This window comes from Gammaproteobacteria bacterium (genome assembly GCA_013151035.1).
Taxonomy (GTDB): domain Bacteria; phylum Pseudomonadota; class Gammaproteobacteria; order JAADJB01; family JAADJB01; genus JAADJB01.
The window spans coordinates 1-49,415 of sequence record JAADJB010000054.1 but is presented as its reverse complement, the minus strand read 5'-3'; the positions used below and the strand labels follow the sequence as shown (position 1 = coordinate 49,415).

Here is a 49,415-nt window from a genome sequence, read left to right as displayed (position 1 = left end):
CGTTTCTTTATGTTGATGGTATGTTGAACTTCCATCATGGCGCATTACGACGCCGTATTAAAGGGGGAGGAGACCATCTCATCACCCTACCCCAATCAACACCCAATAAATTTCACCCGGTAGGGTGCGCATTGCGCACCAACAAAACTCATTCACTCAAGAGCCAGGGATGGCTCGAACCAAACAGAGACTATTATTACAAAAACAAAAAAAGGAGCGACCAAAGTCGCCCCTTCAATGTAACACAGTATGCGTAAAGCGAAGGCTTAACTACACCCCTTCGGACGCGGTAAACCGGCAATCTTGTTAGCACACTTGATCAGGCCCGTAGGAAACAGGGAATAGATATATTTCTGACTACTACGATCCTTGCCAAATTTACCCTTCATAATCTTGCTAAAGGCACGTGGCTCAGAGACAACGCCATTTTCAACAAATAACTCGCGGGCTGTATTCACGATATCCCAGTGCTCATCCGTCATCTCAGGCACATTCTCGTTCTTTGCAACCTCAACCGCAAGATCTTCATTCCACTCATCCAGGTTTAATAACCAACCGGCTTCGCTTAATTCAATGGTTTTACCATTTACTTCAACTTCCATTTCCATCACCTATCTAATTTCAAATAATACCTGACTAATTCTATCAGTTATTATTCCTTGTTGTCAATAAAAACGGGCGCACAAGGCGCCCGCTGACCATCCATGGCAGAGATATAACTACTTATTGGTAAACTCAGGATAGGCTTCCAGACCACATTCGGCCAGATCCACACCATCATATTCCTCTTCTTCACTAACACGGATACCCATGACCGCCTTGATCACGCCCCAAACAATCAGGCTCATGACAAAGGTCCAGACAAAGATAGTCGCCAAACCAGTTAACTGAGCAACCAGCGTCGCATCAGGGTTTGATAACACAACCGCTATCAGACCCCACATACCCACGACACCATGCACCGAGATTGCACCGACAGGATCATCAATACGGAACTTATCCATGCTCACGATTGAGAACACCACCAGAACACCACCAATCGCACCAATCATGGTAGCCAGTAAAGGCGTTGGCGTTAAGGGTTCAGCCGTAATAGCAACCAGACCTGCCAGCGCACCATTCAATGCCATGGTCAGATCCGTCTTACCAAACAACATACGCGCAGCCAGCATGGCAGCAACCACACCACCGGCAGCAGCCGCATTGGTATTAACAAAGATCAGAGCCACCGCATTGGCATTTTCTACGCCTGTTATCTGTAACTGAGAACCACCATTGAAACCAAACCAGCCCAACCACAGGATAAAGGTACCTAAAGTTGCCATGGGTAGATTGGCACCCGGAATAGGATGAACCTCACCATTTTCACTGTATTTACCCTTACGAGCACCTAGCAGCAAAACACCCGCCAGAGCCGCAGCGGCACCACAAAGATGAACCACACCAGAACCTGCAAAATCCAGGAATCCCAGTTGATCCAGGAAGCCACCGCCCCATTTCCAATAACCCTGTACTGGATAGATGAAACCCGTCATCACCACAGCAAATACCAGGAATGACCACAGCTTCATACGCTCAGCAATGGCACCGGATACGATAGACATCGCTGTCGCAACAAAAACAACCTGAAAGAAGAAATCGGATAATACCGAGTAATAAGGTGCACCATCAGCACCCGATGTAACGGATGCAGCACTGTTATCTGCAAGACCCAGAACACCACCTAGACCTGGCCACAGAGCACTAATAGCGGCATCACCCGGATACATTGTGCTATAACCAATCAGCATATACATAATGCTGGCAATCGCATACAAGGCGATATTCTTGGTCAGGATCTCAGCCGTATTCTTGGCTCGAACCAGACCTGCCTCCAACATGGAAAAGCCTGCGGCCATCCACATCACCAACGCACCCATTACCAGAAAATAAAACGTATCGAGCGCATAACTTACTTCACTTAATCCTTCCATTATCTTACCCTCTCTTATAGTGCTTCTGGACCAGACTCACCGGTACGAATACGCACAGCCTGTTCAAGGTTATAGACAAAGATCTTACCATCACCGATCTTACCGGTATTCGCTGCCTTACTGACAGCCTCGATAACCTGTTCTACCAGACCATCATCAATAGCCGCTTCAATCTTCACCTTAGGCAGAAAATCAACAACATATTCTGCACCACGATACAATTCAGTATGACCTTTTTGACGACCAAAACCCTTGACCTCAGTGACAGTAATACCCTGCACACCAATCTCGGAAAGTGCCTCACGCACATCATCTAGTTTGAAAGGCTTAATAATTGCGGTTAATAATTTCATCTCATTATCCTCGTATGAAACCAGGGCCTACCCAAGACAGGCAGACCCATTGGTTATAAACCTTAAAGGCTCTTGGAAACAGTCAGCATGAAACGACCACTATTGTCATTATTAACTGCTTGCGTTGCACTCAGATCGGTATCGGTGTAATTAACTTCAAAATCAAGACCTTCAAAAGACTTGGTCAGACCCAGTTTGAAATCAAGGTAATCATTGGCGCCGTAAGTATCACCATCCGCTCTGGAAAGTGTAAAGCTGGCACCAAAGCCTTCAGGTAAAACAACATCTACACCAGCAGATAAATAGGATGCATCCAGACCTGAACCATAGTCTGAGCTATAGGCATAGCTGGCAGAACCACTAATGGTCTCGGAAAAGTCATAACCGACACCGACATAAACTTCGTTGATATTTACACTGGAATCACCATCGTAGTTATAACGAATAAAGCCCAGATCGTAAGAGGCACCATTACCCAGATCACCACCAAAACCAAAGTAGGTATCTACTTCCAGGGAGATTGAGTCTGCCATGCCATAATTAACATTAGATGCCCAGGTACCGGCATAAAAACCGGATTCGTGGGTGTAATCAAATCCACCTTGAATAGCGCCATCATTAACCGTCTGGGTTAAACCACGAAAGACATAGTTGGTTGTTAATGCCACGTTTGCTGTAATCTCCGCCATAGCTGCTGAAGAGCCCATAACTAATGCGCCGGCAACTATACTTTTTGTAAATTTATTCATCTCTTGTTTCCTGTATTTATTTAAAAAAACCAAAAATAGTTCCATTTTTTATAAATGGATACCTAAAACTTTAGCAAGGCTTGTGCCAATCTGATAAAATACAACATAAACAATGAATTAGCAAGTAACACACAGCCTACACAATAGGCTTACTGCACTAATACATCGCTAACCAGCCCCATCATGGCGGTACATCGCACTAAAAGAGTGCGGCCACACAGAAAGCGGGTACTAGACGCACCGGCGATGAATGCGTAGGATCTACCCTATGATTGATCCAAAGATATTTGATGAACTCGCCCGCAAGGTATCCGCCAATGTGCCCTCGGGTATCCGCGAACTGCAACAGGATCTGGACAAGAACCTGCATGCCGCCCTGCAAGCCAGCCTGAGTAAACTTGACCTGGTCACCCATGAGGAATTTGAGGTGCAGCGCCTGGTGCTGGAAAAAACCCGCAAGAAACTCAAGGAAATGGAGCGCCGTGTAACAGAGCTTGAGGCACAAATTATCAAATAAATATTGTCGGGCTCCCTTGGGTAAACCCGACCTACGTAACACACCCAATGGAATGGGTGAAAATAAGGAAAGGAATCCATGTCACTCGCAACCCTATACAGCCGCGCCAGTCTTGGCATTGATGCACCCGTCGTTATCATCGAGGTACACTTAGGCAACGGTCTGCCCGGTATGACCATCGTAGGACTGGCCGAGACTGCCGTACGCGAAAGCAAGGATCGGGTACGCACTGCCATTATTAACAGCCACTTTGAGTTTCCACAAAAACGCATCACCATCAACCTGGCTCCTGCCGATCTTCCCAAGGAAGGCACCCGCTTTGACCTTGCCATTGCCCTCGGCATCCTCGCCGCGTCCCGACAGATCCCCGACAAAGAGATGGAACAATATGAATTCATTGGAGAATTAGCACTATCAGGTCTGTTACGCCCGATTAAATCCATCTTACCCATCGCCATACACGCCAGTGCCAGCCAACACACCCTGATATTACCACTGGAAAATGCCCACGAGGCGAGTCTGTCCCAACAAACCCGAATTCATGCCGCTGGCCATCTATTGGATGTCACCGCCCACCTGAATCACAGCCAACGACTCCCCGACTACCAAGGCAACATTCTGATTAATACCCCCAAATACCCCGATCTTGCTCATGTGCGTGGACATCATGCCGCCAAACGCGCACTGGAGATAGCCGCAGCGGGTGGTCACAGTATGTTGATGCAAGGGCCTCCGGGTACCGGTAAGACCCTGCTCGCCAATTGCCTGCCGGGCATACTGCCACCGCTCAGTGATAATGAAGCACTGGAGAGCGCTAGCATCATTAGCTTGAGCCACACCCCATTCAAACACGAAAACTGGAAACAACGTCCCTTTCGTAGCCCCCATCACACCGCATCATCCATTGCCATTGCTGGCGGCGGCTCCCACCCAAGACCTGGCGAGGTCTCCCTCGCCCACCACGGCATCCTGTTTCTGGACGAACTTCCCGAATTCAGCCGCAAAACACTGGAGGTATTACGTGAACCCATTGAGTCCGGCGCCATCACCATCTCCCGTGCCGCCCAACAAGTACGCTTCCCTGCCCGATTTCAACTCATTGCCGCGATGAACCCCTGTCCCTGCGGTTATCTGGGTGATCCCGATAAAGACTGTAATTGCAGCAGTGAACAGGTTCAACGCTATCGTCACAAGATCTCCGGCCCACTATTAGATCGCATCGACCTGCAAATCCATCTACCTAGAATCCATTTCTCTCAACTAGAGGAACACCACGAAACACCCAGCAGTGAGATCCTGCAACGGGTCATTCAGGCGCGTGATCTGCAACAGGCGCGAGGGCAATGCATCAATGCACAATTGTCTCACCAACACCTCGATAGCTATTGCTCGCTATCAACTAAAAACCGACAATTCCTGCAACAGATGCTGGAACAATTCCACCTCTCCACCCGCAGCCACCACCGTATCCTCAAGGTCGCCAGAACCATTGCCGACCTACAACAAGAGCCACAGATACAACAACATCACCTGGCTGAGGCAGTACAATATCGATGTCTGTAGAGCCATGGATACCACCCACAGACCTGTCAAAATATCTTACACTTACCAGCGCCTCGCTAACTATGCCAAAACCCACTAACAACACACTGTATTTTATAGTATTTATAAAAAAACTGCGGTGAGCTAACCAGGGCAATGATGTCAGAATATATTACACTCTTATCAAACCAGTCATTACATAACCTAACCCATCATCACATAACTAAATGAATATTAAAGAATTAATAAATTTGGAATGGATATTGCAACAAAACACTGTAGTTTGAAGGTTATTTAACATAACGAGGAAGATTAAAATGAATAAAAAAACGATAATGAAAAGCCTGATAAGTCTATTACCCGTATTGGTAATAAATACCGCTTCTGCTGCGGTCTTTAACTTTAATTATACCAATCTGGGTGTCACTGGTGGCAGTATCAACGATAGTGTCAGTATGACATCAGGTGGCATAAACGTTAATGTACAAGCATACACGATTACTCTTGATACCAATGGTGATGTGGTTCTTTCAACCGCATTAACAGGTAGTAATGGTATCTACGTCAGCAGCTCAACATCGGGTAATTTAGGTGTCGTTAGCGACCCTAGCGATGGAACTAATATGGATGGAGGCAATAGTAGCACTGATCTTGATGAAGGCTTGTTATTTACATTTGATCAGGTCATCAGTCTGAATTACATCAATTTTGACTCCTTCACATCATCAGCTGGCGATGATTTTAATCTGACAGTCGATGGGGTCAATATCCTTACAGACTTCAATGCCAATGATATTTCACCACTGGCCACCGGTGTACCCGGACAGTTTGATGAATATACATTTAACAACGTAGCCGGCACACAGATATTGATTTGGGCCGATGGTGATACCGATAGTTTCAGGATTGACACCATTAACGCATCCGTAGTGCCCATTCCTGCAGCAGCCTGGTTGTTTGGTTCAGGTCTTTTAGGTCTGGTTGCTGTCGCGCGTCGTAAGGATAAAAGCTAAATAGCCACACGCTCACGATAAACCTCATAGGATATAGGCACCACGTTCTTGTGCTTGATGCGTTCGTGGCGCCTTATATCCATCAGATGATAACGCACAGTCACTTCAACGGCTGTCGGTCTAACCTTACCCTTGCTAGAATATTCAAAAGAATAGTTACGTGGTTGCCTGGGTATCACCGTAGGGGCCAAGGATCTGTCCATGCCTGACTATGCATGGTAGTCGACCACTCATCATAAAATTCCTGATGGCATGCCGCACATTCTTTGGCACTCAAGGTATTCAACAATGCCGGTATCTCGGTGGTATCAACCGGCATCTCAAACGCCTCCGAGACGACAAAGATATTCATCGACCTGATCATGCGCCAAGCCAAAAACCCAATGGCTGCAACAGCGATGATCAGCCATGTGATTTTATGCTTTTTTAACATATCACAGCACAAGGGCCGGATAAAAAACCTCCAGCCCCGCCATCACAATCAACCCTCCCTTGCAAAAGCTACAGACCTGCCATCATTGCTGCCTTGTCACATTGTCTGATCCCGGCAAGTAACTGTTGTGAGGTAACAGCATCCGGGTTGTACGCTACAACAACGGCATGGGGATGTGCCTCTGCATTAAAATGCACGGAAACCACACCATCACGATCACGCAGTTCCTGCTCAATCTTATCTGTGTCATCACAGGAATTCTCTGGATGGAGATGGACGATAATGTCTACAATGTTGATATCCTTACTCATGATCGACTCCTCTGCCGGTTTTACCGACATCTTGTCTTGAAGAAAGATAAACAATAAATCAATTTATCTCTTGAATATAAGATTAGTTCATTATTACAGGGTGTCAAGGCAACATATTTTCATACACACATCCATCCGAACGAGTACAATCTCCTCTTCCTGAAGCCTGATCAAAAAGAATATCTGTGTCCATTTCTAGCCTCAATCCTCGCCAGCGTGATGCCGTCCATCATGTTGATGGCCCTTTACTGGTACTTGCCGGTGCTGGCAGTGGCAAGACCCGTGTCATCACCTATAAGATTGCCCACCTGATTCAGCAACAGGGCATTAGCCCCAAACATATCAGTGCCGTTACCTTTACCAACAAGACGGCGCGGGAGATGCGTGAAAGGGTATCCAACCTGCTCGATAGCAAGGCCTCGCGCGGTCTCAGGATATCCACCTTTCATACCCTGGGACTCACCATCCTCAAGCGTGAGCACAAACACCTGGGATACCGTAAAGGCTTTTCCATCTTCGATTATCAGGACTGCACCCAGCTACTCAATGAGTTGATTCGATCACAAAAACTGAATATCGAGGCCGATCCGGTACGCTGGCAGATATCAAACTGGAAGAATGACCTGATTACACCCCAAGGCGCGCTATTTAAGGCGGAAGATAACCAACAAACCGTAGCAGCACATCTCTATATAGAATATCAACGTGCCCTGCACGCCTATAATGCCTTTGATCTGGATGACCTGATCTCCCAACCGGTGTACCTGTTGCAGGACAATGATGAGGTGCGTGAACGCTGGCAGCTACAGATCCGCTACCTGCTGGTGGATGAATATCAGGATACCAATAGCGCGCAATATGAACTGGTACGCCAACTGGTGGGAAAGTTAGGACTATTTACTGCGGTGGGTGATGACGATCAATCCATCTATACCTGGCGCGGCGCCCAGCCCGAAAACCTGAATCGCCTGGGTGAGGACTTTCCGCGTCTCAAGGTGATCAAACTGGAGCAGAACTACCGTTCCAGTGGACGCATCCTGAAATGTGCCAACCAATTGATATCAAACAATAAGCACCTGTTCGAAAAGCGCCTGTGGTCTGAACTGGGTTATGGTGACCCGCTAAAGATCCTGGCCTGCAAGGATGGCGACCACGAGGCCGAGCGTATCGTCTCCGAGATCCTGCACCACCGTTTTGCCCACAACAGCAAAGATGGCGACTACGCCATATTGTACCGTGGCAATCATCAATCGCGTCCCTTTGAGCGGGTGCTGCGTGAACACAGTATTGCCTATCACCTCAGTGGCGGCATGTCCTTCTTCGAATATGCCGAGGTCAAGGATCTGGTCGCCTACCTGCGGCTATTGGTCAACGACCATGATGACCGCGCCTTCCTGCGCGCGGTCAATACCCCAAGGCGTGAGATTGGCATGAGCACACTGGAAAAGTTGGCGATTTTTGCCGGTGAGCAGGGTTTGAGTCTGCTCAATGCCGCCCAACATCCTGAGCTCAAGCAACACCTGAGTACGCGTGCCTGCCTACGTGTGCAGAGCTTTTCTGACTGGGTTCATGAACTGAGCCTACGCGCTCAGGAAAAAGAACCGGTCAGCCTGATTAAAGAACTGGTCAAAGAAATCAACTACGAGAGCTGGATTACAGAGCGTAGCAAAGACCCGGATGATGCCGAACGTCGTTGGAAGAATGTTGAGGATCTGCTGGCATGGCTAAAAAAGGCTGCCAAACAAGGAGATACCGACAAAAGCCTGACCGACCTGATTAATCGACTCAGCCTGATGGATATCCTGGATAGAAATAAGGACGATGAAAAGAATGAGAACTGTGTCCACCTGATGACCCTGCATGCCGCCAAGGGTCTGGAGTTCCCCCATGTCTTTCTCAGTGGCTTTGAAGAAGACTTGCTACCGCACAGGAACAGTCAAGAGGAAGAAGGCATTGAAGAAGAACGCCGCCTCGCCTACGTCGGCATTACCCGTGCACAAAAAAACCTGACCATTAGCTATGCCAAAAAACGTAAACGCGCTGGTGAGTGGCAGGAATGTGAACCCAGCCGTTTCCTGGAAGAGCTACCCGCTGATGATCTCGAATGGGAAGGCAAAACCTCAGAAAAAACACCCGAACAACAACAAGAACGTGGCAAGGCCTACCTCTCGAATCTACGCAACATGCTGGACGGATAAAACCGAGAAAACCGGGGACAGACCACGATTAATTGCGCGCAATTAATCGTGGTCTCTGTCCCCGGTTTTAATTACCTGCTACAATTTAGCGCAAACCTGCCGTAAACACCTAATGTAATCGTTAACTTATCTATGGAAACCTGAATGATCGTTGCAACCACACCCGCCATCATGCCGAACCCCCAGGAACCGGCCAAGCCACCCGAGGTACAGCCGCAAGCTGAAACACGCCGTCCTCCCGAACCGGTCAGTAAGGCAGATGCAGCAGCACAACAGGCCGTTCGTGACGATGAAAACAATCCATCAGAACAAAGTGATGCCTCGCAACAGGCATTTGATAGTGGCGATAATGTTGTCTACACCGATCCAAGAAGAACCAGTTCATATAGCGAAGTCAGCAGTGCCGGCAGCTATATTGATGAATATACCTGATCTATACCTCTAGCCCTCTACTAACGATCCATGTATCCTTACAGCCCTTGCGCCCGTAGCTCAGCTGGATAGAGTGTCGCCCTCCGAAGGCGAAGGTCACAGGTTCGACTCCTGTCGGGCGCGCCAGATAAAACAAGTCTCAAATAAAAAAGCAGCCTGAACAGACTGCTTTTCTATGGTTCTTGCTACAAACGGTTCTTTTAAGCGGCTGCTTCTTCCTCATCAGATAAACGTTCACCCAACTTATGCAGATTCATTAATGAATGCAGATGCAGGTAAGTCATCTCCAGCTCTTCTGTCTTTGCCATCCCAGCCAGGGTATCAGCAGGCAGGTTCATTAATTTTTCACGATTTACCACCATAAACCCGCCCAATTGACGCTTAGTACCGGAACGAAGGCTAAAATTAACCTGCATGGGCTCCAGCAACTCCAGTTCCTTAAGTTTATTACAATAAGCACGGGTCAGGCTATCGTGTAACTGGAAATCCTTATGAAACTCCAGCACATTTGTCGTGTAGGTCGTTGGTTTACCCTCTTTATCAAACAGTGCAGCACCCTTCCCATCCTGATTAAAACCGGCAAAGGATTCATCAATACACAGAGTATTTGTCGCGCCATCTTCACTTCTCGAAAAAACAAAAGGATAGCGACGAACAAAGGCGGGGATATAGTTGGCATCCCAGCTTCCATCCTGATTGACATAGAAACTTTCATTATCATTGACACCCAGCACAACCGCTGGCATAACGCCATTATCATCTTCAACAAAGACGATGCCGTACTCAAAGGCTGCCTGTCTGAATTCAACGGCAGTTAACGGAACCGCATTAGCCTCTTTGGCATAACTATAATCACCCTCAACCTCAACAGACCAATCACTGTGCGTTTCTGAAGAGACTGCTACAACCTCATTGTAAAATATCACTTGCTTACCCATCCGAACACCATCCTTTATTTATAATTTAACTTTCTCAACAGGGGTAGTATAAAACGATTAGCCCAGAATTACACATAGAGAAGCACGCTTATACTGTGTATAAAACCAATAATGAAGTAACATAAGCTATATGAACACAGACAATCTCGAACAACGCATGGAAGATCTGGAGATCCGTATTGCACATATGGAGGCCAGCATGGATGAACTTACTCATGCTAATCTGGGGCAAGAACGCATGTTACGGTTACAAGAAGAGGTTATTAAACGTCTCAGCCAACAATTAAGGGCAATAAATCCTGCCGATGGAGCAGAATCACAATATGAGACACCGCCTCATTATTAACGGGCACTTTCACCCGATCTTACCCTGCACATAAAACCAGCAGCCCTCCTGTTTCACAAAATAACTTCGCTCATGCATCTTGCCAGGTCTGCCATCAAGCTTGTAATGCGCCTCAAATTCTACATAGCCCTCTCTATCCTGAACCTGACCCGCCTCTGCTGAAATAATCGCAAGATCACACCACTGTGGCTGATTATCATCATCCAGCGATGAGGGTCGGGTCGAAGGTAGCCAGGTTCGCATCACATAAGCATAATCTTTAATGGCATAAGCCGTATAACGGGAACGCATCAACTGTTCAGCCGTACTGGCGACTCTATCTCCACGAATAAATCGACCACAACAATCCTTATATTCATCACCACTCCCACAGAGACACACGGCCTGATCAAAATCATTCATAATCTATTCATGCGCAGAGGCACATTGAATACATAACGGTGCAGCAGGATTTGCCTGCAAACGCAGTGACGGGATCGCCTCATCACATATCAGGCAATAACCATAATCACCCACTGCAAGGCGCTGTAGTGCCGACTGAATCTGCTGTCGTTCAAGTAAACAGCGCTGCTGTCCAGCCTGAGCCATCGCCTGAGCCTGCATTGCATCCATACGAGACAAGCGTCCAATACAGGTCTGATCAAGCTCGACCGTATTCCCCGTATGTTGTAGCTCATTCTCCAGTTCGTCCAGTGCCTCCATTCGTTGATTTAACAAGCATTTGTATTGATCGAGATCATCACCCATCATTTACTTCCTGGTCACAGTATTATACATAACAGCAATAATCAGCCCGCCTATCGCCCCATCAATAAAGCCCTATACGGCACCGACTAAGCCACCCAGAAAACCGGCTTCATAACCAATATAAACGGAAGCGATCACCTCAACAAACTTCTCATCACAACCTCCTGCTTTTAAGGAACTTCTATTTAGATTATAGGCTATTTATCACTGCTATTCCCTTAACTCAAGAGGCAAGGATTGTCCTTCTCTAACAGAGACCGTCAGCCGCATGGACGCGGCTGTCGAGCCACCATGGATGGTTTCACGGCGTGTCTCTGTTAGAGAAGGGCAATTCATGCCTCGAACTTATCAAGCAATCATATTATTACATCAAAAAGAGGATAATCAGGTATCATATACCCTATGCCCTTAATTACTCTACGCGATGTCTCACTCAGCTTTGGTGGACCACTATTACTCAACCAAATTAACCTCAGTATCGACAAGGGTGAACGCCTCTGCCTGCTGGGCAGAAATGGTGAAGGAAAATCCACTGTACTCAAACTACTCACCGGCGCTCTCAAACCAGAAGATGGTGTTATCGAGAAACAACAGAGTATCAAGATCAGTTATCTTGACCAGGAGGTGCCCGCAGAGACGAAAGGAAGCATCTATGATGTGGTCTCCTCTGGACTCGACCAACAAGGGAAGTTTTTACAACAATATCACCACCTGATCCATGAGATTGATCAGGGCAACCATGACCTGCTGGATCAACTGGCCGAGGTGCAACATCAACTGGAGGCGAATAATGGCTGGCACGTCAGCCAACTGGTTGATGCCACCCTGTCGCGCCTTGAGCTACCCGCTGATATAGAATTCAGCAGCCTGTCCGGTGGTCTGAAACGTCGGGTATTACTCGCCCGTGCCCTGGTACAGGAGCCCGATCTATTGCTGCTTGATGAGCCGACCAATCACCTGGATATTGATGCCATCCTGTGGCTAGAGGAATTCCTTCTCAGCTATCGTGGTGCCCTGATGTTCATTACCCATGATCGTAGCCTGATGCAAAAGATATCGACTCGCATCATTGAACTGGATCGTGGGAATATGACCAGTTGGCCCGGAGACTATCAGCAATATCTGCGTCATAAAGAAGAGGCTCTGCATTCTGAAAGAAAAGAGCATGCCTTATTTGATAAAAAGCTAGCGCAAGAGGAAGTCTGGATTCGCCAGGGCATCAAGGCGCGCCGTACCCGCAACGAAGGGCGGGTACGCGCGTTAAAAGAGATGCGTGACAAACGTCAGGCTAGACGCGTGCAATCAGGCAAGGTACAACTACAGTCGAATCGTTCCGAGTCATCTGGCAAGCGGGTTATTGAGACCGATAATATCAGTTATCAGTATGATGATACGCCTATCGTGAAAGGCCTCAGCACCACCATTATACGCGGTGATAAGATTGGCATTATCGGCCCCAATGGTGCCGGCAAGACCACCTTGTTAAATTTGTTACTGGAAAAGCTTGAGCCCCAACAGGGCACAGTAAGCATTGGCACCCGACTGGATATTGCCTACTTTGACCAGCACCGCAATATACTGGATGAAAACAAATCCATTATGGATAATGTCGCTGGTGGTAGTGACCATGTCACCATCAATGGTCAGTCAAAACATATTATCAGCTATCTACAGGATTTTCTGTTTACCCCCGAGCGTATACGCACCCCCGTCAAGGCTCTATCGGGTGGAGAAAGAAACCGCCTGTTACTGGCAAAGATCTTTACCCAGCCATCCAATCTCCTGGTTATGGATGAGCCCACCAATGATCTGGATATTGAGACCCTGGAACTGCTGGAAGAATTATTACTGAACTACGAAGGCACCTTGTTACTGGTTAGCCATGACCGAACCTTCATTGATAATGTCGTCACCAGCGTACTAGTGTTTGAAGGCGATGGGATCATTAACGAATACGTTGGCTCATACCAACCACCCATTAAGGAAAATAAAAAAAATACCGCGAAAAAAAAAGGCCTCACTAAAAAAGAAAAGTCTGCTGTTAAAAAAAACAAGCTCAACTACAAAGATCAACGCGAACTAGATGAACTTCCTCAGCAGATTGATAAACTAGAGCAACAGCAACAGCAACTACATGATGCCATGGCTCAACCTGAATTTTATCAGCGTAATGGTAACGATATAGCCAAAGATGAAGAAAGATTAAAATCCATCGAGAAAAAGTTAAATAGTGCCTATACTCGATGGGATGATCTGGAGAATAATAAAAAAGAATAAAAACACCAGATTGTCATAAGAGATTCATCTTTCTGTCACATCATCTCCCTACACTATGAGAATAGTAAAAGATTATAAACAGGAGATGATCATGCCTATACATTTTAACCGCTTTCTGAGCGCAGCCATCATTAGCAGCGGCCTGATACTTTCAGCTTGCGTATCAACTGGCGTAAATGATACCAAAACCGTAGCCAAACCACTCAACAATAATGATTACTATGAGGCTGATTATGAAGGTCGCATCTATGTATTCGATGATACTAATACCTATTTGACCTTTCTCGAGGTCGGTGAGACTGCCTACCGCAAGGTATTCATTGGCGCAGGCCCTCACGGCAAGACCCTGGTCTTTGGCCTAACTAAAGAAGACAAGAAAAAGACCTCCGGTATTGCCAGCATGGATATGTATCACGGTAAGCTAACGGGTGCTGATCCATTTTATGGCGAAGTTCAGACTGATGGACGAATCTATGTATTCAATTCATGGCAGGATCTCATTTCATTTAAACAGGTTGGTGAAGCCGTCTATCGACTCACGCAGATCGGTGCGGGTCCAAATGGAAAAACCATTGTCTATGTACTGAACAAGTCCAATAAAAAGCAACGCCCACTTGCATTAATTAGCCAATTCAAAAAAATACATAGCATAAAGTAATTCAATAATATGAATAACGATAAAAACATAGCAATGGATGGATCTCTGGAAAACTGCCTGGAACGTATTATTCGCGAACAACGGTTGACGGCATTATTTCAACCTATTGTCGCTAATAAGGCGGGGATAATATTTGGTTATGAGGCATTGATTCGTGGCCCATCCAACACTCCTTTACACTCACCGGTAACACTATTCGAAACAGCGGTGCGTTATGGTCGATTGGTCGAACTGGAGTTGCTATGTCGCGAGGTCTCAATTCTTCAATTCAAAAACCTCAATCTTCCCGGAAAACTTTTTCTTAATGCCAGCCCAGAAACACTGTTTCAACCCAATTTTCGTCCGGGTTGCACTCTCAATACCCTGAAAAAGATCGGCCTTGAACCTGAGCGCGTTGTCATTGAACTCACCGAACAATATCCTGTAGATAATTACGATGTGGTTCGTGAAGCACTGCATCACTATAACAATATGGGGTTTGAGATTGCTATTGATGACCTTGGCGCAGGTTATGCGGGGCTACGTATGTGGTCTGAACTACGCCCTGATTATGTAAAAATAGACCGCCACTTTATGCAGGATATCCATGAAGACAAGGTAAAACAGGAATTCGTTCGATCCATCCACAATATTGCTATCGAACTCAATTGCCAGGTGATTGGCGAAGGTGTAGAAACTGCCGAAGAATATCGCATCATTAAAAAGATGGGGCTGGAGTTCTGCCAGGGCTACTACTTTGCCAGGCCTTCAGCACTACCAAAAACCAGCGTAGATACAAACCTGTTTCAGAATGGTCTTGAGATCATTCAGCACCGTAATAGAAGCAATACATCATCAAAACTTGTTGGCGACCTGTTACAACGTATAACGGCTATCAATGCCTCATCTACGATTGAGGATGTTGCGCAAATATTTCATAGCACCCCGCAACTGGATGCACTGCCAGTTGTTAATGGTAATCGTCCATTAGGACTTGTTCGACGCAATACTCTTACCAACCTTATGCTCAGTCGTTATGGGCGTGATCTTCATGGTAAAAAATTGATTACCCATTTCCTTGATACTAATCCCCTGATGCTGGATTCACAACTAGCGATTGAAGATGCCAGCACACTGGTCAGTGAAAAAATGCAGCAAGATAAATCGCTGGATTTCATTATCACTAAAAAAGGTGACTACTGCGGAATGGGATCAGTCATCGACCTGCTCAAGATAATAACTGAGCTACAGGTGCGTAATGCCCATTACGCCAACCCACTAACGCTACTACCCGGTAATGTTCCCATCTATGAAAAACTGGATGAGCTGCTGTATCAGAAAAAACAATTTGTTATTGCTTATTGTGACCTTGATAATTTCAAACCTTACAATGATGAATATGGTTATGAAAAGGGCGATCAGGTCATCAAGGGGCTTGCTGAGATCCTGTGTAATGCCAGCAATAATGAAATGGACTTTGTCGGTCACATTGGTGGTGATGATTTTATTATTATATTCCGTAGCGTTGACTGGAAGGATCGTTGTGAACTAATCCTGCAACAATTCAACAAGCAGGTTCGTCATTATTACAAACGAAAGGATCATGAAAACAATGGTATCTGGTCACAGGATAGAAGCGGAAAGCACATATTCTTCCCCTTACTCAGCCTTTCTATCGGCTGTGTAAGGCCTAACATCTCAGACTTCAAGAGCCATCATGAGGTGGCTGAGCTCGCGAGTGATGCCAAACACATGGCAAAAAAACAGGAGGGGAATTCCCTATATATTGAACAACGTCACCGTCCACACAATACGAAGATACAGGAGATAGTGGCATAAATAATTTAACCAGCAACTCTGGTGCCAGGCGCAATATCAAACAACAACAACGCCCGACATCCATCTATGACGAACCTAACCAATGGCTACAACTCAAGGGTGATCCCGCTATTCGTGGTGGCCTGTTTAGTCAGGAGCGAGTAGAAAGCATGATGGATCAACAAATCAATCTGGTCATGAAAAATATCAGCGCGTTAATACAATACCATGGTGCATTCCAGATGAACCTGCACTTTTCCAGTTCGCGTGCAACGGTCTGGTTTACTAAATCACCACTAAAATATCGGCTTCTTGATAACGCAATGTTAACTCGAGCTAGTCTGTTACACACCTATCCAGATCAACCTTATCCCAACGAGGCAAAAATAAATGCGGAAGAGATAGATAGTATTCTTGAAATATTTTGCAAATTAAGACTCATTGATGATGTTATCTATCTTCGTTCCGCCAGCATCAATATCTTCAACGGCCTTGTATCACTGACCTTCTCATGTGATGGCAGCCATTATATGCCCCACACCGACTTGCTCAACCCGGAACACACCTTCTGGAAGAATGAAACGGGTTACTGTTAGGCCGACTTCAATCGATTCACTAATTGATTAAGCGCCTGGCTCACATTATTGAGCCCATCACTGGCATCCTGAACCTGCCGCATATTCTGAATAACCTCGTTAGCATGTTGCTGGATCTCTCCGGTACTTCTCGCTACCTCTTCCGCCGTCACAGATTGTTGCTCGGTCGCAGAGGCTATTCCCATATTATAATTAGAGATTGTTTCTACTGCGGTCACTACGGGCTTTAGAGCTGTCTGCGCCTGCTGGTTATGGTCAACACAATCAATCGCAGCATTGCTTTGTAATTCAACGGCTGTGGTTGCCTCTTTTGCCGTAATTGCCAGATTAAGGATAATCGTTTGTATCTCTTCAGTTGATTGAGCGGTGCGCTGTGCCAGATGGCGCACCTCATCAGCAACAACAGCAAAACCTCTGCCTTGCTCACCTGCCCGTGCTGCCTCAATAGCAGCATTCAATGCCAACAGATTCGTTTGATCGGCCACACCCTTAATCACATCCAGCACCGATTCAATGGCACTGCTATCCTGCTCCAAACGGCGCATAAGATCGGTTAACAATAAAATATCGGATGATAGTTGATCTGTTTTTTGTGTCGCACGCTCCAGCTTATCATTAGCCTCACGCACTGCATCATTAGCCTCTTGTGCTGAATCAGAGGCATTAGCCGCATTATGTGCCACCTCGGTAAAAGATTCTGATAACTGATTAACCGATAAAGCGACCGCCTCTGTTTTCTCATTTTGAAGCTGTGCAAAATGGAATGCCTGGTCGGAGACACCCTGTACCTTACGACCCGACTGCAAAATTTGTTCAGCCTCCTGCTCCAGTTGCCCAATCATATCCTCAAGATAATGTTGCAAATGAATACCCGCCTGCTTGACAGCCTCTATCTCATAAAATTTATCCTGACACTCAATTCGTTCATCAAAGCGACCTTGCGCCATGCTGACAAAAAATGGCACTAGCTGTGATAAAAAAGACAGGGTTTTTTTCTGCAATACAAATGAGAGGACTAATAATAAAACAATGATCCCAACCGAGATTAATATCCACCACCCGACTTGCTGAGTGATTGATGCCTTTATCAGGTCAATATGCCCCGCATACTGACCGAACACCAACGCCAAATTATCAATTGATCCCTTCAGCGACTTACGGCTATGCATAATCCGAACCTGCATTCCTTGTGTATTGGATAACTCTTTCAAGTAACGTCGGGTTAAAGAATCCAGACTATCAATTGCCTCCTGCCCAAGATCCACTGACTCGGCATCAAAATCATATTCATCAGGCGCCTGTATTAAGCCAAGACCAGGCAAGGCGTATAATTGTTGCGCTAATTCTGCTAAAGCTGTATTCGCCAGAACCAGGTTTTCTCTCAATGCATCATCACTGGTTTGTATGTAACGTTGGCGTAGATAACCCAGTTGTTGCAAGCCGGTACCTAACCTCGTCAACAACCCCAGATAAGCCGCTTTTATCTGCAATGAAACAGATGACTGATCCACATAAGCAAGCAAACTGGATACATCACCCACCCGCTCTCTCTCATTCTGAGATAACAAGGCTTCTGGATTAGCAGCCAGCTTGCCTGCCTCCCGCACCTGATATACATTGTTACCCACAACTGCAATAGCGGCCTGTATCTTGTCATTATCTTCATCAGACAACCATGTCAGCTGGCGTTGCGATAATACCTTGAGTGTATTATCCACCGCCTGCAATAAACCGGCATCACCTGAACCAAGATATTGTTCAAGTTTTATATAGACATCGGTATTGATAATACCTTTGAAATCATAGAAATCCTGGTAGATCTGATAAGGGCGATCCATCTGCCGCCAACCCCAGAAACCAACGATAATAGAAAGTGCTGTAAAGACAATAATTAACAGAGAAACAAGCTGCGTAACAACCTTGAGCTTCATAAAATTCACCCGAATAGAGAAACCAGTTTATAGCCTCAGTATATTTCGTATTTATGACATGAATATGACAAGGTCTGGTGTGTACTACTTACTAAAGAACTCTTCATTAAGGAACCTTTGTGTTAGCTGAAAAACAAAAAAGCTTCATGATTTTGCAGACTCTGCTACTATAACCATATGACTACTGAAAAAAACCATATAACCACAAAGACAACTAAGCAGAAAACACCCATACCCTCACGCATGCAGAAAAAAGATATACATGCATTACTTCAACAAGCTGAGGATAATGACGACCTCATCCCAATAACAGAAACATTAAAAGGGCGCGTTATCTTTCGAACCAAAGATATTAGAACTATTGGTAAACTAAAACGCCGTGCTGAACGTAACAGCTTCATTCATGAAGTTCTCATCAACCGAATCAAAGACGGGATTGAAGCCACCGCATTTGAAATGGTAACAAAAGCCTATGATATCCCGATGAGCGAAGGGTACAAACTAATGGGTATTCCTCAATCAACATTAAGGCGCCGGCTGAATAAGGGTAAGTTGTTGCCAAACGAGTCTGATCGCGTTTATCGATATGCCGAACTCATGACCAAAGCCACTGAGATGATGCAAAAAGATTCTAATCGTGCCGCTAGCTGGTTCAAAAAGCCCATGGAAATCTTTGGCGGTGAAACACCATTGCAGCACGCCATAACAGAAATCGGTGCTCGTGAGGTTGAAGACCTAATCGGTCGTATTCGACACGGTGTCTTTAGTTAATGCCGACTGGATGGCGTGTAGCCGACCCTGAGTTTGCAAAAAGCCCCCAGGAAATGCTATCCGGCGAAGGGGCATTTTTGCATGGTGGACGCTGGAACACCAAGGGTCACCGCGTTGTCTATCTTGGCGGTAATCTTGCGACCGCATCGCTGGAGCTCCTGGTTTATCTGGATTCTATTTCAGTATTGAATTGCTTTTCGAAAATAGAAGTCACGTTTAATGATGAGCACATCATTCTTATAGATCCAGATGATCTACCCGATGACTGGACACAACCCTCAATGACTCCAACAACACAAATCATTGGCAATGACTGGTTGAGCAATCAAGAATCCCTAATACTGCAAATTCCCAGCGTAGTGATTGAAAGTGAACATAATTATTTGCTCAACCCACTACATCCAGATTTTAAAGAAATAGAGACATCCAATATCACGACATTCAAATACGATTCCCGCATAAGATAATTCATCAGGTGGTACAAATAATTTTGCCCAGATGTTCGGTTAATTTCATGTTTTCACTATAATCCACTGGGCAATCAATGATACTCACCGTATTATCAGCCATTGCCTGCTTCAGGATCGGCATCAGGTCTGCCGCCGATTCAACCCGATAGCCCTTCGCACCAAAGGACTCAGCATATTTCACAAAATCAGGATTACCAAAGCGGATATTGGATTGACGACCAAACTGATTTTGCTGCTTCCATTCAATCAGACCATAACCATTGTCATTCCATATCAAGATCACAATAGCAATATTCAAACGTATAGCGGTCTCGATCTCCTGCGAGTTCATCATAAAGCCACCATCACCCGTGACTGCCACCACAGTTTTATCCGGGTTAACCATCTTCGCGGCAATCGCACCGGGCACCGCAATTCCCATGCTGGCAAAGCCATTCGAGATAATACAGGTACTCGGGTGCTCGCAACGAAACATACGCGACATCCACATCTTGTGTGCGCCCACATCACAGATCACAATATCCTCAAGCCCCAGCGCGGTACGCAGATCCCAAATAATCTTTTGTGGCTTAACTGGAAAACCATCATCCTGACTATGCTGATTCATATCCTCTATCAGCGCCTTGCGTAATGGTCGCATCAGATGTCCAGCATGAGGTGTGGCCTGCTGCATAATTTGCAACAGGCTATGCTTGATATCACCCACAATACCCACCTCGATGGGATAACAGGCATCCACCTCAGCCGGACTGGTATCAATATGGATAATCAGGCGATCACGCGTTGGATGCCACAGATAAGGGTGATACTCCACCAGATCATAACCAATACAAATAATCACATCGGCACGGTCAAAACCAATATTGATATAGTCCTTGGACTGTAGACCCGCACTACCCAGTGCTGTGGGATGATGAAAGGGCACCACACCCTTCGCCATAAAGGTATTCACTACCGGGATATTCAACTGCTCGGCAAACTCCGCCAACTGCTGCCAGGCACGGGCGCGCACAACCCCATTACCCGCCAGGATCATCGGGTTCTGTGCCGATGAAATTAATTTAGCCGCATCTTGTACCTGTTCAGCAGAAGGCTCCGGCCACACCACATGCTTCACCGGCAACGGCGATCCTTCAACCTCTGCCTTAGCAATATTCTCTGGAAACTCAATAAAGGTTGCGCCCGTTTTTTCAGTCTGCGCCAGTTTGAATGCCTTACGCACCACCTCAGGAATAATCTCAGCAACCGGCAGACGCGAGGCATATTTGGTAATAGGCTGAAACATCTGCACCAGATCCAGCACCTGATGCGATTCCTTATGCAGACGATTAGTATCCGCCTGACCCGATATCGCCACCACCGGTGCATGATCCAGATTAGCGTCCGCAACCCCCGTCACCAGATTAGTAGCACCCGGCCCCAACGTGGATAAACAGACACCCGCCTTACCCGACAGCCGACCATAGACATCCGCCATAAAGGCCGCGCCCTGTTCATGCCGAGTAGTAATAAACTGTATATTTGAATCCAGCAAGGCATCCATAAAATCCAGATTTTCCTCACCCGGCACCCCGAAGATGTATTCCACACCCTCGTTCTCCAAACAACGTATAAACAGTTCTGCTGCCTTCATATTTTTTCCACTGTCCTGCTGTCATTACTCAGAATAATCTAATTGGTGCGTAGTACGCACCCTACCTGTCATTACCCAGCAAAACCTATTGGTGCGTAGTACGCACCCTACCTTGTCTTCTTTTTCCGTTCCATCTCAACCAGGTAATCAACCGCCTTCAACATCCCCCTGTGCCCCCCCGTCAAACGCGCCGAGGTCTTATACTTACCATTCACAATCATCGTTGGCACACCCGAGATACCATAACGCCGTGTCATCTGACGTGCCTGATTGACCTTGGTCATCACCCCGAAAGAGTTATAGGTCTTATGAAACAGATCCTTATCCACACCAAATTCAGCAAAGAACCGCGCCAAAGCCGCCTCACCATTTAGATTCTGTTTCTTAATATGAATAGCATCAAATAAAGGACGATGTATCCTGTCTAACACACCTAAAAGCTGAGCCGTATAATAGGCACGGACAAAAGTCTCCCATTGCGGATTTAATAATGCCGGCAGGCGCACAAAGACAACATCATCCTTCTGCTGTTTAATCCATTTTTCCAGCAAGGGTTCAAGACGATGGCAATGTGGGCAGCCATACCAGAATATCTCCAACACCTCGATCTTGTTCGAATCGACTGTCGCCTGCTCCGGTATAACCAATTGGTATTCAATACCCTCGTCATATTCAACCTTGTCTGCTAACGCCATTGTTGGCAGCGCAAATAACCACACCATTAATATGATCAATTGTTGTCCCGCTTTATGCATACGCTTTATCCCCTTATCCGTTCATTCGTATCTTTTAACACTTGTATAATAACCTAAAAAAAGTACATACTTAGCCTAATTGAGGCTGAGACCATGGATTACTCTCTAATATGCATGACATACACCGGATTCTACAAGAACATTCGCTGTTATTTAGCGTCAATGCTGACTATATTGAGGGCTTGTACCTGGACTATCAGGAAGATCCAGGCTCGGTTGGCAAACAGTGGCAAGACTACTTCTCTCACTTGCAACAAGGTGATGCCGCACAGACTCTTGAATTACTCAAGCCTGCGCATCAACCCATCACAACCGGCATCTGTCAATTTACCCAGGGAAATGATCTAGCCTGTGATTCTGCTGAAAAACAAAGCCAGGTTCTACGACTGATCAATGCCTACCGTGTCCGCGGGCACCAACAAGCTGATATTGATCCACTCTACCTGCGTGAACGCCCCGTTATTGCTGACCTCAGCCTCAAATATCATCAACTTGACGAGCGCGACCTCAATACCTCATTCAATACTGGCTCACTGGTTGGCCCCAAACAACAAAAACTGTCAGAGATCCTGCAACGTCTACAAGACCTGTATTGTGGTAGCCTCGGTCTGGAATACATGCACATTACGGACACCATAGAAAAACGCTGGATTCAACAACGTATCGAGACACCTGATGGCCGCCCTGCCATCCGACCCGAGACACAAAAACATATACTGGAACGACTCACCGCCGCCGAAGGACTGGAACGCTATCTCCATACTCGCTATGTCGGTCAAAAACGTTTCTCACTGGAAGGTGCTGAGAGTTTGATCCCGCTGCTGGATGAAATCATCTTGCAGGCAGGCACTCAAACGGCAAAAGAAGTCGTTATTGGCATGGCTCATCGTGGTCGACTGAATGTGCTCATCAATACTCTGGGCAAGCTACCCTCCACCCTGTTTCAGGAATTTGAAGGCAAACCTGGCAAGAAAAAACTGGTTGGCTCCGGTGATGTTAAATATCACAAAGGTTTTTCTGCCGACACCCAGACACCTGGTGGCCCCGTTCATGTCACACTAGCCTTCAATCCCTCTCACCTTGAGATCATCGCCCCGGTAGTACAAGGCTCGGTGCGCGCCCGACAACAACGCCGCAATGATCATCATGGCAATCAGGTACTACCCATTGCCATTCATGGTGATGCCGCTTTCTCCGGTCAGGGCGTGGTCATGGAAACATTAAATATGTCTCAGGCCAGGGGCTTTACTACCGGTGGCACTGTACATATCGTTATTAATAATCAGATCGGTTTTACCACCAGTAACCCGTTGGATACCGGCTCAACATTCTATTGTACCGATGTTGCCAAGACCGTACAGGCACCTATTTTTCATGTTAATGGTGATGATCCTGAGGCAGTATTATTTGTCACCCGCCTGGCCCTGGACTTCCGTATGGAATTCAACAAGGATGTCGTGATTGACCTGCTCTGTTATCGCCGTCATGGTCATAATGAGGCGGATGAGCCTGCCACAACACAACCCTTGATGTATAAAAAAATCCGCGCCCATGCGACCACATTATCAATTTATGCCAAAAAATTAATTGATGCCGGTGTTGTTACATCCCAACAGACCGACGCCATGCGCGAACAATACCGTAGTGCACTGGAACAAGAAAAGGGCGTATCACCCCATTCCGTACCTGGCTCGATACACGCCTTCCCGGTAGACTGGGATCAATATAAAGGTAGCCATTGGGATCAAGACATTGATACCCATCTACCACTAAAAAGACTACGCGAGCTCGCCCAACAACTACTCAAACTACCGACCGGGTTTGAACTGCACCCCAGGGTCAGCAATATTATTAAAGAGAGAGGCAAGATGGCAGCAGGGGCTGTCGCCTGTGACTGGGGTTTTGCCGAAACCATGGCCTACGCTTCCCTGTTAGCCGATGGCTACAAGATTCGTCTCTCGGGTCAGGATAGCGGACGTGGCACCTTCTTTCATCGTCATGCCGTCTTACATAATCAGGTAGATGGCAAATCTTATGTCCCGTTACAACATGTCAGCGAAAAGCAGGGCCGCTTTATCGTCATTGACTCCTTACTCTCGGAAGAAGCGGTGCTTGCCTTTGAGTATGGTTATGCCACCACTGATCCCTCCTCATTAACAATATGGGAGGCGCAATTTGGTGACTTTGCCAATGGTGCACAGGTTGTTATTGATCAATTTATCAGCTCAGGCGAATTAAAGTGGGGACGCATGTCGGGCCTGGTATTAATGCTGCCTCATGGTTATGAAGGTCAGGGAGCCGAACACTCCTCAGCACGTCTTGAACGCTATCTGCAACTCTGCGCCGAGGATAATATGCAGGTCTGCATACCCAGTACACCGGCACAGATCTTTCACCTGCTACGCCGTCAGATGATCCGGCCTTATCGTAAGCCACTGATTATAATTACACCTAAGAGCCTGTTAAGACACCGCCTGGCAACCTCCAGCCTGGAACAACTCTCACAACAGGGTTTTCACAATGTCATTGGCGATGATCAGGCTGATGTTAAAAATGTAAAACGAATTATCCTGTGCTCAGGCAAGGTCTATTACGACCTGCTGGAACAACGTGAAAAACAGAGCCTCAAACAGGTCGCCATTATTCGTATTGAACAGCTGTATCCATTTCCAGAGCAACAACTCAAACAGGAATTGGCACTGTATAAAAAGGCAAAAGAGATTATCTGGTGTCAGGAAGAACCACAGAATCAGGGTGCCTGGTATCAGATCCAGCATCGTTTCCGCCTCTGTCTCCATAACAAACAAAATCTTGGCTATGCGGGCAGAGAAGCCTCAGCGGCACCCGCTGTTGGCATGTTTAGTCTACACATTGAACAACAACAGGCACTCATTGATGCCGCACTAAAAGGTCCTATACAGGAGGTCCCCTCATGAGCGATGAGCTTCGTGTTCCCGTACTACCAGAATCCGTTACCGATGGTCTAGTCTCCACTTGGCATAAAAAAGAAGGTGATTTTGTTAAACGAGATGAGATACTAGTCGACATCGAAACCGATAAGGTGGTATTCGAGGTTCCTGCCACCACAGATGGCGTGCTCACTCACATCCTTAAACAAGAGGGTGAGATAGTAGCCAGTGAAGAGCCTCTAGGCACCATTGATAGTCAGCAGTCTGCACCCACAACAGCGGATAAACCCGCATCGACAGCGGCAAGTAAAGATACGAAGGATATTGTACTAACCCCGGCAGTACGAAATCTTGTTGCTGAACATGATCTCGATCCCGCCATGATTAATGGCACAGGTAAAGGCGGGCGTATTCTCAAGGCGGATGTCCTGCAATATATCGAGCAACAGAAAACCAATAACACCATTGCCGATAGCAGTCGTCCACCTCCTGCCACAACAGCAGGCACAACACCTGCGGTACGGCGTGAACCCATGAGTCGACTGCGGGCAAAGATTGCTGAACGCATGGTAGAGGTACAACATAACGCCGCGATTCTTTCGACCTTTAATGAGGTCAATATGCAGGCTATCATGGATATGCGTAAACGCTATCAGGAGACCTTTCAGAAAAAACACGGCATCAAACTAGGTGTCATGTCCTTTTTTGTCAAGGCCGTCTGTGAGGCATTAAAACGCTTCCCGATTGTGAATGCCTCGGTTGAAGATAACGATATTCTTTACCATGACTATTATGATGTCAGTATTGCCGTCTCCTCCCCGCGTGGACTGGTGGTGCCGGTCATACGCAATGCCGACCAACTGGGCTTTGCCGGGATCGAACAGGCCATTGCTAATTTTGCACTACGCGCAAAAGAGGGCAAGCTGAATCTGGATGAACTCCTCGGTGGCACCTTCACCATTACCAATGGCGGAGTATTTGGTTCTATGCTATCCACACCACTACTCAATCCACCACAAAGCGCTATTCTTGGTATGCATAATATCCAGCAACGTGCGATGGTCGAGAATGGTGAGATTGTGATTCGTCCAATGATGTATCTCGCTCTATCCTACGATCATCGCATTATTGATGGTCGTGATGCGGTACAGTTCCTGGTAAATATCAAACAATCACTAGAAGAACCTCATCGACTATTACTGGATATATAAGGATGAAGCATTATGAAATATGATGTCATTGTTATTGGTGCGGGGCCAGCCGGATATGTGGCCGCTATTCGTTGTGCTCAACTGGGGCTGAAAATCGCTTGTATTGATCAGTGGCTGAATGAAAAGGGGCAGGCTCGACTCGGCGGCACCTGCCTGAATGCCGGCTGCATTCCATCCAAGGCGCTACTTGAATCCTCTGAACTCTACTACCGTGCACAACATGAATTTATCAATCATGGCCTCAAGATCAACAAACTGGGTCTCGATCTAAAGACCATGCAAAGCCATAAAGACGGTATTGTACAACAACTCACCGATGGTATCTCCAGCCTGTTCCAGGTCAACAAGATCGAATGGCTACAGGGTAGCGCACAATTACTGGAGGGACTGCGGGTCGCCTTTACCGCACATGGTAAAAAGAAAGCCGGGATATTGCAGGCAACAAACATCATCATTGCCAGTGGCTCACGTCCGGTTGAGATTGCTGCCGCCCCCCTCGACAATCAACACATTGTCGATTCCAGTGGTGCCCTCGCCTTTAAAAAAGTGCCTAAACGCCTGGGAATTATTGGTGCCGGTGTTATCGGCCTTGAACTCGGTAGCGTATGGAAACGTCTGGGATCTGAAGTCACTATTCTGGAAGCACAGGAACAGTTCCTGCCCAGCGTCGATCAAAAGATTGCCAAGCTGGCATTAAGAGAATATCGCAAACAGGGGCTTGATATCCAGCTCGGTGCCCGTGTCACCTCCAGCAAACGCCTATCCCGCTCGGTCAAGATACAATACGAACAAGGCGGGGATAACAAACAACTGACCGTTGATCAACTGGTCGTCGCTGTCGGTCGCCGACCTAATTCAGAGACCATTGCCGCAGCTGAGGCCAACCTGCTACTGGATGAACGCGGATTTATTAATGTCGACGAATACTGCGCAACCAATATCCCGAATGTCTACGCCATTGGTGATGTCGTACGCGGCCCGATGCTGGCACACAAGGGCTCGGAGGAAGGTGTTATCGTGGCCGAGAGTATCGCCAGTGGCAAGAGAAAAAAGGTTAACCTTGATATCATCCCCTCGGTTATCTACACCCATCCAGAATTATCCTCGGTTGGAAAAACAGAAGAGGAATTAAAAGAGGCCGGGGTTGCTTATCGTTCAGGGAGTTTTCCCTTTGCTGCCAATGGTCGCGCCAGAGCGATGGATGCACCCGAGGGGCTGGTTAAACTATTAGCTGATCGTGATACCGATCAATTACTCGGTGTGCATATCTTTGGCGCCGGTGCCTCAGAACTCATCGCCGAGGCCACCCTGGCATTAGAATTCTGTGCCAGCAGTGAAGACCTCGCCCGCACCATTCACGCCCACCCCACCCTGTCTGAATCAATACATGAAGCAGCCCTGGGTGTTACGGGACATGCCATCCATCAGGCGCGTTAAAATATGAACATCAATAAACTATCTATCATTCTGCTAAGTCTCTGGCTCAGTGCCTGCTCCATCATCCCTGACCTGCCCGGTCCGATTGGCATTCCCGGGTTTTAGTCGCTTGTCAGAGATCTTTGATGCTCCAGAATGGAATGGTGCGCAGTGCACACCCTACCTGGGTAGGGTGTGCACTGCGCACCAATGACTAGCTACTTAAGACCTTCAATATAGGCAGCAACGGCCTGTATCTCAGCATCCGTCAGCTTCGATGCAATCATCTGCATCATTTTAGCACTATCATTACTACGCTCACCCGAGGCAAAGGCCTTTAATTGAGCCTGGGTATAAGCCGCATGCTGACTACCCAATACAGGGAAACCAGCGGCTGGATTACCCGCAGCATCAGCACCATGACAAGCTGTACATGCCGTCACACCAGAGTCCAGGTTACCACTACGATAGATCAATTCACCCACGCTGGTACCTGACGCATCTGCATTACCTGCTGATTTTTTCTGCGCTGCAAAATAAGCGGCGACATTCTCCATATCCTGTGGACTCAGCCCCATCGCCATCGGTGCCATAATCGCATTGGTCCGATCACCGGCCTTAAAATCTGCTAATTGCTTAACCAGATAACCCGGATGCTGCGCCGCCAGTTTCGGCCATGCAGGGTTAAAGCTATTTCCATCCATGCCATGACAACCGGCACAAACTCCGGCCGTAGCCTGACCCGCGCTAATATCAGCCGCTGCTGAAGCCGCTGTTGAAAAACCGGCAAACGCAAGTGCAAGCCCGAAGACCCTCAAAGACAAGGCTATTTTGTTCATACCACAATAACTCCCAAAACTATCGATGCCATCAAGGATTCGTTGCACCGAATATAAATAACGATAAAACCACTCTACAATTAAGGAGGCAATTATACTACGAATTGTTGTTTCCGGTAAAATAATAGAGAATAGAGCTTATGAAAAATATCTATGCCCAAAGTAGTTTCCTAACCAGTGCCGCAAAACCCAGCCAGGCTCCTACCGATATCGGTGGTGAGGTCGCCTTTGCCGGACGCTCTAATGCAGGCAAATCTAGCGCACTCAATACCATCACCAATCAAACCAAACTGGCTCGTACCAGCAAGACACCGGGGCGTACGCAGTTACTCAACTTCTTTCAGGTTAATGAGGATATACGTCTCGTTGATCTCCCCGGTTATGGCTTTGCCAAGGTGCCATTAGCCGTTAAACTGAACTGGGAGAAATCACTGAGTGAATACCTTGAAACCCGCAAGTCACTAAAAGGAATGATTTTATTATGTGATTCCAGAAGGGCGTTAACCGAATATGATCAACAAATGATCCTCTGGTGTCATCAGGCTGGTCTGGCAGTGCATATCCTCCTCACCAAGTCCGACAAACTCAAGAAAGGCCCTGCCAAGGCCTCCCTGCTCGCCGCCAAACGTCTGCTACCTACCCTGCATCCCGATGCCAGCGTGCAATTATTTTCATCGCTAAAGAAGACTGGTGTCGATGAGGCTATAAAACAACTGAATCAATGGTTGGTGACCGAAAAACCGGGGACAGACCACGGTTCTTCCGGGGATGACATGCTCTGACGTGACATAAAGAAAACCCGATACCTATAGGGGGGCAGGTATCGGGCGAGTAATCCGGCTACAAACCGGAATGGAGGATACATCATCTATGTTTAACAATAGTCCACTATTAACGGATTACCAGTCAAATTAATCACTTATTTGAAATAATTTTCAAACAAGAAATAACTCAATTTAAAACAATAAGTTAAATGCACTTTTAATGTGCCTCATCCCAGTTTTTACCCACCCCGATATCGACAATCAGTGGTACGCTCAAATGGGCTGCTGACTCCATCGCCTGTCGAATCGCAACAACCGCTTCCTCTAACCTGGGTTCAGCAATCTCAAACACCAATTCATCATGCACCTGCATCAGCAACTTGACCTCATTGCCCTGTGTCGACACCCACTGATCCACCTGCAACATGGCACGCTTGATGATATCTGCTGCCGTGCCCTGCATTGGCGCATTAATGGCAGCACGCTCGGCCTGTTGCCGACGCATCCCGTTTTTTGCATTAATCTCCGGTAGATATAGACGACGACCAAATACGGTGGAGACATAACCATCGGCATGCGCCTGCTCACGGGTACGCTCCATATATGCTTTAACCCCTGGGTAACGCTGGAAATAGCGATCAATATATTCCTGCGCTTGACCCCGTTGGATATCAAGCTGTTTAGCCAGACCAAAGGCCGACATACCATAGATCAGGCCAAAATTAATCGCCTTGGCTGCCCTGCGCTGCTCCTTTGTCACCGCCTCAACACTACAGCCAAAGACCTCACTCGCGGTGGCACGGTGAATATCCTCGCCCTGAGCGAATGCGGTCAACAGACCCTCATCTGCCGATAGATGCGCCATGATCCGCAACTCCACCTGGGAGTAATCGGCCGCCACAATACGCGCGCCCTCTGCAGCGATAAAGGCCTGTCGAATACGCCGACCTTCCTCACTGCGTACCGGGATATTCTGTAGATTAGGATCAGAAGAAGATAGGCGACCGGTCGCCGTAACCGCTTGATGATAAGAGGTATGCACCCGACCCGTACGAGGATCAACCTGCTGGGGCAGTTTATCAATATAGGTGGATTTCAGCTTGCTCAGGGCACGATATTCAAGGATCAATTTAGGTAGCGGATAATCCAGTGCCAACTCCTGCAATACCGATTCGGCGGTAGAGGGAGCACCCTTGGGGGTCTTTGCCAGCACGGGTAGATTCTGACGCTGATACAGAATCTCCTGGATCTGCTTGGGTGACGCCAGATTAAACGGACCATCCGCCAACCGATAGGCCTCCATCTCGATCTTTGCTAACTTTGTAGCGATCTCCTTGCTTTGTGCCGCCAACATCTGCGTATCAATCAAAACACCTGTACGCTCAATACGTGATAACACCGATAATAAGGGCAGCTCCAGCTCGCTGAATATAGCCTTGAGCTCCGGTTCCTGTTCGATTTGTGGCCACAGATATTGATGTAACCGCAGGGCGACCTCAGCATCCTCAGCCGCATAAGGTGCCGCCTGTTCAATCGGCACCTGGGCAAAATTGAGCTGTTTCGCACCCTTACCTGCCACATCGGTATAGCTGATCATCTTGTGACCCAGATACTTCAGTGCCAAGGTATCGAGATTATGCCGATTCGCCGCACTATCAGCGACATAGGACTCCAGCATCGTATCAAACACGATGCCTCTCAGTGTAATCCCATGATTTTCCAGCACATTTTTATCATATTTAAGATGCTGCCCAAGCTTGTGATAACGCTCATCCTCCAGGATCGGCTTCAATGCCTGTAGCACCTCATCACGATCCAGTTGCGCTGGCATCCCCTCATACAAATGAGCCAACGGAATATAGGCCGCCTCACCCGGCTCTACCGACAGCGAGACCCCGACAATCTCGGCCTGCATATAATCCAGACTGGTAGTCTCAGTATCCAGCGCAAAATAAGGGGCCTGTTTGATACGCTCGATCCAGTCCTTTAGCTGTTCCTCGGTATCGACCACATCATAACGCAGCGGTTCCTTGGGCTCCTGTGTCGACAGGCTACCCACAATCTCCCGCAACCAGGTGGAAAACTCCATCCGTGCATACAACTGCTTCAATGACTCATTATCCGCTTCAGCAGGTGCCAGATCATCAACACCCAGCTCCAGATCCAGTTCACAACGAATGGTTGCCAGATCACGTGACATCGCCAGATCATCCAGATGGGCGCGCAAACTCTCACCCACCTTGCCCTTGATCTCGTCCGCATGCGCCACCAGGGTATCGGCATCACCATACTGATTCAGCCACTTCACTGCCGTCTTGGGGCCCACTTTAGGCACACCGGGGATATTATCCGAGCTATCACCCATCAGCCCCAGCAGCTCAATAATACGTTCCGGTGGCACCCCGAACTTCTCCACCACACCCGCCCGATCCAGCGTCACATTGGTCATGGTATTAATCAGATGCACATGATCATCCACTAACTGTGCCATATCCTTATCCCCGGTAGAGATCAGGGTATCAATACCGCGAGCACTCGCCTGTCGCGCCAGCGTGCCAATCACATCATCCGCCTCCACCCCCGATACCTGCAATATCGGCAGACCCATAGCACGAATAATGGCATGGATGGGTTCGATCTGTTCTGCCAGCTCATCCGGCATCGAGGGTCGATTGGCCTTATATTCCGGATATAGATCATCACGAAAGGTCTTACCCCTGGCATCAAATATCACCGCAATCTGATCCGGCTCATACTCCGTAATCAGCTTACGCAACATATTAATAACACCATAGACCGTGCCGGTGGATTCACCATGGGAATTGGTTAGGGGTGGCATAGCGTGGAAGGCTCGGTAGAGATAAGACGAACCATCGATCAGGATCAGGGGTTTATTTTTCATCAGTCTAGAATAACAAAAAGTCGGTGCCTCTATTTTACTATTTTAGTGTTAATGCTAATTGCTTTGACACGAAATCAATCACAGCACGAACACGCCCACTGTGCCTAAGATCATTGTGATATACCAGCCATATTTCATGTTCAGGTATTACTTCACCTGTGATTACAGGATTAAGATCCTTGTTCATCCTGGAAAATATATGTGGTTGTATCGATACCCCTAAACCTATTAATGTTGCCTTTAGTCGTGCCATCGTATTATCACTACGTAAAATGCATCGCGATGGAGTTATATGATCTGCCAACCACTGATTTTCAGGTAAAGAAGAAAGGACATCGCCATATGCAATTATATGATGATGCTTAAGGTCAGGGATTTTTAATGGTGTTCCATGTGTCGCCAAATATTCACTTGATGCGTATAAACCCATCTCCATATTGCCAATATATTTAACGACAAGATTGGCATCACTGGGACGAAATAATCGAATTGCAATATCTGCATCACCACTTGTCAGATTAGCCGTGCTCGATGATACATTAAGAGTTATATTTATTTCAGGATACTTCTGATAAAGCTCAGGCAGTACCGGTAGTAAAACTTCCATACATAAGCCCTCAGGAACGGCAACCCTGACTGTCCCGCATATTTCCTTTTCTCCTTCCTGCACGGCTCGTTTTGATTTTACCACCAATGAACGTATGGATAGTGATTGTTCCAGAATATACGCACCTTCCTGTGTCAGCGTTAACCCTTTTGCATGACGCTGAAATAATTTAATTCCAAGTGCAGCTTCCAGGGCATTAACGTGCCTACCAACAGTTGGTTGATTAGAGCCCAGTGATTTCGCAGCGGCAGAAAGACTACCTGTTTCTGCCGCTGCGACAAAATATCGAAACCCATCCCAGTTAATGCTATTCATTTTTATATACCTGATATTTAAATATCACAATAGATGACTTGTACCTTAATAGCATATCATTAGCGCATGAAGAAACCCCACTTGTATCAAACATGAGGAATTTATATGAACCACTCAATTTGCTTATATGATAAACAGATAGTAATTGAGATCAGCCAAAAGGCCGAGCGGGCTTTATCTGCCCGAAGTCAGCCGATCATTGCAGAAATTAATCTAATATTTGGCTGCCTAGTATTAAAGCGCATCTGGTTTAGAGAACAGGTGGATCTACAAACAGTCCCGGTAACAACAGGGTTAATGGTTTGTTTTAACGTAGTCCGCTATGCAAAAACCTGTCGTATTTCTGATATTGACGATGGTGCCGAATCAGAAGATTTTCCCATAGCAAGGGACAAGAAATCATTTGTTCCTGACAAAGTCTTTATTGACTATAAAAAAGGGAAATTCTCAGGCAGCTACACTTACAATACAAGCGCAAAATAAACGGCACTCTATTTGCTCATTAAATCAGCTCAAGCCATTGGCGCGCGCACCATTGAGACCCGCCCCACCAACATCAATGGGTAATTGTATGCCAGCGGTCACAGCACTTGCACCGGTAAGGCGACGTTGTATCATCAAACCATCATTAGCATCCCAATATAGGGGGTGTCCTGTGGCACTGTAATGGTGGAGCCATTCAAGATGGGAGTATTGCTTATAATATAAGGGGTAGGTGATCCAAGGGTTACATTCAAAACAGGGGTTACAGTACCAACTTCAATTGACCCTCCAGATCCTATAGTTATAGAGCCTGCACCCCCATTTCCTACAGCACCCCCCACTCTCGCCTCCTACAATAATAATACTACCCGTCATCAAAAGAGACACCCGTTAGATCAATCGATTGTGCGGCTTCAAGAACAATAGTTGTAGCCGTGATAGTAACATCTGATGTGCTAACACCTAAAATACTGGTGGCATGTATTGATTTGTGTATGATCAGAATAAAGTGCATCAAGGGATATAATGCACCAAATGTTATGTCTGTGTCACTGTGCAGGGATAAGGAGGCAACCGGTATATCACCCGCGATATACACAACCCCATCGACATTTAATTCCAGGCGTATATTTTCCGGAATGGAGATCTCGGTCAGTGCCTCATTGGCCGACAGAAAGGACTCAATACACCTTGTTTTTTTAATTATCGCGCTGCTGATGATGTCTGTTACAGGATATTAGTGCAAATTATAGCCTTATCCCGAACAACTCAGATCTGACAGGAAAGTCATAAACATCGCCTTACAATGTCGATTTTTTTTACACTTCTTTCCTGCTTAACCTCAAGGGATTTTGCAATCCTACTAATAACAACAAGATACGATCATGGCATATAAATTGCTTATTCTACATTGTAATGCATTTAAAAATTTGCAATAAAAGTCTATTGATAGAATCTTTGGAGAAAGATAATGAACAAATATTTTTTAAGACTATTCGGCACACTACTATGTATGGTCTCAACCAGCAGTTTTTCAGCAACTGTGATATTCAGTGATGGCTTCGAAGGTGAATCTGGTTATGGTTTAAACTATAGCTCCTTCAATAACTGGGACATCACCAGCGGATCAGTCGATCTTATTAATCAAGGTAGTTATAGTCTATCCTGTGTTGGCAACACGGGACGTTGTGTTGACCTGGATGGCTCATCAAACCAGGCAGGCACCTTTTCCACTAAGCAGACATTCAACTTGTCTCCAGGCACTTACGAACTTTCTTTTGCACTTTCAGGGAATCAGCGTAATTCAAGCCTGGATGTAGTTGATGTCTCCATGAGCAGTTTATTTAGCACACAAATTTCAAAAAATGGATTTGACCCGTACGAGCTTTTTTCCTTTATTATCACGGTGAACAGCCCAACATCGACAGGCATTACTTTCACCCATCAGGGGGTAGATAATCTAGGTATGATGCTTGATGATGTGCAGCTGGTTTCTACTGTGCCAGTACCGGGTGCCGTCTGGTTATTGGGTAGTGGCCTGATAACACTGTTTGGTTTATCACGACGCAGAGGGTGCGCGCCGCATATATGTTAATAAGCCCAATAGCCCTAAGACAAATAACCATACAGCAGACGGGACAGGTACAGGCGCAATATCATTGAAGCTGATTATATCCAGGTTAAACGGTGTCATCTAGGCACTACTATCAGATGCCTTGGCAATGATTGACAGTGTATGAGAGCCGGGTGAATAAGTAAACACCTGACCCAGTAGGGCCTGCATCCTGGAGATTAACCGTATCCTCAAGCCCACAGGACGCACACCCATCTTCGATAAATTTATGGAAAATAACAAAAAACCTCTCTACTCAGACGGATAAGCAATATCTTCAGTAACCTGTTGGCAACCAAAATAAATCTCGTTGGGTTACGCTTCACTAACCCAACCTACAATTTAGTTTCTCATTCCCTGCGCTCTTGCGCGGGAATACATGCATACAAGACTTGCCCCTCATTCCTTGATAGAATCCATCCCATAACTCAAGCACCACACACAGGAGAACAACATGGGCAAGAAGATGTTAATTATGCTGACCAGCGGCCCGGACACCCCAACCCGCCTGGAAACCCCGTTTAATCAGGCAATGACGGCTATCGCACTGGATTCAGATGAGGTCACGATACTCTTTACTATGGAAGGCACTCGCCTGTTAAAAAAAGGTGTCGCAGAAACGATCTTTAGTCGTGAGGGTGGCCCTAGTGTCTATGAGGCGATACAGATTGCCAAGGAATGCGATGTCAAAATGTATGTCTGCCCCTCGTCACTGGAAATGCACAATATTGAGCTGGAGGATTGCATCCCCGAGCTGGACGGACCAATGGGTGCTGCCGGTTATGCCACCATGGGTATGCAGGATGATGTAGTTGTATTCTGCTATTAAGAATCTGTAACTATGGCAAACGACAAGACAAGCTCAAGCAAACTCGATCAGATGGTGGCGGATAGTCACCAGCACCGTGATGAACGCAACAAGGGCTACCGTGAAAAGGCGATGGGAATGTATCCCTGGGTCTGTGGTCGCTGTTCGCGCGAGTTCACTCGCGCCAATGCACGCGAACTGACTGTGCATCATCGTGACCATAACCACTCCAACAATCCGGAGGATGGTAGTAACTGGGAGCTTTTGTGCCTCTATTGCCATGACAATGAACACTCCCGCATGCTCGATCATCAGGCCTCCGGGGATAGGAATCTGGGCGAGAAAAAAATCACTGGTGCCACTCAAAATCCGTTTGCAGATCTCGCCAACCTGCTCAACAAGAAAGAGAATGAATAATGTCTAAAGCAGCAATGCCTACGGAGATCAAGCTCCATCAAAAATCCCGATTACTGGAACTGACCTATGAGTCGGGTGAAAACTTCAAACTACCCTGTGAATATCTACGCACCCAGGGCAAATCAGCCGAGGTCGTCACCAACGAGATGCCGGTTGCCAATAAGGTTGATGTCAATATCGAGAAGATTGAGATGCAAGGCAACTATGCCCTGCGCATCTACTTTGATGATGGTTATGACTCCAGTGGTTTTTCCTGGGGTAGCCTGTATGAGCTCGCGCTTAATTATGAAGTAAACTGGGCGACCTATCTGGCTGCACTGGAAAAATATGGCCTGACTCGTACTATCAGTGTAAATGAAGACACAAAGATACAGATCAAGGTACTGTATTTTATGCGCCTTTTGATCAAGGTCACGCGTAAAGAAGAAGAGGATATTGAGCTAAAACCAGAGCAGGCGACGGCCGGTGAACTACTCGCCCTGTTACGCAAACGCGGTGGGGACTGGGAACAACCTTTTGCCGATAACGCGGTACAGATTACCGTCAACAAACACTTTGCTGAATTATTCACCCGCCTGGAGAATGGGGATGAGATTGCCATTGTGCCCGTCCCCAAAGGTAGCCAGAAAGAAGCCCTATAATTCCGCTACCACCTACCCACTGAAAGCTCTACAATAGAACTATGACTGATGAACACAAAAGATCCATTATGCATACCCTGGAGCCTATCAATGACAGCACTCTGTCACGGGAATCCTGGAAAATATTCCAGATTATGGCGGAGTTTGTTGAGGGCTTTGAACGCTTGTCACAGATCAAGCCCTCGGTCAGCATCTTTGGTTCCGCCCGCACCCCGAAGGATCACCCCTATTACAAACTCGCCGAGGAGATCGCCGAACTCATCTCCAACTCGGGTTTCTCGGTGGTCAGTGGTGGTGGGCCGGGCATCATGGAGGCCGCCAACAAGGGTGCCTATCAAGGCAAGTCAGCCAGCATCGGTCTAAACATCCAGATCCCGAAGGAACAGAGCAGCAACCCTTATCAGGATGTCTCGCTGAATTTCCGTCACTTCTTTTCACGCAAGGTCATGTTTGTAAAATACGCCTCTGCCTATGTTGTACTACCCGGTGGCTTTGGTACCCTCGATGAATTTGCCGAGATACTGACCCTGATTCAGACCAACAAAAGCCGTCGTATTCCAATTATTCTAGTACATTCACCCTTCTGGGAAGGGCTGATCAACTGGTTTAAGAATACCCTGGTAACCGAGGGCACGATCTCAGCCAAGGATCTGGATCTCATCCAGATTATTGATGACCCACAAGAGATTGTGGATGCCATCTTCAAACATTACGAACAACGTGACTTCGAGCCATCGACCCGTGAGCAGGAAATCCTGCTGGAATTATAAGGCCTATATTATGCGCAACAGACTCCTGATCACAGCTTTACTCCTCAATCCCTTACCACTTATCGCAGATGTGGTTATGAGCCCGGAACCTGCCATTCCACCCCCCATGCTCACAGAGGAAGAGGCTAGTGCGATTAACCCCGAGGTGACCATTATTCGTAAAAAGGAACAGCTCATCGAGGAGTACCGTATTAATGGTCAGATCTACATGATCAAGATCACACCAAATAAGGGCTACCCTTATTACCTGGTCGATAGTAACGGTGATGGTAACCTGGATGCAAGACGCAATGATCTGGATCCCGAGCTCATGATTCCAAAGTGGATTATCTTTAGCTGGTAGGTTCTCATGTCTGTTTATACCACCATCAACCAAGATGAATTAATTGAATTCCTGGATACCTATCCCGCTGGAGAACTGGTGGAATACACCGGTATTAGTGATGGTATCGAGAATACTAATTATTTTGTCAGCACCAATAGCGACCGCTATGTCCTCACCCTGTTCGAGGAACATAGTGCCGAGGAGATGCCCTATTTTCTGGATCTGATGGCACATCTGGCAGAGCATGGTGTGCCCAGTGCTCACCCTATCGCCGATAATGCCGGCCAATATCTGCGTGAACTCAAGAGAAAACCAGCGGCTCTGGTTCAACGTCTACGCGGTGCCAGCGTTACCCATGCCAACACCGAACAATGCGCAGCTCTTGGCGCAGCACTCGGCCACCTGCATACGGTTGGACAATCATTTGTTCCACAACGTGATAACCCGCGTGGCGCGGCATGGTGGTCAAGCACCTGCACACGCCTGTTACCCAAACTGGATACCGCCGATGCCGAACTGATTCAGCATGAGATAGAAGCGCAGTCCCAACATAATTTTACCTCACTGCCACATGGGGTCATTCATGCCGATCTTTTTCGTGATAATGCCCTATGGGAAGGTGATCACCTGACGGGCATTATTGATTTTTACTATGCCTGTAGTGGCACCCTGTTATATGACCTTGCCATAACGGTGAATGACTGGTGTACCCAGGATAATGGATCTCTAGATACTCAACGCAGTCAGGCAATGTTACATGCCTATGCTCAACAGCGCACCTTCCTTAATGAAGAAAATGCAGCATGGCCGATGCTACTGCGCGCAGCCGCCTTACGTTTCTGGTTGTCCCGTCTACAGGACTATCACTTTCCACGCGAAGGCGAGATGACCCACACCAAAGACCCTCAGGTCTATAAAAATATTCTGCTGGGTCATATTCAGCAACCCACTAATCTAGCATAACCCTTGTGCTGAAAAATCTCGCCAGCCAGCTGGATCAAATTGCCGAATACACTGGACGACTGGTTTCCTGGTTTAGCCTCGCCATGGTAATTGTCACCGTGACGGTCGTAATCCTGCGTTATGCCTTTAATATCGGCTGGATTGCGATGCAGGAATCCGTTACTTATTTACACGCCAGTCTATTTCTACTAGCGGCGGCCTATACCCTGAAGCACGATGAGCATGTTCGAGTTGATGTGTTTTATGCCCCCTGGCCTGCTCACAAAAAGGCCTGGGTCAATCTGCTCGGCACCCTGTTTTTATTATTTCCAGTCTGTGGCTTCATCTTATGGAGTAGCCTGGGTTATGTCATAGACTCCTGGTCTTTATATGAAGGCTCGCGTGAAGCGGGTGGTCTACCCGGTGTCTTTCTGCTCAAGACGGCGATCCCGGTCATGGCGGTCTTGATGATTATTCAAGGCACCGCCCAGGCCCTACGGGCGATTGTCACCATTACAGAACATCGTTCCCATATCGAAGCAAAGAGTCGCCACTCATGATCGAAGAGCTTATGCCGCTATGGATGTTCCTCTGCGTCTGTCTGGTACTTCTGGCAGGCTACCCCGTTGCCCTGACCCTTGCCGGTACCGCGCTCTGGTTCTCGCTGTTAGGTCTGGCTATGGATCTATTCGACCCGGCATTCCTGCTCGCCATGCCCAACCGATTGTTTGGCATTATGACCAATCAGACCTTGATTGCTGTTCCCTTATTTGTCTTTATGGGTGTCACACTAGAACGCTCTCGTGTTGCAGAAAACCTGTTAGATTCTATGGCGGCTCTATTTGGGCGCATGCGTGGCGGGCTGGGTATCTCGGTCACCATCGTCGGTATGTTACTAGCCGCAAGCACCGGCATTGTTGGTGCAACCGTGGTGACCATGGGGCTGTTATCCATGCCCACCATGTTACGTCATGGCTATAACCCCAGTCTGGCAGCAGGGACAATCTGCGCCTCCGGTACCCTGGGTCAGATTATTCCGCCCTCTATTATTCTGGTATTACTCGGTGATGTCTTGTCATCGGCCTATCAACAGGCACAACTGGATATGGGGATCTTCTCACCCGAGACCCTGTCTGTCGGTGACTTGTTTGCCGGTGCCTTGATCCCCGGTCTATTACTGGTCGCACTGTATCTGATTTATCTGGTTGCCGTTGCCTACATCAAACCCGACTATATGCCGGATCATAAACAGGAACTTAGTACCCATGACTCGCCCCTGTGGCAACAGATTAGTCAGGCGTTACTACCACCCCTGTTATTAATCCTTGCCGTACTCGGCTCTATCCTCACCGGCATGGCGACACCCACCGAGGCAGCAGCAGTTGGTGCCATCGGCGCACTGCTCATTGCCCTGTCACGCAAACAACTCAGCTACAATACCCTCACTGATATCATGCGAACAACCACCCGCGTGACCAGCATGGTGTTCCTCATCCTGATTGGTGCCTCGGTATTCTCGCTGGTGTTTCGTGGTTTTGGTGGCGATGAACTGGTCGCTGATCTACTCACTGATCTACCCGGTGGTGTATTCGGCGCCATGTTTATTGTTATGCTGATTATGTTTCTACTCGGCTTCGTGCTCGACTTTATCGAGATCACCTTTGTTGTCGTACCCATCGTCGGCCCGGTATTACTCAGCATGGGCATTGACCCGGTCTGGCTCGGCATCATGATTGCCATCAACCTGCAAACCTCTTTTCTCACACCGCCCTTTGGCTTTGCCCTGTTTTATCTGCGCGGCGTGATTCCTCCTGAGGTTAGTACCCAGCAGATTTATAAAGGAGTCATCCCCTTTATCATGATACAGTTGAGCATGTTGGCAATGTTATCCTTCTGGCCAATCCTTGCCACCTGGCTACCCAAAGTGATCTATCCATAGAGAGGCACCATGATCTTCCCCGTCATCAAGACCCTCAGTAGTTTTAGTCGAGCCAGCTTGATTAAGATCACCCTGTTTAATATTGCCCTGGCAATCAGCTTTATCAGCCTGTTGGTTTATGGTTTCACCTCACTCGGTATTAACTACATGGCTATTGAAACAAGCTGGATCAATAGCCTGCTTGAGTGGCTGCTGGGTGGTGTATTAGGGATTGCTGGCTGGTTTATGTTGCCCACGCTTATTGTGCTGATATCCGGTCTATTTCAGGAGCACATCATCTACCGTACTGAACAAGCCTTTTATCCTGAGCGTATGCGCAAGGAAAAACCCGCCCTCTGGCCCGATCTGTTACATGACCTGCGTTTTACCGCATGGGCTATCTTTCTTAATATACTCATCCTGCCGCTTTATTTCTTTGGCATCGGTTTTATTTTATCCATCCTGTTAAACAGCTATTTTCTCGGACGTGAATTTTTTACTACTGCTGCCGGATATCATCTGGGTAAACCGCAGGCACAGAATCTATTGAGCAATAATAAAATCAGTGCCTATATTGGTGGGCTGATGATTACCCTGTTAACACTGACACCTGTAGTTAATCTTTTGGTACCAGTAATTGCTGTAGTGTGGATGGTGCATGTCTATCATGGGTTACAAAAATTAAATAGTGCGTAATACGCACCCTACCCAAAGACATGTCCCGCAATACGGCATGCACCACGCCCAATATTTCTCCCGTAGGGTGCGCACTGCGCACCAATAAACCTGTTGACGAATCCCACCACTCAATAGCAGAATATACCCTATGCTTAACAAGATCTGGGCCGGACTCATTATCATCAGTATTATTTTTTCACTCGCCAGTGACATTAATGATGAGTGGTCAAACCCATACCACAATGGCAAGACCTATTCTCTCGCTTATCAAACCAGTGAGACACGGCAAGACATTCGGATTATTTATAATCAAAAAATAATCCCCGCACAGATTACAGAAGGTGGGACTTATGCCAGCATCATCATTGATGTTAACCAGGATCTACCGGCACAATGGCAGGATATTGCAGCACTTCAATCCAGTAACAACAAAGATCAACTACGTGCCCGCTTAATCACCCATCACCAAATAAATAACACCATTGAGTTCACCCTGCCCGAGGTTCACTGGATCAAGCTACGGGCAATCAGTCAGGCCGCATTTGATATGGCAGATTTTGCAGTTAAACTCGCCATCGGTCTGGCCGGTATCATGGCACTATGGCTAGGCTTAATGCAGATCGCAGAAAAGAGTGGCTTGATTCTTATTCTAGTTCGAAGAGTGCGACCTCTATTGCACTGGTTATTCCCCGATATCCCCAAAGATCATCCCGCACTCGGTAGCATTAGTCTCAACCTCACTGCCAATATCCTCGGTCTAGGCAATGCCGCCACCCCATTAGGCATCAAGGCCATGCAACAACTACAGGAACTGAATGATAAAAAGGATCGCGCCAGCCATAGCATGTGTATGTTTCTGGCACTCAACACCTCCAGCGTACAACTGCTCCCACCGGTTACACTGATTGCACTGATGGGAACTCAGGTGAGTGAACTGATGGTTCCGATCATCCTAGCCACTACCGCATCCACTGCCGCAGCGATTATTACCGCCAAGGCATACGCCCGTTGGGGCAGTAAATAATGCAACAACTCACCACACTTATTATTCCCTTGTTAATTTTATTTATCGTCAGCCATGGCGTGTTACACAAGGTACGCGTGTATGAGGAATTTGTTGATGGTGCCAAAGAAGGATTCAGCACTGCCGTGCGTATCATCCCCTATCTGGTCGCAATGCTGTTTGCTATTGCCATGTTTCGTGCCAGTGGTGCGATGGAATGGATAATCGGAATCATCGCCCCCTTGTTTAATTTTATTGGCATCCCGCCCGAGACCCTGCCGATGGCGATCATCCGACCGATGACCGGCAGTGGTTCTGTTGGCGTACTGGCAGAATTAATTCAGACCTATGGTGAAGACTCGATCATCGTCAAGATCGCCGCCACCCTGTTTGGCTCTACCGAGACCACACTCTATGTACTCGCGGTTTATTTTGGTGCCGTTAATGTACGCAAGACCCGCTATGCACTACAGGCCGGACTAATTGCTGATGCCGTTGGCTTTATTGCCGCAGTTATTGTTTGTTACTGGTATTTTTAGCTTAACTCAAGAGGCAGGTATTGCCCTTCTCTAACAGAGACCGTCAGCCGCATGGACGCGGCTGTCGAGCCACCATGGATGGTTTCACGGCGTGTCTCTGTTAGATAAGGGCAATTCCTGCCTCGAACTTATTAGGCATTTTCAGCTCTGCCTTATAAACCTTCCAGTCGGGCATGAAGCGATCCATCAAGGCATAAAAGCGTTTGTTATGAGATGGCTCTAACAGATGCACCATCTCATGCACGACAACATATTCCAAACACTGTGCTGAGCGCTTTGCCAACTCCAGATTCAACCAGATACGCCGCACTCGTGTATTACAACTGCCCCAGCGGGTCTTCATTTTTCTGACACCGAACACAGAGACCTTAACCCCCATATCACTTTCATATCTTGAAATAATAACCGAAATTATTTTTGTTAAATATTGTCTGTACCAGGCATCCAGTATCGCACAGCGTTTTTCTGTTGCTGTATCCGGTCGGATATAAAGAGACAGGGTTTGTTCAGAAACCTCAACCCTGGGACGCGCGCGATGTTCAATAAGCTTTAGAGAATAAGGCTGACCGCTAAAGTAATGTATTTCATCATTCACATACGCCCTGGTTGTCTCCCGCGCTTGTAAACGAACCTTATCCTGCTGTTTCTTTATCCAATCTCGCCTTGATGCAACAAAGCGATGAATATTATCCAGACGCATACGCCTGGGTGCAGATATTCGTACCAGACCATCGGGTGATGAGACACGGAGATAGAGATTCTTGATGTTTTTACGGGTGACTTCGATATCAATATCATCAAATGACATGTGCTAATCCCGAAAGTTATTAAACTGCAAGGGAAGATCAATATCCGATTTTAACAGCGTCATTACCGCTTGCAGATCATCACGCTTCTTACCCGTTACTCGCACCTGATCACCCTGAATGGCTGCCTGCACCTTGATCTTTGATCCCTTAATCGCCTTCACTACTTTTTTGGCATCTTCCTGATTAAGCCCCTGTTTTACAGTAATCGTTTGATAAGCACGCATACCACGCTCTTCAACCAAACCACGATCCAAACAACGATTATCAATTCCACGCTTGGCAAACTTATTCGCCATAATGTCACGCATCTGCTGCAACTGAAAACTACTACTGGCATCAAAGCTCATCACCTTGTCTTTCATCTCGACCTTAGCATCACTGCCTTTAAAATCAAAACGCGTTGTCACCTCACGATTGATTTGATCAACCGCATTCGTTAATTCATGTTCATCCACTTCTGATACCACATCAAATGAAGGCATAATAAAACTCCTTAAATTATAATTTCTTACCCGCCAGGGTCGGGGGTTTATCCGTACGGGTTTCCATTTTTAAATAACTCACCAAACGTATACTACCTTCCTCATGCAGAATTTCATGCACCCGCTCAACCGCAGCGAGGATATCCGTTAACTCACCTTCAATATTAGTACCCGAGGCATGTGTCTCAATAATAAAATCATAGCCCTCAAGCAACTCGACGACACGAAGGATCTGTTTCCGAACAGAGACACCATCACCCACAGGAAGCACCTGTAATTCTGCTGTTGCTTTCATCGGAATCAATGCCTCCCCGTTGCCATGTTGCTCAGCTTGTTTAATGCCTTCGACATCTTCTTAAAGATGTTTTTACGATCCTTTATGTGATGACGTTTTGCAATATAAGCTGGATCATTGTAGCTTAAATAGACATGCCCTTTGTCATCCTGCCAGGCAAGCGCCTTCATTGGCAGATCAATACCTGCGGTCGGGTTTGAGGTGAATAGATGACTGCCCATTTTTGGATTACCGAAGATCAGGATCTCCATAGGTTGAACAGGAATATCAACAGCATTCGCTTTTGCCGCATGATTCCAACGCATCGCCACCGTAATCCCTTTTTTCTTTAATGCCCTTTCCAGACGATTCAAGGTTTCAGCAACAGTATATGCGCTCTTTTTGGTAATTAAGCCATCCTCAGCCGCCTGTGCTGAAAGAGAAAATAAACCTAGCAATATAGATAATACTAAAAAATAACGTCGCATCATTAACTGCCCTTGTGATATTTTTGCTTCTCTGGAATCACACCACGCACACCACCACGCGGATCTTCCATATCACCCTTATAGCGCGGCATAATATGAACATGCAGGTGCATAATGGTTTGACCTGCCGCCTCACCGATATTAATCCCCACATTATAACCATCCGGATGATGCAACTGATCAATTAGTCCCTTACCCTCATCTACCAGTGCCCAGATCGCCGCCTTCTCTTCATCCGTTGCTTCAAAATAACCCGCCAAATGGCGAAAGGGCACTACCAGCATATGCCCCTTACTCACCTCATAATTGGACCAACGCGCGTAACAAAGATCATTCTGTATGACATTTTTTTCATCAACAGGGTCACAAAAGATACATTCTGTCATTTATTGTTTCTCTTTCCAGCATTATCAATCAGCCAATTATACCACTGATCAAAGCTCGGTTTATCGAGTGCCGCAACGGAAGAACGCGGTGTCAGTGTCCTGGCATAGACCGGCTCACCCGCCAGCGTAGAGGAATGCCCCCCTGCCTCGCTAAAGATAAGATGGCCGGCGACATAATCCCACAGCCTTTGCTCACCATGTAAATAGAGATGAACACGACTCGCCGCCAACCAACACCAATCCAGTGCTATTGAACCGAAACTACGCTGTGAGGAAAAAGGCCGCAGACTCACCAGATTAAAGGCCAGCTCTGGAGATAACCGTTTGTAATCGACCAGCGCCGTACACTTTGACATAGGGAGATCGACCGTCCCGACCTGGAGTGGCCGGCCATTGATAAAGGCACCCTGCCCCCGAGCCGCCACAAAACACTCATCACGGGTTGGATCATAGATGATACCCAGGGTTGGCACGCCCTTCTCAATCAGCCCGAGTGAGACCGAATAATAAGGGATGCCGACAGCAAAATTACTGGTGCCATCCAGAGGATCAAGACACCAGAGTGATTCACTGTTCTCTAATAGAGCCTGCTGCTCATCCGCTGACATCTCTTCACCCAGCATCGCTGTGTTTGGATAATGTTGTTTGAGCTCATCAGTAATGCGTGCCTGCATTGCCAGATCTACCGCTGTGACAAAACTACCATCCGCCTTCAGATTACGTTGTACATCAGCAAAATGCGGCAATAATTCCTCACGCGCTGCACGGATCACAATCTCTTTTAACAGATCAAGGTCATAGTTCATTTGATTCATCCAGGATACTCGGAAAATAAAAATACCACAGGATGATATGAATAGCTAAATTAATAAGTTGATGGATCCCCGCATACGCGGGGATGACAATATTGCTCAGCCTCCGCGACTGATTATTCGGAAAAACTTGTCCCTGCCAGGCGATCAAAATAACGCGCACGATAATAGTATCGTTTATAGTCCTCATCATCGGTAAAGGCGGCGCGATCATGTAAAACATTATTACTTATCAAGCCCATACCTGACTCAAGACGGCCACGAAAGATATAAGGAGAGTTACTATTAAGTATATATTCAAGATAGGACAGCGCCCTCTGACTCAGATTGTCATCCGCCCACATAACATTATTAACACGTATGGTATAACGCATGTGCAGATCCCCCGATGGCATAATACTAAAGACTGGGCCAGACTCTTCCGCACGAGCCACCGTACCCCCCTCATCAATACGTGCCGGAATAGCCATGGTATTAGGGCTCATCAGGGCATGAATATAATCCGGGTTTTTTTCACGCAGCAGGATATAGGCTATTTCAGGATCCATCAGCGCATTTTCACCCCCGGTAGCGGCCTGCTGTATCACATGCAGGTTCAGGGAATAAATCTGCCTGCTAGAGGTATTGTAATAGCCATCCGTATGCCAGTTAATCGCACGATTACTAAAAGGAATATAATGATGACGGATACCCTCATCCTTCACCGTTAATGAAGTCAGACCACTTTCATCCGCCAACCAGTTTTTATTAAGGTTCTTAAGGCCAAAGCGACGGCCCATTGCCAGAGGAATCTCAGGATCAGGATCTGTGCCCGTATTACTCACATACAACGCCATATTCGTCTTACGACAGCACTGTAATAATGCGGCATGCTCACTATCAGTCAATGTACGGGGATCATTGATCTCAACCAACAGATCACCCAGGCTCTTGGGATAAGCCTCCAGCTTTTGATCACGCCAGCGTTCATACAACGCCTCATCATCGAGACTAAAAGGACTGGGTACTGCATTGCACTTATGTTGTAGCTCCATTATACAAAACCTCCGGCGCGTATTTCTAATACGCTAATTAAAATGAGCTACGAGGTTAACGAATAACAGGCCACCACAAATTGACCAAGGACAAGAAGTTAGCTTATTGCTTGTTTAATATGACTTTTATCAAAATTCAGCGCGTAAATTGGGACAAACTTTAAGTTTATCCCCTGTTGCTAGGCACTAAGCAGAGTAAAAAGTGCCTGAGCATGCTCCGCCGCCTGAATACCAGGACTGGTAAGATAACCCCCATCATCCTGATCAATAATCCCTTTTTCAAACAAGCGATGAGCTGCCGCTATCGCAACAGGGTCTGCCGTTTTATGAATCTTGATACCCGCCTGTAGATTAGAAAAATCAAACCGCATCAGCAGATCTAACTCAGCTATATTGTCCTCTGTATAAGACATGGGAACATCTCCTAATATTATTGTTTCCAAGGATAATAAACCTTGCATGGTGTCTATGGTCTGATATATAGGTTGGGGGGTCAAGATAAAGCTGGGTTCAACATCATTCATCCCCCCGATAGACTGATCAACACACCCGTTACGAGCCGCATCAAATACTGTAAATGATGGAATCTACTTCTTAATCACCCCGCAATCAGTCGAGCAAATCGGCGATATAGTTTTCAGACATTAAAAAACCCGCTCAGCATTAACTAAAGCAGGTTTCAGGGATTCTTCCTTCAACTCTCTATTAGCAACATTTATATAGCACCTGCAATCTGAGACAAATCGGTGCTTGGTTTTAATTTAGTTTATGAGAGGGGTTGTGTCAAATGCTAATTAATACTTTTCTCAAAAACGCACTCACGATGATAAGCTAAATAATCTTGGTGCTGTTTGGCCAAATCGACCACCATGCCTTCGTCTAGCCCAAGCTTCTCTGGTGCCTCAATAAACTCAGAGGTCTTTATCTTGCCCTTCTCTGTAAAGCTGATATAACCAAGATCAAAGGCCTTATCTATATTTGGCAATAACAATAAACCATTATATGGATCTAATCGTTCATTATCATCTGCCTTTCGCCAGGGCTTGATATGAGAAGCCACGAGAAACTGTGTTGTGGCATAACCTGTTACCGCACAGCCTTTCCAATATTTAATTAAACTCTCTCTAAACTTGCCTTGCCCTACCCGTGTATTTACCAATACAGCTTTTTGTGTACTATTTATTGATGAGTCACTAATAATATCTTGTATATCTTCAGCCACCTGCGTTTGACAAGTAACTGACAAAAAATCTTTATAACTATTCAATGCAGCACTGTACATCTGATTACCTACCGCATTCCTTTCCTTAAACACCTTATATTCTGCTAGTTGTTCTGCTACAACATGTATCTTTGAATAGGATTGAATAGCAACTAGATTCTGATTACATATATCAGCCTCATTAGCCCAATTTGAAATCGTACCCCTAAGTGCGCTGACATAACTATTAGCTGTCCTTTCTGCCTTACCCATTGCGCGTAACCAGCGATGAAACTGAACCGATAGATCTTCAAGATTCTCTAACAACAACTCCTTTAAAAGATCTCTTGTTAAATCATTACGGAAATACTCAAATAGATCATCATCCAA

The 49,415-nt window shown here is 46.8% G+C and carries 54 protein-coding genes, 1 tRNA gene and 1 pseudogene; 30 read left to right on the top strand and 26 right to left on the bottom strand.

From position 1 onward, the window contains the following. Positions 1–266: 266 nt before the first annotated feature. From GXP22_11880 to GXP22_11865, 4 genes are all read right to left on the bottom strand, one after another. On the bottom strand, positions 267–602 hold the full coding sequence (locus tag GXP22_11880; protein NOX10158.1) for a TusE/DsrC/DsvC family sulfur relay protein: 336 nt from the start codon (positions 600–602) through the stop codon (positions 267–269). Between the two features lie 117 nt (positions 603–719). Further along, positions 720–1,973 (bottom strand): ammonium transporter, encoded by a 1,254-nt coding sequence (locus GXP22_11875; protein ID NOX10157.1) that lies wholly within the window; start codon positions 1,971–1,973, stop codon positions 720–722. A 14-nt stretch (positions 1,974–1,987) separates the two neighbouring features. After that, positions 1,988–2,326, bottom strand: a complete 339-nt coding sequence (gene glnK, locus GXP22_11870) for a P-II family nitrogen regulator (GenBank protein NOX10156.1) — start codon at positions 2,324–2,326, stop codon at positions 1,988–1,990. 62 nt (positions 2,327–2,388) lie between these two features. Continuing rightward, positions 2,389–3,075 carry a hypothetical protein gene (locus GXP22_11865; protein NOX10155.1) on the bottom strand — a complete coding sequence of 229 codons (687 nt, stop codon included), beginning with the start codon at positions 3,073–3,075 and terminating at the stop codon, positions 2,389–2,391. Positions 3,076–3,343: 268 nt separating this feature from the next. On the opposite strand from GXP22_11865, the gene GXP22_11860 reads away from it, so the two are divergent. The 3 genes from GXP22_11860 (at position 3,344) to GXP22_11850 (ending at position 6,147) form a co-directional block, all read left to right on the top strand. Continuing rightward, positions 3,344–3,592, top strand: coding sequence for an accessory factor UbiK family protein (locus GXP22_11860; protein NOX10154.1), 249 nt, complete (start codon positions 3,344–3,346; stop codon positions 3,590–3,592). Positions 3,593–3,670: 78 nt separating this feature from the next. Then, entirely contained in the window at positions 3,671–5,155 is a 1,485-nt protein-coding gene (locus tag GXP22_11855) for a YifB family Mg chelatase-like AAA ATPase (protein NOX10153.1), read from the top strand. A gap of 296 nt (positions 5,156–5,451) precedes the next feature. Beyond that, the gene (locus tag GXP22_11850) at positions 5,452–6,147 is read left to right on the top strand and encodes a VPLPA-CTERM sorting domain-containing protein (protein NOX10152.1); all 696 of its coding nucleotides are present in this window, start codon (positions 5,452–5,454) and stop codon (positions 6,145–6,147) included. Here GXP22_11850 and GXP22_11845 read toward each other — a convergent pair. From GXP22_11845 to GXP22_11835, 3 genes are all read right to left on the bottom strand, one after another. After that, the gene (locus tag GXP22_11845) at positions 6,144–6,350 is read right to left on the bottom strand and encodes a hypothetical protein (protein ID NOX10151.1); all 207 of its coding nucleotides are present in this window, start codon (positions 6,348–6,350) and stop codon (positions 6,144–6,146) included. The two genes, GXP22_11850 and GXP22_11845, sit on opposite strands and share 4 nt — an antisense overlap. After that, on the bottom strand, positions 6,323–6,580 hold the full coding sequence (locus tag GXP22_11840) for a hypothetical protein (protein ID NOX10150.1): 258 nt from the start codon (positions 6,578–6,580) through the stop codon (positions 6,323–6,325). The genes GXP22_11845 and GXP22_11840 overlap by 28 nt, the downstream gene beginning before the upstream one ends. Positions 6,581–6,648: 68 nt before the next feature. Next, positions 6,649–6,891, bottom strand: a complete 243-nt coding sequence (locus GXP22_11835) for a hypothetical protein (GenBank protein ID NOX10149.1) — start codon at positions 6,889–6,891, stop codon at positions 6,649–6,651. 191 nt (positions 6,892–7,082) lie between these two features. Here GXP22_11835 and rep point away from each other — a divergent pair, with 191 nt between their 5' ends. The 3 genes from rep to GXP22_11820 all read left to right on the top strand — a co-directional run bounded on the left by rep (position 7,083) and on the right by GXP22_11820 (position 9,647). Then, the gene (rep, locus tag GXP22_11830; GenBank protein NOX10148.1) at positions 7,083–9,089 is read left to right on the top strand and encodes a DNA helicase Rep; all 2,007 of its coding nucleotides are present in this window, start codon (positions 7,083–7,085) and stop codon (positions 9,087–9,089) included. A 144-nt stretch (positions 9,090–9,233) separates the two neighbouring features. After that, entirely contained in the window at positions 9,234–9,521 is a 288-nt protein-coding gene (locus GXP22_11825) for a hypothetical protein (GenBank protein ID NOX10147.1), read from the top strand. 49 nt (positions 9,522–9,570) lie between these two features. Beyond that, a tRNA-Arg gene (locus tag GXP22_11820) sits at positions 9,571–9,647 on the top strand. 74 nt (positions 9,648–9,721) lie between these two features. Here the strand turns inward: GXP22_11820 and GXP22_11815 are convergent. Further along, a complete protein-coding gene (locus GXP22_11815; protein NOX10146.1) occupies positions 9,722–10,459 on the bottom strand; it encodes a SapC family protein in 738 nt (245 codons plus the stop codon). 130 nt (positions 10,460–10,589) lie between these two features. Between GXP22_11815 and GXP22_11810 the strand changes: the two genes are divergently transcribed. Continuing rightward, the gene (locus GXP22_11810) at positions 10,590–10,805 is read left to right on the top strand and encodes a SlyX family protein (GenBank protein ID NOX10145.1); all 216 of its coding nucleotides are present in this window, start codon (positions 10,590–10,592) and stop codon (positions 10,803–10,805) included. A gap of 9 nt (positions 10,806–10,814) precedes the next feature. On the opposite strand, the gene GXP22_11805 is transcribed toward GXP22_11810, so the two are convergent. After that, entirely contained in the window at positions 10,815–11,207 is a 393-nt protein-coding gene (locus GXP22_11805; GenBank protein NOX10144.1) for a hypothetical protein, read from the bottom strand. Between the two features lie 3 nt (positions 11,208–11,210). Continuing rightward, positions 11,211–11,552 (bottom strand): TraR/DksA family transcriptional regulator, encoded by a 342-nt coding sequence (locus tag GXP22_11800; GenBank protein NOX10143.1) that lies wholly within the window; start codon positions 11,550–11,552, stop codon positions 11,211–11,213. Positions 11,553–11,954: 402 nt separating this feature from the next. On the opposite strand from GXP22_11800, the gene GXP22_11795 reads away from it, so the two are divergent. The 4 genes from GXP22_11795 to GXP22_11780 all read left to right on the top strand — a co-directional run bounded on the left by GXP22_11795 (position 11,955) and on the right by GXP22_11780 (position 16,880). Then, the gene (locus GXP22_11795) at positions 11,955–13,829 is read left to right on the top strand and encodes an ATP-binding cassette domain-containing protein (GenBank protein ID NOX10142.1); all 1,875 of its coding nucleotides are present in this window, start codon (positions 11,955–11,957) and stop codon (positions 13,827–13,829) included. A 91-nt stretch (positions 13,830–13,920) separates the two neighbouring features. Further along, entirely contained in the window at positions 13,921–14,487 is a 567-nt protein-coding gene (locus GXP22_11790) for a hypothetical protein (protein ID NOX10141.1), read from the top strand. 33 nt (positions 14,488–14,520) lie between these two features. After that, entirely contained in the window at positions 14,521–16,305 is a 1,785-nt protein-coding gene (locus GXP22_11785; GenBank protein NOX10140.1) for a GGDEF domain-containing protein, read from the top strand. A 149-nt stretch (positions 16,306–16,454) separates the two neighbouring features. Then, the gene (locus GXP22_11780; protein NOX10139.1) at positions 16,455–16,880 is read left to right on the top strand and encodes a hypothetical protein; all 426 of its coding nucleotides are present in this window, start codon (positions 16,455–16,457) and stop codon (positions 16,878–16,880) included. Here the strand turns inward: GXP22_11780 and GXP22_11775 are convergent. Further along, on the bottom strand, positions 16,877–18,811 hold the full coding sequence (locus tag GXP22_11775; protein NOX10138.1) for a methyl-accepting chemotaxis protein: 1,935 nt from the start codon (positions 18,809–18,811) through the stop codon (positions 16,877–16,879). The two genes, GXP22_11780 and GXP22_11775, sit on opposite strands and share 4 nt — an antisense overlap. A gap of 177 nt (positions 18,812–18,988) precedes the next feature. On the opposite strand from GXP22_11775, the gene GXP22_11770 reads away from it, so the two are divergent. Together GXP22_11770 and GXP22_11765 are read left to right on the top strand one after the other, a co-directional pair. Further along, positions 18,989–19,582, top strand: coding sequence for a DUF2384 domain-containing protein (locus tag GXP22_11770; protein NOX10137.1), 594 nt, complete (start codon positions 18,989–18,991; stop codon positions 19,580–19,582). Beyond that, positions 19,582–20,049, top strand: a complete 468-nt coding sequence (locus tag GXP22_11765) for an RES family NAD+ phosphorylase (GenBank protein ID NOX10136.1) — start codon at positions 19,582–19,584, stop codon at positions 20,047–20,049. Before GXP22_11770 ends, GXP22_11765 begins: the two co-directional genes overlap by 1 nt. A 4-nt stretch (positions 20,050–20,053) precedes the next feature. On the opposite strand, the gene GXP22_11760 is transcribed toward GXP22_11765, so the two are convergent. Both GXP22_11760 and GXP22_11755 read right to left on the bottom strand, forming a co-directional pair. Next, entirely contained in the window at positions 20,054–21,685 is a 1,632-nt protein-coding gene (locus GXP22_11760; GenBank protein NOX10135.1) for an acetolactate synthase large subunit, read from the bottom strand. 107 nt (positions 21,686–21,792) lie between these two features. Beyond that, complete coding sequence (locus tag GXP22_11755) at positions 21,793–22,440, bottom strand: thiol:disulfide interchange protein DsbA/DsbL (protein NOX10134.1); 648 nt, start codon at positions 22,438–22,440, stop codon at positions 21,793–21,795. Positions 22,441–22,550: 110 nt separating this feature from the next. Between GXP22_11755 and GXP22_11750 the strand changes: the two genes are divergently transcribed. The 3 genes from GXP22_11750 to lpdA are packed head-to-tail and all read left to right on the top strand — an operon-like array spanning position 22,551 to position 27,997. Next, entirely contained in the window at positions 22,551–25,376 is a 2,826-nt protein-coding gene (locus GXP22_11750; GenBank protein ID NOX10133.1) for a 2-oxoglutarate dehydrogenase E1 component, read from the top strand. Next, positions 25,373–26,560 carry a 2-oxoglutarate dehydrogenase complex dihydrolipoyllysine-residue succinyltransferase gene (odhB, locus tag GXP22_11745; protein ID NOX10132.1) on the top strand — a complete coding sequence of 396 codons (1,188 nt, stop codon included), beginning with the start codon at positions 25,373–25,375 and terminating at the stop codon, positions 26,558–26,560. The genes GXP22_11750 and odhB overlap by 4 nt, the downstream gene beginning before the upstream one ends. 12 nt (positions 26,561–26,572) lie before the next feature. Beyond that, positions 26,573–27,997, top strand: a complete 1,425-nt coding sequence (gene lpdA / locus GXP22_11740; GenBank protein ID NOX10131.1) for a dihydrolipoyl dehydrogenase — start codon at positions 26,573–26,575, stop codon at positions 27,995–27,997. 197 nt (positions 27,998–28,194) lie between these two features. Here lpdA and GXP22_11735 read toward each other — a convergent pair whose 3' ends face one another. After that, entirely contained in the window at positions 28,195–28,815 is a 621-nt protein-coding gene (locus GXP22_11735) for a cytochrome c4 (protein NOX10130.1), read from the bottom strand. Between the two features lie 140 nt (positions 28,816–28,955). Here GXP22_11735 and GXP22_11730 point away from each other — a divergent pair, with 140 nt between their 5' ends. Then, positions 28,956–29,597, top strand: coding sequence for a YihA family ribosome biogenesis GTP-binding protein (locus tag GXP22_11730; GenBank protein ID NOX10129.1), 642 nt, complete (start codon positions 28,956–28,958; stop codon positions 29,595–29,597). 199 nt (positions 29,598–29,796) lie between these two features. Here the strand turns inward: GXP22_11730 and polA are convergent, their stop codons facing one another. Both polA and GXP22_11720 read right to left on the bottom strand, forming a co-directional pair. Further along, the gene (gene polA / locus GXP22_11725; GenBank protein ID NOX10128.1) at positions 29,797–32,484 is read right to left on the bottom strand and encodes a DNA polymerase I; all 2,688 of its coding nucleotides are present in this window, start codon (positions 32,482–32,484) and stop codon (positions 29,797–29,799) included. A gap of 34 nt (positions 32,485–32,518) precedes the next feature. Then, positions 32,519–33,403 (bottom strand): LysR family transcriptional regulator, encoded by an 885-nt coding sequence (locus GXP22_11720; protein ID NOX10127.1) that lies wholly within the window; start codon positions 33,401–33,403, stop codon positions 32,519–32,521. A gap of 105 nt (positions 33,404–33,508) precedes the next feature. Here GXP22_11720 and GXP22_11715 point away from each other — a divergent pair, with 105 nt between their 5' ends. Both GXP22_11715 and GXP22_11710 read left to right on the top strand, forming a co-directional pair. Beyond that, complete coding sequence (locus GXP22_11715) at positions 33,509–33,886, top strand: hypothetical protein (GenBank protein NOX10126.1); 378 nt, start codon at positions 33,509–33,511, stop codon at positions 33,884–33,886. 970 nt (positions 33,887–34,856) lie between these two features. Then, positions 34,857–35,480 (top strand): PEP-CTERM sorting domain-containing protein, encoded by a 624-nt coding sequence (locus GXP22_11710; protein NOX10125.1) that lies wholly within the window; start codon positions 34,857–34,859, stop codon positions 35,478–35,480. Here GXP22_11710 and GXP22_11705 read toward each other — a convergent pair. After that, the gene (locus tag GXP22_11705) at positions 35,445–35,579 is read right to left on the bottom strand and encodes a PEP-CTERM sorting domain-containing protein (GenBank protein NOX10124.1); all 135 of its coding nucleotides are present in this window, start codon (positions 35,577–35,579) and stop codon (positions 35,445–35,447) included. The genes GXP22_11710 and GXP22_11705 overlap by 36 nt on opposite strands. A gap of 373 nt (positions 35,580–35,952) precedes the next feature. On the opposite strand from GXP22_11705, the gene GXP22_11700 reads away from it, so the two are divergent. The 11 genes and pseudogenes from GXP22_11700 to GXP22_11650 all read left to right on the top strand — a co-directional run bounded on the left by GXP22_11700 (position 35,953) and on the right by GXP22_11650 (position 43,539). Then, positions 35,953–36,327, top strand: a complete 375-nt coding sequence (locus GXP22_11700) for a hypothetical protein (GenBank protein ID NOX10123.1) — start codon at positions 35,953–35,955, stop codon at positions 36,325–36,327. A 12-nt stretch (positions 36,328–36,339) separates the two neighbouring features. Then, positions 36,340–36,723, top strand: a complete 384-nt coding sequence (locus GXP22_11695) for an HNH nuclease family protein (protein ID NOX10122.1) — start codon at positions 36,340–36,342, stop codon at positions 36,721–36,723. Then, positions 36,720–37,067: pseudogene (locus GXP22_11690) on the top strand (DUF971 domain-containing protein). The gene GXP22_11695 and the pseudogene GXP22_11690 overlap by 4 nt, the downstream one beginning before the upstream one ends. A 365-nt stretch (positions 37,068–37,432) precedes the next feature. After that, positions 37,433–38,134 (top strand): TIGR00730 family Rossman fold protein, encoded by a 702-nt coding sequence (locus GXP22_11685; protein ID NOX10121.1) that lies wholly within the window; start codon positions 37,433–37,435, stop codon positions 38,132–38,134. Positions 38,135–38,141: 7 nt separating this feature from the next. Further along, entirely contained in the window at positions 38,142–38,477 is a 336-nt protein-coding gene (locus tag GXP22_11680; protein NOX10120.1) for a DUF2782 domain-containing protein, read from the top strand. Between the two features lie 6 nt (positions 38,478–38,483). Further along, a complete protein-coding gene (locus GXP22_11675) occupies positions 38,484–39,422 on the top strand; it encodes a homoserine kinase (protein NOX10119.1) in 939 nt (312 codons plus the stop codon). Between the two features lie 83 nt (positions 39,423–39,505). Beyond that, entirely contained in the window at positions 39,506–39,961 is a 456-nt protein-coding gene (locus tag GXP22_11670; protein ID NOX10118.1) for a TRAP transporter small permease subunit, read from the top strand. Further along, positions 39,958–41,340: a TRAP transporter large permease subunit gene (locus GXP22_11665; GenBank protein ID NOX10117.1), complete on the top strand. Its 1,383-nt coding sequence runs from the start codon at positions 39,958–39,960 to the stop codon at positions 41,338–41,340. The genes GXP22_11670 and GXP22_11665 overlap by 4 nt, the downstream gene beginning before the upstream one ends. A gap of 9 nt (positions 41,341–41,349) precedes the next feature. Beyond that, positions 41,350–42,015, top strand: a complete 666-nt coding sequence (locus tag GXP22_11660) for a hypothetical protein (GenBank protein ID NOX10116.1) — start codon at positions 41,350–41,352, stop codon at positions 42,013–42,015. Positions 42,016–42,544: 529 nt separating this feature from the next. Then, positions 42,545–43,021 carry a nucleoside recognition protein gene (locus GXP22_11655; protein NOX10115.1) on the top strand — a complete coding sequence of 159 codons (477 nt, stop codon included), beginning with the start codon at positions 42,545–42,547 and terminating at the stop codon, positions 43,019–43,021. Next, a complete protein-coding gene (locus GXP22_11650; protein ID NOX10114.1) occupies positions 43,021–43,539 on the top strand; it encodes a spore maturation protein in 519 nt (172 codons plus the stop codon). The genes GXP22_11655 and GXP22_11650 overlap by 1 nt, the downstream gene beginning before the upstream one ends. A 100-nt stretch (positions 43,540–43,639) precedes the next feature. On the opposite strand, the gene GXP22_11645 is transcribed toward GXP22_11650, so the two are convergent. From GXP22_11645 to GXP22_11605, 9 genes are all read right to left on the bottom strand, one after another. Beyond that, the gene (locus GXP22_11645; GenBank protein ID NOX10113.1) at positions 43,640–44,347 is read right to left on the bottom strand and encodes a M48 family metallopeptidase; all 708 of its coding nucleotides are present in this window, start codon (positions 44,345–44,347) and stop codon (positions 43,640–43,642) included. Between the two features lie 3 nt (positions 44,348–44,350). Continuing rightward, a complete protein-coding gene (locus GXP22_11640) occupies positions 44,351–44,830 on the bottom strand; it encodes a YajQ family cyclic di-GMP-binding protein (protein NOX10112.1) in 480 nt (159 codons plus the stop codon). A 16-nt stretch (positions 44,831–44,846) separates the two neighbouring features. Next, positions 44,847–45,125, bottom strand: coding sequence for an MTH1187 family thiamine-binding protein (locus GXP22_11635; protein ID NOX10111.1), 279 nt, complete (start codon positions 45,123–45,125; stop codon positions 44,847–44,849). A gap of 5 nt (positions 45,126–45,130) precedes the next feature. Beyond that, positions 45,131–45,592: a DUF302 domain-containing protein gene (locus tag GXP22_11630; GenBank protein ID NOX10110.1), complete on the bottom strand. Its 462-nt coding sequence runs from the start codon at positions 45,590–45,592 to the stop codon at positions 45,131–45,133. Positions 45,593–45,594: 2 nt separating this feature from the next. Continuing rightward, the gene (locus tag GXP22_11625; GenBank protein NOX10109.1) at positions 45,595–45,978 is read right to left on the bottom strand and encodes an HIT family protein; all 384 of its coding nucleotides are present in this window, start codon (positions 45,976–45,978) and stop codon (positions 45,595–45,597) included. Further along, on the bottom strand, positions 45,975–46,784 hold the full coding sequence (locus tag GXP22_11620; GenBank protein NOX10108.1) for an inositol monophosphatase family protein: 810 nt from the start codon (positions 46,782–46,784) through the stop codon (positions 45,975–45,977). Before GXP22_11620 ends, GXP22_11625 begins: the two co-directional genes overlap by 4 nt. A 122-nt stretch (positions 46,785–46,906) precedes the next feature. Further along, positions 46,907–47,824: a TauD/TfdA family dioxygenase gene (locus GXP22_11615; GenBank protein ID NOX10107.1), complete on the bottom strand. Its 918-nt coding sequence runs from the start codon at positions 47,822–47,824 to the stop codon at positions 46,907–46,909. Positions 47,825–48,003: 179 nt separating this feature from the next. Continuing rightward, positions 48,004–48,237 carry a TIGR02647 family protein gene (locus GXP22_11610; GenBank protein ID NOX10106.1) on the bottom strand — a complete coding sequence of 78 codons (234 nt, stop codon included), beginning with the start codon at positions 48,235–48,237 and terminating at the stop codon, positions 48,004–48,006. A 377-nt stretch (positions 48,238–48,614) separates the two neighbouring features. Continuing rightward, the coding region (locus GXP22_11605; GenBank protein ID NOX10105.1) for an HNH endonuclease at positions 48,615–49,415 on the bottom strand (801 nt) is incomplete at its 5' end.

Coding starts and splice junctions, on each gene's coding strand:
- GXP22_11880 (NOX10158.1), bottom strand. CDS start 602: ATGGAAGTTGAAGTAAATGGTAAAACCATTGAATTAAGCGAAGCCGGT.
- GXP22_11875 (NOX10157.1), bottom strand. CDS start 1,973: ATGGAAGGATTAAGTGAAGTAAGTTATGCGCTCGATACGTTTTATTTT.
- glnK (NOX10156.1), bottom strand. CDS start 2,326: ATGAAATTATTAACCGCAATTATTAAGCCTTTCAAACTAGATGATGTG.
- GXP22_11865 (NOX10155.1), bottom strand. CDS start 3,075: ATGAATAAATTTACAAAAAGTATAGTTGCCGGCGCATTAGTTATGGGC.
- GXP22_11860 (NOX10154.1), top strand. CDS start 3,344: ATGATTGATCCAAAGATATTTGATGAACTCGCCCGCAAGGTATCCGCC.
- GXP22_11855 (NOX10153.1), top strand. CDS start 3,671: ATGTCACTCGCAACCCTATACAGCCGCGCCAGTCTTGGCATTGATGCA.
- GXP22_11850 (NOX10152.1), top strand. CDS start 5,452: ATGAATAAAAAAACGATAATGAAAAGCCTGATAAGTCTATTACCCGTA.
- GXP22_11845 (NOX10151.1), bottom strand. CDS start 6,350: ATGGACAGATCCTTGGCCCCTACGGTGATACCCAGGCAACCACGTAAC.
- GXP22_11840 (NOX10150.1), bottom strand. CDS start 6,580: ATGTTAAAAAAGCATAAAATCACATGGCTGATCATCGCTGTTGCAGCC.
- GXP22_11835 (NOX10149.1), bottom strand. CDS start 6,891: ATGAGTAAGGATATCAACATTGTAGACATTATCGTCCATCTCCATCCA.
- GXP22_11825 (NOX10147.1), top strand. CDS start 9,234: ATGATCGTTGCAACCACACCCGCCATCATGCCGAACCCCCAGGAACCG.
- GXP22_11815 (NOX10146.1), bottom strand. CDS start 10,459: ATGGGTAAGCAAGTGATATTTTACAATGAGGTTGTAGCAGTCTCTTCA.
- GXP22_11810 (NOX10145.1), top strand. CDS start 10,590: ATGAACACAGACAATCTCGAACAACGCATGGAAGATCTGGAGATCCGT.
- GXP22_11805 (NOX10144.1), bottom strand. CDS start 11,207: ATGAATGATTTTGATCAGGCCGTGTGTCTCTGTGGGAGTGGTGATGAA.
- GXP22_11800 (NOX10143.1), bottom strand. CDS start 11,552: ATGGGTGATGATCTCGATCAATACAAATGCTTGTTAAATCAACGAATG.
- GXP22_11795 (NOX10142.1), top strand. CDS start 11,955: ATGCCCTTAATTACTCTACGCGATGTCTCACTCAGCTTTGGTGGACCA.
- GXP22_11790 (NOX10141.1), top strand. CDS start 13,921: ATGCCTATACATTTTAACCGCTTTCTGAGCGCAGCCATCATTAGCAGC.
- GXP22_11785 (NOX10140.1), top strand. CDS start 14,521: ATGGATGGATCTCTGGAAAACTGCCTGGAACGTATTATTCGCGAACAA.
- GXP22_11780 (NOX10139.1), top strand. CDS start 16,455: ATGATGGATCAACAAATCAATCTGGTCATGAAAAATATCAGCGCGTTA.
- GXP22_11775 (NOX10138.1), bottom strand. CDS start 18,811: ATGAAGCTCAAGGTTGTTACGCAGCTTGTTTCTCTGTTAATTATTGTC.
- GXP22_11770 (NOX10137.1), top strand. CDS start 18,989: ATGACTACTGAAAAAAACCATATAACCACAAAGACAACTAAGCAGAAA.
- GXP22_11765 (NOX10136.1), top strand. CDS start 19,582: ATGCCGACTGGATGGCGTGTAGCCGACCCTGAGTTTGCAAAAAGCCCC.
- GXP22_11760 (NOX10135.1), bottom strand. CDS start 21,685: ATGAAGGCAGCAGAACTGTTTATACGTTGTTTGGAGAACGAGGGTGTG.
- GXP22_11755 (NOX10134.1), bottom strand. CDS start 22,440: ATGCATAAAGCGGGACAACAATTGATCATATTAATGGTGTGGTTATTT.
- GXP22_11750 (NOX10133.1), top strand. CDS start 22,551: ATGCATGACATACACCGGATTCTACAAGAACATTCGCTGTTATTTAGC.
- odhB (NOX10132.1), top strand. CDS start 25,373: ATGAGCGATGAGCTTCGTGTTCCCGTACTACCAGAATCCGTTACCGAT.
- lpdA (NOX10131.1), top strand. CDS start 26,573: ATGAAATATGATGTCATTGTTATTGGTGCGGGGCCAGCCGGATATGTG.
- GXP22_11735 (NOX10130.1), bottom strand. CDS start 28,815: ATGAACAAAATAGCCTTGTCTTTGAGGGTCTTCGGGCTTGCACTTGCG.
- GXP22_11730 (NOX10129.1), top strand. CDS start 28,956: ATGAAAAATATCTATGCCCAAAGTAGTTTCCTAACCAGTGCCGCAAAA.
- GXP22_11720 (NOX10127.1), bottom strand. CDS start 33,403: ATGAATAGCATTAACTGGGATGGGTTTCGATATTTTGTCGCAGCGGCA.
- GXP22_11715 (NOX10126.1), top strand. CDS start 33,509: ATGAACCACTCAATTTGCTTATATGATAAACAGATAGTAATTGAGATC.
- GXP22_11710 (NOX10125.1), top strand. CDS start 34,857: ATGAACAAATATTTTTTAAGACTATTCGGCACACTACTATGTATGGTC.
- GXP22_11705 (NOX10124.1), bottom strand. CDS start 35,579: ATGACACCGTTTAACCTGGATATAATCAGCTTCAATGATATTGCGCCT.
- GXP22_11700 (NOX10123.1), top strand. CDS start 35,953: ATGGGCAAGAAGATGTTAATTATGCTGACCAGCGGCCCGGACACCCCA.
- GXP22_11695 (NOX10122.1), top strand. CDS start 36,340: ATGGCAAACGACAAGACAAGCTCAAGCAAACTCGATCAGATGGTGGCG.
- GXP22_11685 (NOX10121.1), top strand. CDS start 37,433: ATGCATACCCTGGAGCCTATCAATGACAGCACTCTGTCACGGGAATCC.
- GXP22_11675 (NOX10119.1), top strand. CDS start 38,484: ATGTCTGTTTATACCACCATCAACCAAGATGAATTAATTGAATTCCTG.
- GXP22_11670 (NOX10118.1), top strand. CDS start 39,506: ATGGTAATTGTCACCGTGACGGTCGTAATCCTGCGTTATGCCTTTAAT.
- GXP22_11665 (NOX10117.1), top strand. CDS start 39,958: ATGATCGAAGAGCTTATGCCGCTATGGATGTTCCTCTGCGTCTGTCTG.
- GXP22_11660 (NOX10116.1), top strand. CDS start 41,350: ATGATCTTCCCCGTCATCAAGACCCTCAGTAGTTTTAGTCGAGCCAGC.
- GXP22_11655 (NOX10115.1), top strand. CDS start 42,545: ATGGCAGATTTTGCAGTTAAACTCGCCATCGGTCTGGCCGGTATCATG.
- GXP22_11650 (NOX10114.1), top strand. CDS start 43,021: ATGCAACAACTCACCACACTTATTATTCCCTTGTTAATTTTATTTATC.
- GXP22_11645 (NOX10113.1), bottom strand. CDS start 44,347: ATGTCATTTGATGATATTGATATCGAAGTCACCCGTAAAAACATCAAG.
- GXP22_11640 (NOX10112.1), bottom strand. CDS start 44,830: ATGCCTTCATTTGATGTGGTATCAGAAGTGGATGAACATGAATTAACG.
- GXP22_11635 (NOX10111.1), bottom strand. CDS start 45,125: ATGAAAGCAACAGCAGAATTACAGGTGCTTCCTGTGGGTGATGGTGTC.
- GXP22_11630 (NOX10110.1), bottom strand. CDS start 45,592: ATGCGACGTTATTTTTTAGTATTATCTATATTGCTAGGTTTATTTTCT.
- GXP22_11625 (NOX10109.1), bottom strand. CDS start 45,978: ATGACAGAATGTATCTTTTGTGACCCTGTTGATGAAAAAAATGTCATA.
- GXP22_11620 (NOX10108.1), bottom strand. CDS start 46,784: ATGAACTATGACCTTGATCTGTTAAAAGAGATTGTGATCCGTGCAGCG.
- GXP22_11615 (NOX10107.1), bottom strand. CDS start 47,824: ATGGAGCTACAACATAAGTGCAATGCAGTACCCAGTCCTTTTAGTCTC.
- GXP22_11610 (NOX10106.1), bottom strand. CDS start 48,237: ATGTCTTATACAGAGGACAATATAGCTGAGTTAGATCTGCTGATGCGG.